Source organism: Henriciella marina, assembly GCF_027213945.1.
GTDB classification, from domain to species: domain Bacteria; phylum Pseudomonadota; class Alphaproteobacteria; order Caulobacterales; family Hyphomonadaceae; genus Henriciella; species Henriciella marina_A.
Map to the genome: position 1 here is coordinate 342746 of NZ_JAPWGW010000002.1, position 55184 is coordinate 397929.

At 60.7% G+C, this 55184-nt stretch carries 56 protein-coding genes (1 of these 56 cut by a window edge); 24 read left to right on the forward strand and 32 right to left on the reverse strand.

What is annotated here, in order from left to right; genetic code table 11:
* From O4G74_RS08060 to O4G74_RS08080, 5 genes are all read right to left on the reverse strand, one after another.
* Positions 1-957, reverse strand: partial view of a phage major capsid protein gene (locus tag O4G74_RS08060; RefSeq protein WP_269402123.1) — the 5' portion only. The gene continues 219 nt to the left of window position 1, outside the view; 957 of the gene's 1176 nt are visible here — the first part of the coding sequence; the start codon lies at positions 955-957; its stop codon lies beyond the left edge, outside the window.
* Positions 958-969: 12 nt separating this feature from the next.
* Positions 970-1380: an HK97 family phage prohead protease gene (locus O4G74_RS08065; RefSeq protein ID WP_269402124.1), complete on the reverse strand. Its 411-nt coding sequence runs from the start codon at positions 1378-1380 to the stop codon at positions 970-972.
* A complete protein-coding gene (locus O4G74_RS08070) occupies positions 1377-1601 on the reverse strand; it encodes a hypothetical protein (protein ID WP_269402125.1) in 225 nt (74 codons plus the stop codon). Before O4G74_RS08070 ends, O4G74_RS08065 begins: the two co-directional genes overlap by 4 nt.
* Positions 1598-2713, reverse strand: coding sequence for a phage portal protein (locus O4G74_RS08075; protein WP_269402126.1), 1116 nt, complete (start codon positions 2711-2713; stop codon positions 1598-1600). The genes O4G74_RS08070 and O4G74_RS08075 overlap by 4 nt, the downstream gene beginning before the upstream one ends.
* A 171-nt stretch (positions 2714-2884) precedes the next feature.
* Complete coding sequence (locus O4G74_RS08080; protein WP_269402127.1) at positions 2885-4141, reverse strand: DNA-packaging protein; 1257 nt, start codon at positions 4139-4141, stop codon at positions 2885-2887.
* Between the two features lie 92 nt (positions 4142-4233).
* Here O4G74_RS08080 and O4G74_RS08085 point away from each other — a divergent pair, with 92 nt between their 5' ends.
* Entirely contained in the window at positions 4234-4389 is a 156-nt protein-coding gene (locus O4G74_RS08085) for a hypothetical protein (protein WP_182481923.1), read from the forward strand.
* Between the two features lie 44 nt (positions 4390-4433).
* A complete protein-coding gene (locus tag O4G74_RS08090) occupies positions 4434-5021 on the forward strand; it encodes a 1-acyl-sn-glycerol-3-phosphate acyltransferase (RefSeq protein WP_269402128.1) in 588 nt (195 codons plus the stop codon).
* Here the strand turns inward: O4G74_RS08090 and O4G74_RS08095 are convergent.
* Together O4G74_RS08095 and O4G74_RS08100 are read right to left on the reverse strand one after the other, a co-directional pair.
* Positions 5018-6028 (reverse strand): NADP-dependent oxidoreductase, encoded by a 1011-nt coding sequence (locus tag O4G74_RS08095; RefSeq protein ID WP_419715377.1) that lies wholly within the window; start codon positions 6026-6028, stop codon positions 5018-5020. The genes O4G74_RS08090 and O4G74_RS08095 overlap by 4 nt on opposite strands.
* A 155-nt stretch (positions 6029-6183) precedes the next feature.
* A complete protein-coding gene (locus O4G74_RS08100; protein WP_269402130.1) occupies positions 6184-7104 on the reverse strand; it encodes an Hsp33 family molecular chaperone HslO in 921 nt (306 codons plus the stop codon).
* A 296-nt stretch (positions 7105-7400) separates the two neighbouring features.
* Here O4G74_RS08100 and O4G74_RS08105 point away from each other — a divergent pair, with 296 nt between their 5' ends.
* Positions 7401-9272, forward strand: a complete 1872-nt coding sequence (locus O4G74_RS08105) for a putative bifunctional diguanylate cyclase/phosphodiesterase (RefSeq protein ID WP_269402131.1) — start codon at positions 7401-7403, stop codon at positions 9270-9272.
* 1 nt (position 9273) lies between these two features.
* On the opposite strand, the gene O4G74_RS08110 is transcribed toward O4G74_RS08105, so the two are convergent.
* Both O4G74_RS08110 and O4G74_RS08115 read right to left on the reverse strand, forming a co-directional pair.
* Positions 9274-10476: a serine hydrolase domain-containing protein gene (locus tag O4G74_RS08110; RefSeq protein ID WP_269402132.1), complete on the reverse strand. Its 1203-nt coding sequence runs from the start codon at positions 10474-10476 to the stop codon at positions 9274-9276.
* 84 nt (positions 10477-10560) lie between these two features.
* On the reverse strand, positions 10561-11166 hold the full coding sequence (locus O4G74_RS08115) for a YqaA family protein (RefSeq protein WP_269402133.1): 606 nt from the start codon (positions 11164-11166) through the stop codon (positions 10561-10563).
* A gap of 140 nt (positions 11167-11306) precedes the next feature.
* On the opposite strand from O4G74_RS08115, the gene O4G74_RS08120 reads away from it, so the two are divergent.
* Positions 11307-12617, forward strand: a complete 1311-nt coding sequence (locus tag O4G74_RS08120) for an MFS transporter (protein ID WP_269402134.1) — start codon at positions 11307-11309, stop codon at positions 12615-12617.
* Here O4G74_RS08120 and O4G74_RS08125 read toward each other — a convergent pair.
* On the reverse strand, positions 12614-13855 hold the full coding sequence (locus tag O4G74_RS08125) for an AI-2E family transporter (RefSeq protein ID WP_269402135.1): 1242 nt from the start codon (positions 13853-13855) through the stop codon (positions 12614-12616). The genes O4G74_RS08120 and O4G74_RS08125 overlap by 4 nt on opposite strands.
* Before the next feature lie 238 nt (positions 13856-14093).
* Between O4G74_RS08125 and O4G74_RS08130 the strand changes: the two genes are divergently transcribed.
* Positions 14094-14837, forward strand: coding sequence for a hypothetical protein (locus tag O4G74_RS08130; protein ID WP_269402136.1), 744 nt, complete (start codon positions 14094-14096; stop codon positions 14835-14837).
* An 82-nt stretch (positions 14838-14919) separates the two neighbouring features.
* The gene (locus O4G74_RS08135) at positions 14920-15666 is read left to right on the forward strand and encodes an enoyl-CoA hydratase/isomerase family protein (RefSeq protein ID WP_269402137.1); all 747 of its coding nucleotides are present in this window, start codon (positions 14920-14922) and stop codon (positions 15664-15666) included.
* Here the strand turns inward: O4G74_RS08135 and O4G74_RS08140 are convergent.
* The 4 genes from O4G74_RS08140 to argF form a co-directional block, all read right to left on the reverse strand.
* A complete protein-coding gene (locus O4G74_RS08140; protein ID WP_269402138.1) occupies positions 15663-16763 on the reverse strand; it encodes a Zn-dependent alcohol dehydrogenase in 1101 nt (366 codons plus the stop codon). The genes O4G74_RS08135 and O4G74_RS08140 overlap by 4 nt on opposite strands.
* Before the next feature lie 123 nt (positions 16764-16886).
* Positions 16887-17717: an SIMPL domain-containing protein gene (locus tag O4G74_RS08145; RefSeq protein ID WP_269402139.1), complete on the reverse strand. Its 831-nt coding sequence runs from the start codon at positions 17715-17717 to the stop codon at positions 16887-16889.
* Positions 17718-17806: 89 nt separating this feature from the next.
* Positions 17807-19063, reverse strand: a complete 1257-nt coding sequence (locus O4G74_RS08150) for a M24 family metallopeptidase (protein WP_269402140.1) — start codon at positions 19061-19063, stop codon at positions 17807-17809.
* 51 nt (positions 19064-19114) lie between these two features.
* Positions 19115-20041: an ornithine carbamoyltransferase gene (argF, locus tag O4G74_RS08155; protein ID WP_269402141.1), complete on the reverse strand. Its 927-nt coding sequence runs from the start codon at positions 20039-20041 to the stop codon at positions 19115-19117.
* Between the two features lie 232 nt (positions 20042-20273).
* Here argF and O4G74_RS08160 point away from each other — a divergent pair, with 232 nt between their 5' ends.
* From O4G74_RS08160 to O4G74_RS08175, 4 genes are read left to right on the forward strand one after another with little or no spacing between them, the layout of a single operon-like run.
* Complete coding sequence (locus O4G74_RS08160; RefSeq protein WP_269402142.1) at positions 20274-20837, forward strand: biliverdin-producing heme oxygenase; 564 nt, start codon at positions 20274-20276, stop codon at positions 20835-20837.
* Positions 20834-23410, forward strand: coding sequence for an HWE histidine kinase domain-containing protein (locus O4G74_RS08165; RefSeq protein ID WP_269402143.1), 2577 nt, complete (start codon positions 20834-20836; stop codon positions 23408-23410). The genes O4G74_RS08160 and O4G74_RS08165 overlap by 4 nt, the downstream gene beginning before the upstream one ends.
* 51 nt (positions 23411-23461) lie before the next feature.
* On the forward strand, positions 23462-24484 hold the full coding sequence (locus tag O4G74_RS08170) for a zinc transporter ZntB (protein WP_269402144.1): 1023 nt from the start codon (positions 23462-23464) through the stop codon (positions 24482-24484).
* Complete coding sequence (locus O4G74_RS08175) at positions 24475-26040, forward strand: mechanosensitive ion channel family protein (RefSeq protein ID WP_269402145.1); 1566 nt, start codon at positions 24475-24477, stop codon at positions 26038-26040. The genes O4G74_RS08170 and O4G74_RS08175 overlap by 10 nt, the downstream gene beginning before the upstream one ends.
* On the opposite strand, the gene O4G74_RS08180 is transcribed toward O4G74_RS08175, so the two are convergent.
* Both O4G74_RS08180 and O4G74_RS08185 read right to left on the reverse strand, forming a co-directional pair.
* The gene (locus O4G74_RS08180) at positions 26037-27257 is read right to left on the reverse strand and encodes a S41 family peptidase (RefSeq protein ID WP_269402146.1); all 1221 of its coding nucleotides are present in this window, start codon (positions 27255-27257) and stop codon (positions 26037-26039) included. The two genes, O4G74_RS08175 and O4G74_RS08180, sit on opposite strands and share 4 nt — an antisense overlap.
* Positions 27258-27351: 94 nt before the next feature.
* Entirely contained in the window at positions 27352-27546 is a 195-nt protein-coding gene (locus O4G74_RS08185) for a LapA family protein (RefSeq protein ID WP_269402147.1), read from the reverse strand.
* Positions 27547-27627: 81 nt separating this feature from the next.
* Between O4G74_RS08185 and O4G74_RS08190 the strand changes: the two genes are divergently transcribed.
* The gene (locus O4G74_RS08190) at positions 27628-28620 is read left to right on the forward strand and encodes a YihY/virulence factor BrkB family protein (RefSeq protein WP_269402148.1); all 993 of its coding nucleotides are present in this window, start codon (positions 27628-27630) and stop codon (positions 28618-28620) included.
* A gap of 83 nt (positions 28621-28703) precedes the next feature.
* Entirely contained in the window at positions 28704-29315 is a 612-nt protein-coding gene (locus O4G74_RS08195; protein WP_269402149.1) for a glutathione S-transferase family protein, read from the forward strand.
* Positions 29316-29486: 171 nt separating this feature from the next.
* Here the strand turns inward: O4G74_RS08195 and O4G74_RS08200 are convergent, their stop codons facing one another.
* Entirely contained in the window at positions 29487-29756 is a 270-nt protein-coding gene (locus O4G74_RS08200; protein WP_419715378.1) for a GIY-YIG nuclease family protein, read from the reverse strand.
* Positions 29757-30008: 252 nt separating this feature from the next.
* Positions 30009-30467 carry a MarR family winged helix-turn-helix transcriptional regulator gene (locus tag O4G74_RS08205; RefSeq protein WP_269402151.1) on the reverse strand — a complete coding sequence of 153 codons (459 nt, stop codon included), beginning with the start codon at positions 30465-30467 and terminating at the stop codon, positions 30009-30011.
* A 118-nt stretch (positions 30468-30585) separates the two neighbouring features.
* Between O4G74_RS08205 and O4G74_RS08210 the strand changes: the two genes are divergently transcribed.
* Positions 30586-31869 carry an acyl-CoA dehydrogenase family protein gene (locus O4G74_RS08210; protein WP_269402152.1) on the forward strand — a complete coding sequence of 428 codons (1284 nt, stop codon included), beginning with the start codon at positions 30586-30588 and terminating at the stop codon, positions 31867-31869.
* Positions 31870-32022: 153 nt separating this feature from the next.
* Here the strand turns inward: O4G74_RS08210 and O4G74_RS08215 are convergent, their stop codons facing one another.
* From O4G74_RS08215 to O4G74_RS08225, 3 genes are all read right to left on the reverse strand, one after another.
* Entirely contained in the window at positions 32023-32400 is a 378-nt protein-coding gene (locus tag O4G74_RS08215; RefSeq protein ID WP_269402153.1) for an endonuclease domain-containing protein, read from the reverse strand.
* A 154-nt stretch (positions 32401-32554) separates the two neighbouring features.
* Positions 32555-33745, reverse strand: coding sequence for an aspartate aminotransferase family protein (locus tag O4G74_RS08220; protein ID WP_269402154.1), 1191 nt, complete (start codon positions 33743-33745; stop codon positions 32555-32557).
* A 419-nt stretch (positions 33746-34164) separates the two neighbouring features.
* On the reverse strand, positions 34165-35061 hold the full coding sequence (locus tag O4G74_RS08225; protein ID WP_269402155.1) for a LysR family transcriptional regulator: 897 nt from the start codon (positions 35059-35061) through the stop codon (positions 34165-34167).
* 101 nt (positions 35062-35162) lie between these two features.
* On the opposite strand from O4G74_RS08225, the gene O4G74_RS08230 reads away from it, so the two are divergent.
* Positions 35163-35660, forward strand: coding sequence for a lactoylglutathione lyase family protein (locus tag O4G74_RS08230; RefSeq protein WP_269402156.1), 498 nt, complete (start codon positions 35163-35165; stop codon positions 35658-35660).
* A gap of 138 nt (positions 35661-35798) precedes the next feature.
* Here the strand turns inward: O4G74_RS08230 and hisG are convergent, their stop codons facing one another.
* Genes hisG through hisS form a run of 3 tightly spaced genes read right to left on the reverse strand, consistent with a single transcriptional unit; the run spans position 35799 to position 39327 of the window.
* Positions 35799-36743: an ATP phosphoribosyltransferase gene (gene hisG, locus O4G74_RS08235; RefSeq protein WP_269402157.1), complete on the reverse strand. Its 945-nt coding sequence runs from the start codon at positions 36741-36743 to the stop codon at positions 35799-35801.
* Complete coding sequence (locus O4G74_RS08240) at positions 36740-37840, reverse strand: ATP phosphoribosyltransferase regulatory subunit (RefSeq protein ID WP_269402158.1); 1101 nt, start codon at positions 37838-37840, stop codon at positions 36740-36742. The genes hisG and O4G74_RS08240 overlap by 4 nt, the downstream gene beginning before the upstream one ends.
* Positions 37837-39327, reverse strand: a complete 1491-nt coding sequence (gene hisS, locus O4G74_RS08245) for a histidine--tRNA ligase (RefSeq protein WP_269402159.1) — start codon at positions 39325-39327, stop codon at positions 37837-37839. The genes O4G74_RS08240 and hisS overlap by 4 nt, the downstream gene beginning before the upstream one ends.
* Positions 39328-39670: 343 nt before the next feature.
* On the opposite strand from hisS, the gene O4G74_RS08250 reads away from it, so the two are divergent.
* A complete protein-coding gene (locus O4G74_RS08250) occupies positions 39671-40147 on the forward strand; it encodes a hypothetical protein (protein ID WP_269402160.1) in 477 nt (158 codons plus the stop codon).
* 256 nt (positions 40148-40403) lie between these two features.
* Here the strand turns inward: O4G74_RS08250 and O4G74_RS08255 are convergent, their stop codons facing one another.
* From O4G74_RS08255 to O4G74_RS08265, 3 genes are read right to left on the reverse strand one after another with little or no spacing between them, the layout of a single operon-like run.
* Positions 40404-41282: an acyl-CoA thioesterase gene (locus tag O4G74_RS08255; RefSeq protein WP_269402161.1), complete on the reverse strand. Its 879-nt coding sequence runs from the start codon at positions 41280-41282 to the stop codon at positions 40404-40406.
* Between the two features lie 29 nt (positions 41283-41311).
* On the reverse strand, positions 41312-42214 hold the full coding sequence (locus tag O4G74_RS08260) for an ABC transporter permease (RefSeq protein ID WP_269402162.1): 903 nt from the start codon (positions 42212-42214) through the stop codon (positions 41312-41314).
* Positions 42214-43185: an ABC transporter permease gene (locus O4G74_RS08265; RefSeq protein WP_269402163.1), complete on the reverse strand. Its 972-nt coding sequence runs from the start codon at positions 43183-43185 to the stop codon at positions 42214-42216. The genes O4G74_RS08260 and O4G74_RS08265 overlap by 1 nt, the downstream gene beginning before the upstream one ends.
* A 104-nt stretch (positions 43186-43289) precedes the next feature.
* Here O4G74_RS08265 and O4G74_RS08270 point away from each other — a divergent pair, with 104 nt between their 5' ends.
* From O4G74_RS08270 to O4G74_RS08280, 3 genes are all read left to right on the forward strand, one after another.
* Positions 43290-43718, forward strand: coding sequence for a TIGR01244 family sulfur transferase (locus O4G74_RS08270; protein WP_269402164.1), 429 nt, complete (start codon positions 43290-43292; stop codon positions 43716-43718).
* Between the two features lie 137 nt (positions 43719-43855).
* Complete coding sequence (locus O4G74_RS08275) at positions 43856-44791, forward strand: hypothetical protein (protein ID WP_269402165.1); 936 nt, start codon at positions 43856-43858, stop codon at positions 44789-44791.
* A gap of 44 nt (positions 44792-44835) precedes the next feature.
* Positions 44836-45747, forward strand: coding sequence for an MBL fold metallo-hydrolase (locus O4G74_RS08280; RefSeq protein ID WP_269402166.1), 912 nt, complete (start codon positions 44836-44838; stop codon positions 45745-45747).
* A 210-nt stretch (positions 45748-45957) separates the two neighbouring features.
* Here the strand turns inward: O4G74_RS08280 and O4G74_RS08285 are convergent, their stop codons facing one another.
* The 3 genes from O4G74_RS08285 to O4G74_RS08295 all read right to left on the reverse strand — a co-directional run bounded on the left by O4G74_RS08285 (position 45958) and on the right by O4G74_RS08295 (position 49348).
* The gene (locus O4G74_RS08285; protein ID WP_269402167.1) at positions 45958-46854 is read right to left on the reverse strand and encodes a DUF1499 domain-containing protein; all 897 of its coding nucleotides are present in this window, start codon (positions 46852-46854) and stop codon (positions 45958-45960) included.
* Between the two features lie 90 nt (positions 46855-46944).
* Positions 46945-47718: an SDR family NAD(P)-dependent oxidoreductase gene (locus O4G74_RS08290; RefSeq protein WP_269402168.1), complete on the reverse strand. Its 774-nt coding sequence runs from the start codon at positions 47716-47718 to the stop codon at positions 46945-46947.
* A 4-nt stretch (positions 47719-47722) separates the two neighbouring features.
* A complete protein-coding gene (locus O4G74_RS08295; RefSeq protein ID WP_269402169.1) occupies positions 47723-49348 on the reverse strand; it encodes a long-chain-fatty-acid--CoA ligase in 1626 nt (541 codons plus the stop codon).
* A gap of 98 nt (positions 49349-49446) precedes the next feature.
* On the opposite strand from O4G74_RS08295, the gene O4G74_RS08300 reads away from it, so the two are divergent.
* The 6 genes from O4G74_RS08300 to O4G74_RS08325 all read left to right on the forward strand — a co-directional run bounded on the left by O4G74_RS08300 (position 49447) and on the right by O4G74_RS08325 (position 53493).
* Entirely contained in the window at positions 49447-50439 is a 993-nt protein-coding gene (locus O4G74_RS08300; RefSeq protein ID WP_269402170.1) for a glycerophosphodiester phosphodiesterase family protein, read from the forward strand.
* Positions 50440-50614: 175 nt separating this feature from the next.
* Positions 50615-50812: a hypothetical protein gene (locus O4G74_RS08305; RefSeq protein WP_269402171.1), complete on the forward strand. Its 198-nt coding sequence runs from the start codon at positions 50615-50617 to the stop codon at positions 50810-50812.
* Positions 50812-51684, forward strand: a complete 873-nt coding sequence (locus tag O4G74_RS08310) for a fatty acid desaturase (RefSeq protein ID WP_269402172.1) — start codon at positions 50812-50814, stop codon at positions 51682-51684. The genes O4G74_RS08305 and O4G74_RS08310 overlap by 1 nt, the downstream gene beginning before the upstream one ends.
* A gap of 69 nt (positions 51685-51753) precedes the next feature.
* Positions 51754-51948: a hypothetical protein gene (locus O4G74_RS08315; protein ID WP_269402173.1), complete on the forward strand. Its 195-nt coding sequence runs from the start codon at positions 51754-51756 to the stop codon at positions 51946-51948.
* The gene (locus tag O4G74_RS08320) at positions 51945-52802 is read left to right on the forward strand and encodes a fatty acid desaturase (protein WP_269402174.1); all 858 of its coding nucleotides are present in this window, start codon (positions 51945-51947) and stop codon (positions 52800-52802) included. The genes O4G74_RS08315 and O4G74_RS08320 overlap by 4 nt, the downstream gene beginning before the upstream one ends.
* A 241-nt stretch (positions 52803-53043) precedes the next feature.
* Positions 53044-53493 carry a glyoxalase superfamily protein gene (locus O4G74_RS08325; protein ID WP_269402175.1) on the forward strand — a complete coding sequence of 150 codons (450 nt, stop codon included), beginning with the start codon at positions 53044-53046 and terminating at the stop codon, positions 53491-53493.
* Positions 53494-53582: 89 nt separating this feature from the next.
* Here the strand turns inward: O4G74_RS08325 and pdxH are convergent, their stop codons facing one another.
* Complete coding sequence (gene pdxH, locus O4G74_RS08330; RefSeq protein WP_269402176.1) at positions 53583-54245, reverse strand: pyridoxamine 5'-phosphate oxidase; 663 nt, start codon at positions 54243-54245, stop codon at positions 53583-53585.
* Between the two features lie 21 nt (positions 54246-54266).
* Positions 54267-55025, reverse strand: a complete 759-nt coding sequence (locus O4G74_RS08335) for an SDR family NAD(P)-dependent oxidoreductase (RefSeq protein WP_269402177.1) — start codon at positions 55023-55025, stop codon at positions 54267-54269.
* Positions 55026-55184: the final 159 nt, after the last annotated feature.

Here is a 55184-nt window from a genome sequence, read left to right on the forward strand (position 1 = left end):
GCCGAAGATCGTCTGGCCCTCACCATTCATGCCAGGGCGCCAGAGATAGCGGCCATCAGCATCCTTCAGCTTACGGACGGCGGCGACGGTCTTGCGGTTCATCACGAATCGGCCATTGCTCCGGTACTGGCTCTTCGGCGTCTGGATAAGGTCGATAATCTGGTCACCTGCATCGTTGGCCGTAAAGTCGCCCGCGACCGAGCCAATCTTGCCCCAGACATGGCTTGCCTCAGCCACAACGTCATAGTCGAGAAAGCCCCTTGGCTTGCCGTCGCCATCACCTGTCACAAAGGCTGCGCTCTCCTGTATGGAAAAGGCCGCCTCGACCTCATCAGCCAGCCAGGCATCGACATCGGCATAGCTGTCGTTCAGCAGCGTTTGCGTCGCCGCGGGCATGGCATAGAGCTCGCCCGCAGGAAATTCGAGCAGGCTGAGACCCGCCGTCGTCGTCTGCGCCCGCGCTCCGGTTTCAGCAACCCAGGCCGCACCAACACCGAGGCTGACAGGCTTGCGATAAACGCCGGCCGTCGTCTGGCGCACACTTGCAATCTGGCGCATCGGCGAGGCCTGCATCAGCCTTGCCTCGATCAGGCGGTCAAGCTCTGGCGGCGCGGTATAACCGCCCTGATCGTCCGTCCCCGCAGAGAGCGATTTGACGTCGACCCGTGCAAGCCCGCTTTCGTCGCCGCTGCGCAAATAGCGCGACCAAGCCTCGCCCTGCTCCGTGCCAGTTGTTGCCGGAGAGGCCTCATCAGGGCGCGCCGCTTTCAGGCTGATCTCATCAAGACGCCGGTCGAGCTTTTTCAGCTTTGCATCCAGCAGTGGGTCATGCGTGCCCTTCCCCTCAATCTCGGCAAGCCGCTCATCATTGGCCTGCTTATAGGCCTCGAATGCCGCCATCACTTCGGCTGTCGCAGCAGTGCCTGCCTCGGCGGCCATCTTTATTTCCTTGGTCATTTTTCTCCTTCCTCAGGCCGCCCGCGCGGCCCCTCCAATCTGTGTGAACCGGGCGAGTGGCTGCATCGGCGCGGCCACCAGCGAAATCTCGACAAGTTCGATGTCGATGAGGTCACGCCCGCCTTCGGGCCGGGGCTTCCAGAGCCGCGCGCGAAACCCGATAGACAGGCCCGAAAGCCCAGCCTGAACTGCGCGCGAGGCGGCAGCACCATCAATCAGTCCACGGACGAACAGCCCGCGACCATCTTCGACAAGGCGCGTCCAGCGCCCGGCGACGGCACCGGACCTATGCTGCAACAGCATCGGCACAGCGCCCGCCCGCAGGCTGCGCGCAAACGCTCCCGCCCGCACCACGTCGCCAGACAGATCCGCAGCGCCAAACAAAGCCGCGTAGCCTTCAACCAGAAGCGGCGTGGGCGTCATGGCTTCGCCTCCAGCCGGGCTTCGATCCGGTCCAGCTGGTTCTCGATGGCCTCGAGATGGGCTTCCACGCGCGCCAGTCGCTCGGCGACCGGGCGCGCAATGTCCGCGCGCTGTTCCAGCATGGAAATCCGCTCGGCTGCAGCCCCTGCCCAGACGAGCGCCCCGCCCGTTTGAAGCGCGAGCGCCAGTATGAAACCAGCCGTTATCTTGCGCTCGATCATTGGCTGAGCCCCGCGAGGACACGCTTTTCTACAGTGGTCAGGAAACTCGCCGCCTCAAGCCGCGCCCACAGCGCATCGCGCTCACCTGAAAAGGCTGGCACGTCCTCAAGGTCCGGGCGCACCTCGACATCCTCGAACCGCCCCGCCAGCCAGACACTCAACGCGTCGGCCACCTTGTGAACCAGAGGCAGAACGGTCAGGCGCCAGAAGGCGAGGTTCGCTTCCTTATAAGTCGCGTATGTGTTGTCGCCCGGAATGCCGAGCAGCATGGGAGGCACCCCGAAGGCGAGCGCGATCTCACGTGCGGCCGCATGGCGCGTGCCTGCAAAATCCATCTCTGCGGGCGACAGCGACATTGGCTTCCAGTCGAGCCCGCCATCCAGCAGCAACGGACGCCCCGCATTCGCCGCACCGGAATGCGCGCTTTCCAGCTCTTCCTTCAACCGGTCGAATTGCGACGGCGTCAGGCCCGCCCCCTCGCCGTCATAGACCAGCGCGCCGGAGGGCCGCGCGGCATTCTCGATCAGCGCCTTTGCCCAGGCCGCGGCGCCATTGTGAAGGTCCAGCGCCTTGCGCGCCGCCGCCAGCGGAGAAAGCCCCATAACACTGTCAGAAGGATGATAGAGTTTGAGGTGGAGCACAGGACTCCAGCCATCGGCCTCGCGATAGATGATCCGCTCGCCGCGGCGCTTGCGCACGGCCCAGCCAATCAGGCCGCCTTCACTATTCATCTGTGGGCGGACTGCATCAGCGCGCAGTGCGAAAAGGCCTTTGGGTGCGGCCTCCCCCGCGAGTGTGACGGCCTCTGCCCAGGCATTGCCCGTAATCTGCAGATCGCCATAAAGCCGCTCGAGCAGCACCCTGCCCGCTTCGTCCGGCGACGGCCGCGACAGGAGCGCGCCAACATCCTCATTATTTGTGGTCAGCGGAATGGAGGCGGCAGCCTCTGCGATCATCCGCACACACCGATAAGCGATCGCGTTTCCAGCATAGCCGTCGCGCATCAGCGCGCTCGCATCATGGCTGCCCCAGCCTGCGCCTGGCAGGCTCGCCAGCGCAATGAAAGAGGTTTGCGCCGAACGCGTCTCGACTGTCTGCCAGGGCCATCTCATCTAACACCAATCTCCGTCGTTTGGGGGCACCCTGCTAAAGCGCGCTCCCTGTTCTTCAGCGTTGATGAAGTTCTAGCCGGGAGGGCCGTCCGGTCTGATGAAATCCCTGACGGCCAGTGGCGGCGGCAGGATCGTTCGGGACGCGCCTTCCTCCGTCCACGCACGAAGCCCCTAAAGCGGTCGAATGCTCGGCTGGCGCCCTGTGGCGGTCTCCAGCGTCGTAATCGCCCAGACCAGTGCGTCGACCCTGTCGGGTGAGCCCTGCATCCCGCTGCTGCCAAACTGCAGCATCTCTTCTTCCAGCTCGGCAAATTGCCCTGCATGCGACACGCGCCCGCGCTCATAAAGCGCGATCACGGGCGCCGCCCGCGCTGTCTTTGAAAGCCGCGCGTGCACAAGCTGTATCGGCATATCGCATCCACCAGACCGCAGCACTGACCGGACCAGCTCGCCGCCCTGATTGGCTTCGGCCACGATCCGGCTTGCGCCCATACGGACCGCAAGCGTCACGGCCGCTTCGGCCCATACCGCGGGCGATTTTCCCTGAAGCGTCGCGTCTTCCAGGACCCAGAATTGAACGCCGCCGCCCGCCGCATTGGTCGCGCCTGCCGCGACCAGGCCGCAAGCATCGGCGCCGTCCCCGATACTGACAGGCGGGTCGACCGCGACGATGATGTCACAGAGTTTCGGCGGCGGCCTGCCTGCGCGCGTGGCCAGCAGCATGGCACGTGTCCAGAAAACACCGTCCTCGGCCTCCAGAAACTCGCCCTCAAGCTCCTGACGGCCGAGGCGCGTCCCGCCCATGCGCGCCTCGATGTGAGAGATGAAGGCAGGCGACAGGAAGTCGGCATTGTCCCGCGTGGTGCTTCGCGTGACGGCAACACCGCCCTCACTCATCAGCTGACGGATGAGCGGCGTTCGCCGCGGCGTGGTCGTTATGACAGCGCGCGGATGCCGCCCGAGCCGCAGGCCCAGCTGCAACATCTCGAACGTATCTTTGTCCCGCGTCCAGGCGGCCACCTCATCGCACCAGGCCCCGTCAAACTGCGGGCCGCGCAGACTGTCGGGATCTTCAGAAGAGAAAGCCTGCGCCACCGCGCCATTCGGCCAGACCAGCCTGCGGCGAGAACTCTCATACACTGGCGGTGCTTCGCCCGGGCGGGCGATCTGGCAGAGGCCTGAGACCCCGTCGATCATTGTCTCGCGCACATCATGCAATGTCGGCCCGACCAGAGCGATGGAGCGAAGCCCACCGAACAGCGCGCCGAAGCGCACCCATTCAGCCCCTGCTCTTGTCTTGCCAGCGCCGCGCCCACCGAGCGCCAGCCAGCTATTCCAGTCGCCCTCTGGCGCACACTGCGTCGCACGCGCCGTCAACACGAATGGCAGCGCCGTATCGCTTGCCATTGAAATCGTCGTATCTGTCATGCTTGGCAGACTAATCGTGCGAGCAACACGGTCGGAGAGATTGCCGCCCCGCCCTATCCTGCTAAGGTCGCACGCGTGGGGAGAAAGTCATCATGTTCCTGTTTTTGCTTTGGTGGTGCGTAGACGATCATCTGGCTGCCGCGCTGGAAACACCAGGGCTCGGCACGCTGCCGATCTGGGTCCCCCTCATCCTCTCGCTTGCTTTCAGTTTCACGCTGCAAGGTGCGGTGAAGAAGCGCAAAGACTGACGGTGGCAGCCACCTCGACACTTTCGCGCAAGCGGCCGGCCCCCTTGGGCGGTTCGTCAGCCGTCTCATGGGTCTGGCGGCAGATCTGTGCCCTCATTCTTTGGGCCGGACGCTGGAAGGTTGATGGCGACTGGCCACAGGAAGACAAGGTGGTCCTCGTCGCAGCCCCGCACACGTCGAACTGGGACGGCTTCTGGATGCTTATGGCGGCCGGCTATTATCGGGTAAAGCTGCGCTGGATGGGAAAGAAATCTCTCGTCGATCACCCTCTTGGCGGCTTTATCCGCTGGCTCGGCTGCGTGCCTGTAGACCGGGATGCCGCGGGCGAGTTCGTCGACCAGATGGCCGATGCATTCGAAACCGCCGACAGGCTTATCCTTGCCGTTGCACCGGAAGGCACACGCGCAGGCACCCTTGTCTGGAAGAGCGGTTTCTACCGTATTGCCCTTCGCGCAAGGGTCCCCCTGCTCATCACGGTTCTGGACTATGGCTCACGCACCGTTGAGGTGCGCGGTCTCTTCCACCCAACCGGCGACTATGAAGCAGACCTGCCGGCCATCCGCGAAAAATACGCCAACGCCAAAGGCAAGCATCGCGCAAAATTCTCGATTGCGGATGACGAAAGCGCCTAGTCCGGTTTCGAAACTTCGACCACCAGCTTGCCGAGGTTCTTGCCCGTAAAAAGCCGATCCAGTGAAGACGGCGCGTTCTCAAGACCTTCGACCACATCGGTCTCGAATTTCAGCTTGCCTTCCATCAGCCATCCGGCCATCGCCTGCATCCCTTCCGGAAAGCGTTCGATATAGTCGGTCACAATGAAGCCTTTCAGCGTGACATGGCGCATGAGCAGCATGGAGAAGTTGTAGGGTCCCGGCACCGGCTCGGTCGCATTATAGGACGAGATGAGGCCGCAAAGCGCCATCCGTGCAAAGTCATTCAGGCGCATCAGGATCGCGTCCATGATCTCGCCGCCGACATTCTCGAAATTGATGTCGATGCCGTTCGGGCAATGACGGTCCAGCGCTTCGCCAACATCTTCCGTCTTGTAGTTGATCGCGGCGTCGAACCCAGCCGTCTCTGTCAGCCATTTGCACTTCTCATCAGAGCCCGCGATGCCAACAACGCGGCACCCCTGTATCTTGGCGATCTGCCCGACCATGGAGCCGACAGCGCCAGCAGCGGCGGACACCACAACTGTTTCACCCGGCTTTGGCTTACCGATATCCATCAAGCCGAAATAAGCCGTCATCCCCGTCATGCCGATCGGCCCCATGAAGGCCGTCAGCGGCACTCCCGGCAGTTCCGGCAGCTTGTTGACTTCAGCCCCCGGCTTCACCTGGTAGAGCGACCATTGGCCGAGACCGGTATTGACGATATCGCCAGCTTTGAGGCCGTCGAACTTGCTCTCCTCAACCACGGAGATACCACCGCCCCGCATAGGATCGCTGATCTGTACGGGCGGCATGTACTGCTCGCGGTCCGACATCCAGATGCGGTTGGTCGGGTCCAGTGAGAGATAGATCGTGCGCAGGCAGACCTCGCCATCCTTTAACTCGGGAACAGGGCTTTCAACGAGATCAAGGTCGCCCTCGCCGACATCGCCAACGGGTCGCTTCTTCAGGATCCAGGTCTTGTTCACTCGTGCCACGGTAAGCTCCTCGCGCTTCATGCATGATACCGGCTACGCCAGAGGCGCAGTCTCGCTCACCCGTTTGAAGCGCAGAACCCGCGTCCTGATCAACATTGACCTCACGGGAAGCAGCTGGGCGCCGCCTGCGGCCGTGTATCAGGACTCTAGTTCGCAGCGCCGGTCACTGCCTCCACGGGAATATCGTAATGGCGCGCGCAGAACTGGCAGTCGACGCCAAGCGTGCCATCGTCTTCAGCCATTTCGCGCAGTGACTCGTCCGGCATACCGGCAAGCGTGTGGCGAAGTCTTTCCTCATTACAGGTACAATTGTCGTCCAGCGGTTCTGGCGACTGCATCCGCACGCCGCCCTCATGGAAAAGGCGGTAGAGCAGCTCCTGCGCGGGCAGTTCTTCAGAGCACAGCTCCTCGGGGTCCAGCGTGTTGAACAACGCCATCGCTTCGCGCCAGCCCTCATCGGTGTCGCCGCGTGCATCGTCGCCGGCCATCTTCTGGATCATCATACCGCCGGCATGCCACTCACCGGCGGCGTCGCGTTTTACGGAGAGCGCCAGGCAGGTCTGTACCTGCTGTGACTGATGGAAATAGTCTTCCGCACAGTCTGCCAACGACCCTTTTACAAGCGGAACGATACCCTGATAGGGCTGAACATTGCGATCATCCTGAATAATGATAAGCGCAAGCGCGCCTTGTGGGCCGAAGAGCTGGGGCATGTGCGGTTTCTCTCCGCGGTTTACCTTTTCCAGATAGGCCCAGCGTTCGGCCTCATAGCGCGAATAGGCCCGCACACTGCCATCTGTATTATACTCGCCGACCAGCATGGAGACAGGCCCGTCGCCTTCTGCCTGCGCCAGAATACGGCCCTGAAACTTCATCGCCGACCCGATCAGCGTGGACAGCAAAACGGCTTCACCAAGGATTTCTCCCAGATGGTCTGGATAGGCGTGGCGCTGTAGTATTGGCGACAGCGACCGCGGCCCCATCCGTACGACACGCCCCGAAATGGGTAGTGTCTCGGAGGTGAATGCTGCCACGAAATCGTCTTGCGCTGGTGATACTGAGCTCAATTTCAGTCCTCGCTCTTTCTCGTCTTCGCGCGCTATGTGGCGGCAGGCGTGTCCACAGACAAGAAGGCGGGTGCAGGCCTTGGAAGCTGGCCGAATGCCTGCATCTTACCGAATTAGTTGAAATCGAACATAAGCCTGAAAGCGTAAATTAGGCTCAATTACCTAAGCAGGAGTCCCAGTAGATCAAAGAGGACGTCGCTGTGCTTTCGAACCTGCGTTCATTTCTGACACTTGATCCAGAAGACGTCGAAGTCAACCGCGCCCGGTATGTGGCTCTCAGCAAGCAGGTACCACTGATGTATTCCATCCTTGGTATCAACCTGCTTGGCCTGTCCCTGACCCATATTGGCGCGGCGCCGAGTTTCATGACGATCTACCTGCCTGCTGTGATGCTCAGCTTCATGGTTCTGCGAACCATCAAATACCTGCGCAATCGAGGCAAGTCGCTGACAGACGCCCAGATTTTCGCCAGCCTCCGCAACACCAACCTTCTCGTCGTTCCGATCGGTGCAATTTTTGGCGTTTGGGGCATTTTCTTTCTGCCTTATGGTGACACTGGCCAGAATGCCCAGGCGATCTTCTTCAACGCTGTCTCCGTTTCCGCCTGCGCCTTCTGCCTCGTGCACCTTCGCCAGGCGTCGGTCCTCGTGCTGGCGACGGTCACGCCGCTGACATGTATCCTCCTCTTCTCTCAGGGCTCGTTCGCCTATTCGTCAGTGGCCTTCAACCTGCTCCTGGTCTCGATCGTGCTCGGCTATATGCTGATCAATCTTGAGCGCGACTTCGTTCAGATGGTTGAGCAGGAGATCGAGCATGGCCGCCAGAACACGAAGCTACAGACGCTCTCCGAAGAAAACTATCGCCTCGCCAATACCGACAGTCTCACCTCGCTGCCAAACCGCCGCCAGTTCCTCTATGAGATCGATGAACTTGTTGAGGCCTGCCAGGGCAAGGACTGCACCTTCGTCGTCGCGCTGCTCGACCTTGATGGCTTCAAGGCCGTCAACGATGTCTTCGGGCACCCCGCCGGCGACGCCGTGCTTATCGAAACCGCAAAACGGCTCAGCACGGTATTTGCCGGCTATAACGCGACAGTTGCCCGACTGGCTGGCGACGAATTCGGCCTGCTCATCCGCAGCGAATTGAGCGATGACGAAGTAACCGAGATTGCCCGCCAGGCCTGCGAAGCGCTTCGTCACCCCTTCGATTTTGGAGACGGCTCGGCAAACCTGTCAGCTACGGTTGGCCTGGCGCGCTTCCCACACAGCGCCGAGACGCGTAGCCATCTCTTCGACCGGGCCGATTATGCGCTTTACTTCGCCAAACATCACAACAAGTCTGAACCGGTTTTCTTCTCCCAGGAACATGAGCGCCTCGTCTTCGAGAACAGCGCCATTGAGCAGGGGCTGCGCCATGCGGACCTGGAAAAGGAAATGTCGGTTGAGTTCCAGCCTGTCCTCGACCTGCACGCAGGTCACACTTCCGGCCTCGAAGCTCTCGCGCGCTGGTACTCGCCAACGCTCGGCAATGTGCGTCCGGATCGTTTTATCCAGATCGCCGAAAACACTGGCATCATCGGCCGGCTGAGCGAAGTCCTGTTCCGCAAGGCGGTTACCGAAGCCTGCCATTGGCCGGGGAAGCTGACGCTCAGCTTCAACCTCTCCGCCGTCAGCCTCAACACGCCGGGGGCCGTCTCACGCCTTCTCTCGATCGCCCGGAGAGCCGGCTTTCCCTTGTCCCGGCTGGTTTTCGAGATCACGGAATCTGCGGTTCTCAAGGACTTCGAAACAGCGCTCGAGGTTCTGGAAGAAATCAAGACTGCGGGTGCCCGCATTGCCATCGACGATTTCGGCACCGGATTCTCCAGCCTCGCCTATGTCCATCGCTTGCCAATTGATGCGCTGAAAGTCGACCGCAGCTTCGTCAGGGACGTGGTCCATAATCAGAAGAGCGCGAACGTCCTGCGCTCAATCCTCGACCTGTGCGAAAACATGAGCCTTTCCTGCGTCGTTGAAGGCGTGGAAACCCAGGAACAATTCGACCTGATCAGCGACCTCGGCGCCGGCCAGATACAGGGTTTCTATTACTCCAAACCGCTATCTGGCGGCGACACTCACATGGTCCTGCAGATCGAGTTTCACGACCAGCTCATGTCGCTCGCCAGCTGATCTATCTAACCCAGGCACCGGGCGCATTCGACCGATAGCCCAAGGCACGATACGCCGCGTCAATCAGGGACTGGCCGCGATCGTTCATCAGAAGGCCGAGGCCCATCTGTGACATCGTATAGCTGAAGGCGAGGCCGCATTCCGGGTCGGCAAAACCGATATGACCGCCCGCGCCAACATGCCCGAATGCTTCTTTGCCGATAATCGCAGACTGTGCCTGCGCCCCCGGCAGGGCGCGATTGTCCATCGACTTCATGAAGCCGGACGCAAAGCGTGTCGGCACCAGAAGAGTCGCGTCCCGCTGCGTCGCCGTCGACACCATCGACATCGCCGAAACACGATCCTTCGACACAAGCGAGCCGTCATTCACCGCCAGCGGTGTGTACATCGCAACCTGTCCGCGCGCATTGGAGATACCGCCCGCGCCGCCGATTTCTGCCTTGTGCGCATCCTTGTCATTGGCGCCCCAACCGCCATTGTTCATGAAGGACAGCGCCTGGATCGATGTCGGGTCCCCCATCAGCAACCCAGCGAAATCGGATACGGGATCTCCCTTTTGCGGGATGTAAGGCAGAATGTCTGCCATGTGTGGATCGACGCCATCAGGCAGGCCGATCCAGAACTTGGCGCCGGTCGGCCCGGCCACTTCATCGGCAAAGAACTGCCCCAGAGACTTGCCGGACACACGGCGCACCAGCTCGCCAACTGTCCAGCCAAAGTTGACCATGTGATAGCCGTTCCGTGTGCCCGGTTCCCACCAGGCTGGCTCGTCCTCCATGCGCTTGATCATATAGTCCCAGTCGAGGAACCCCTTCTCCTTCACCGGCTCACGCAGTGCTGGGATGGCGCTCTCATGGTTCAGCATCATCTGAACGGTAGTCTTTTCCTTCCCGGCCTTTGCAAACTCCGGCCAGTACTTGGATACGGGCGCCTGCAACTCCAGCTCGCCACGGTCGATCAGGATGTGCGCGCAGATCGCCGTCGCCGCTTTGGTGCAGGAAAAAACAATGGAGACGGTATCTTCGCGCCAGGCGTCGCCCGTCTTCACATCGGCAACACCGCCCCAGAGGTCGACCAGTGTCTCGCCGCCAACGCTAAGGCACACCGATGCGCCTTGCTCACCGCGTTCAGCAAAATTGCGCTCAAACTCTTCGCGGACTTCAGCGAACTTCGGATCGCAATGTCCGTGGACCTGATCTGACATGATGCTTTCTTCTCCCTCGTCTTTTGACGCGGATAAGAGCCGAGCGTTCTTGCGATATCAAGCCAAGAGATTTCTGACCCAGCGTCAGCTGAAGAAGAGGAGATAGGTTGCAAAGCCGACAAAGAGCAAAAGACCGCCGATGAAGATTTCGACATCATACTTCTTCAGAAGCTTCTCGGCGCTCTGGCCGACAATCATCACAAGGATTGCTATGACCAGAAACCGGATTGAGCGTGATGTCGCGACCGCAATGGTAAAGAGCAGGACGGAGAAGCCTGCTGCCCCCGCTGCCGCCACACCCAGCTGAAACGGGAACGGCGTCACGCCGATCATGAAGAGCGTGGCGAACCCATCGTCCCTCAGCTTCTGCAGCGTCGCATCATAGGTTTCCTGCGCGCCGAAGATGGAAATCAATGGCTGCAACAAATCATCCGCCAGCACCGCGCCCAGCCAGTAGATCACGAGGCCGCCGAGCACATTGCCGAGCAGAAGCGCCAGCGCCACCAGCCAGGCCTGTTTGCGCCTCATCACCATCATCGGAATAAAGACAGGCTCCATCGGGACGACGACAAAGCTGCCTTCAAGAAAGCCAACCAGTACGGCGATGGGATAAAACAATGGACCCTTGGCCCAGGACACGATCTTGGCCCGTACTGACTGGTCGGGCTGCTCTGTCAGGGTCTCGGTCATGCATCGCAAACGATATGGCGACCGCGATGTTCCCTCATTCGCTTCTAAACCCGCACCCCCACCGGTTTCCCCCTTATTGACGCGCGATGGCCTTGCCCTAATTGCGCTGAAGCCCGGGGCGGCAGGAGGGATTGCAGGTCATGTCCGACACGACACTCGACAAGGCTTACCGCATGCTGACGTCAGATGATGACGGGCGGGTCTGCAAGGACATCCCGGAAAGCGCCTGCAACGACCAGCCTCGTAACTTCGTCACCCATATCGCGTCCCTTGGCGCCACGAAGACGGCAGATGGCCTGATCGATCCCAAGCTTGTCCTGTCATGGCTGTTGACCCAGCTTGGCGCCCCCGCCGTTTTTATCGGTCTCCTCGTACCCGTGCGCGAATCTGGCGCGCTCCTGCCTCAGCTTCTCACGGCGGCCAGCCTGCGGCGCCTCTCGAAGCGCAAATGGGCGTGGAGTGTCGGCAGTGCCGTGCAAGGGCTGAGCGCCGCGTCCATCGCACTCGCCGCCATCTTTCTCGAAGGGGCCGCAGCGGGTCTCGCCATCGTAACCGCCCTCGGCATCCTCGCACTTGCCCGAAGCGTCTGTTCTGTGACCTACAAGGACGTGCTGGGCAAGACCGTTTCCAAAGCCCGGCGCGGTACGGCAACGGGCACGGCAAGTTCTCTGGCGGCCTTCTTCGTCATCATCTTCGGCGCAGTGCTCGCCACTGGTGCACTGTCGCGGATGCCGGTTGTTCTAGCTGGCCTGTTCATCGCCGCCGGGCTGTGGCTGCTCGCCGCCATGCTCTTTTCCACGCTACAGGAAGAGCCAGGCGCGACCGAAGGCGGCGCGAACCCTCTGACCGCCGCGCTTGAGAATTTCGGACTGCTCGCAAAGGACGCGCAGCTACGCCGCTTCATCGCTGCCCGGGGTCTGCTCATATCAACCGCGCTCGCCCCGCCCTTCATGGTGGCGCTCGGCTCTGATGGCGACACCGAAAACGCATTCGGCGGACTTGGCCTGCTCGTCATTGCGTCGGCGGGCGCATCGCTGCTCAGTTCCTATGTCTGGGGGCGTCTGGCAGACCGTTCCAGCCGCAAGGTTCTCATCTTCTCTGCGGTCGCGGCAACGATCGCACTGGTCGCAACACTCAGCCTGAACGCGGCTGGACTGCTGGGGTCAGTCTGGGGACTGCCATCGGTTATCTTTGCGCTGATGCTTGCCTATCAGGGCGTGCGCCTCGGCCGCTCCACCCATCTTGTCGATATGGCGACACAGGACACGCGCGCAGCCTACACAGCGCTGTCCAACACGATCATCGGCTTGCTGCTGGCTGCTGGCGGCGCGTTCAGCCTGCTAGCCGAGTTCGCAGGCGTAACCGTAGTTATTGCCGTACTGGCCGCAATGAGCGCACTTTCGGTTCTGGCCAGCCTCGGCCTCAAAGAAGTTCAAAGTGGTGACGACTAGGTGATCGCGGGCGCAAGCCGATCGTCTTCATCGTCGTTCGGCATGTCTTCGCCTGATGCGCCAGCGCTGCCCGCCAGCTCGTCCTGTGGAATGGCGTCCGGCGCATCGCAGACATCCGCCCCCTCATCGTCCAGCGCCTCATTGACGATGGCATTGTCCTCCGGGTCGCATTCGGTACGGCCCTGCAGGAAGGTATCGAGCCAGGAAAGCTCCGGCGTGCGCTCCGTGAAGGCTTTCAGCGCGATCAGCATCGGCGTCGACAGGAACATGCCGACGAAAGACCAGAGCCAGGCCCAGAAAGCGAGCGACAGGAAGACCGCCACCGCATTGAGCTTGAGCCGGCGTCCGACCGCGACAGGCGTTATGAACTGGCCTTCAGCCGTGTTGATCAGCCAGTACACAAAGGGCGGCGCGAGCGTCATGAACAGGCTGTCAAAGGTCACCAGCGCCATGACGAAAGCAAAGCCGATCCCGGCCAGCGAGCCGACATAGGGAATGAAGTTCAGCGCGAAAGCGATCACGCCGAAGAAAACGGGGTCGGGCATTCCCAGCGCCCACATCGCCAGGGCAACGACGACGCCAAGGATCAGGTTGATCGCAAAAATGGTCAGGAAATAGGTGGAGAGCTGGTTTTCCACCTCGCGGGCGATACCCACGGATGTGCGCTTGCGCGATGCGGTCGGCATGACGCGTACAAGCTTCTCATAGAACATGTCGCCGGAACCGATCAGGAAAGTAGCAAGAACGATAGCCAGCGCGGCTTGTCCTAGCACGTAAGGCGTCGTCTCTGCCCAGAGGCTGAATATGCCTTCCTCTCGCACGACAACGCGCTCCGGACCTTCATTGTTCGCCTGCATCTCTTCGATCTGCTTGCCAGCCTCACGGACAGGCTCAAGCACGCCTGAAATCTCCTGCAGGCGCTCCTGTATCCGGTTCATGATCTGAGGTTCGTCGCTCAGGATTGTCGCAAGCGAGTTGGAAATAACATAGAGCGTCGTGAAAGCCGCGAGACAGAAGACCGTCATGATGATCGCTCCCGCGAATGCGGGGCCGATCCCGGCCTTGCCTAGCCAGCGGCGGACCGGGCTGAAAATCAGCGCGAGGAAGACAGCAAAGACGACAGGAATAAAGAACGACTGAGCGAAAGAAAGCGCGCCCACCGCCATCAGGACGAATAACCCGATAATGGCCCAATGTGTGGCCGGCTCGACCTTGCCTGACAGAATACCGCTTTTCAAATCGCCCTACCCGGATTGCCCTTCTCCAGGCCGTGGCGCCAGGAGCTCTGACCGTTAACGAGTTAAAGAAGATAGCGTTCCCGCAAGACGCTGCGGCTGGCCTCGGCTCGCAGCGCGTCCACGCCTGGAACTCGCTACGCCATTCTTCGCGTCAGGTGCCTGATCGCGATCTTGCGGACTGACACAAAAGTGTCATATCCAACTTGTCCACCACCTCGACCTGAGCAAATTTTCGACTATGCAAGACGCTATTCGCGCCGCCGCCTGCTTCCTCCTCATCGCAATCGCGCCGTTGGCTATTACGGCCGGCCTTGCCAGTGCGCAGAACCTTTCATCGGTATCGGGTCCGACGGTTTCAGCTGACAAGCGCGAGGTTGAGTACCGCCTGGGCTGGGTTCCGGCGAATACAGGCAGCAATGAGAGTTTTGGACACCGCATCGCTTACGGCGCATCTCTCAACGAACGCACCGCCTTCAAGATGTTCGCGAACCTGTCGGACAGGCCGGGTGAAGGTTTGAGGGTTCAGAACGTCAATGCCCAATACCTGATTGAGCTCTCGCCAGAGACCGCACGCGTCTGGCAGACCGGCATCCGCTTTGACGCACGCGTGTCCACCGGGCCCGGGCCAGACCGCGTCGGCGTCAACTGGCTCAACCAGTGGCCCCTTTCAGACCGTCTGCGGGCACGCGCGCAGTTCATTGCGACGCGGCAGCTCGGCGATGGTGCGCGCGAGACGGTCGACTTCTCGTTCCGGTCTAGCCTGACATGGAAAGCCACGGATCAGTTTGACATTGCGCTTCTGGCGTTCACGGACCTTGGAAACACCGATGATTTCGGTATCGACGACCGGGTACAGGAAGCAGGCCCTGCGATCAGCGGCGATCTGCCAAACGGATATGGCTGGACGTTCGGCACGCTCTTCGGTCTGACAGAACGCGCACCCGACCACGACCTTCGCTTCTGGATAACCAAAAGCTTCTGACGCCTTGCCCTTGCGTCCCCATTAGACAGCGCTCCTGCCTCTGCTAGTCAATCCCTCATCAGCGCATAAGAGGGAGCAGGCAATGACCTTGAAAGTGGAAAAAGGCGACGGCGTCTGGACGGTCAAATTCAACCGGCCAGAGCGGATGAACGCCATCAATGAGCCGATGTCGGTAGAGCTTCTGGAGCTCTTCGAAGGCCTCCGGCGCAATGAAGAGGTCCGCGTCATTATCCTCACCGGTGAAGGCCGCGCCTTCAATGCGGGCGCAGACCTGAAAGCGGGCGGCACACCCGAAGCCCTGCGCGACGGCCCGCGCGGTGACTGGCGCCTGCGCGATACGATCAAGGCAATGCGCGCCTGCCCGCAGCCGATCATCTCCCTCGTCAACGGGGCTGCTGCCGGTGGCGGCCTCGCCATCGCTCTCGCCAGCGACATCATCATCGCCGCCAAGGGCGCGATGCTTGTGCCGGCCTTCATCAAGATCGGGCTTACGGGCTCAGAGCTTGGTGTCAGCTGGCGGCTTCAGCGCACAATGGGTATCTCGGCAGCGCGCGAGTTCCTTTTCACCTCGCGCCCGATGAGCGCCGACAAGGCGCTGGACCATGGCATCGTCTCAGCCGTCGTCGAGCCTGACGAGCTCATCGCCCATGGCAACCAGCTTGCGACTGAAATGCTGCAGGCAGCGCCGGACGCCCTGCGCGTCACCAAGCGAACGCTCGATGCCGCGCTGGAAATGCCCGACCCTTCCCTGCTGATGGAGCTTGAAGAGCGCTCCCAGTCCTCCTTCGTCCGCCGCAATATCCGTCAGCGAAAGTCAGAGACCAGCTAGTCGAACATCACGACCTGGCGGGCGACCGTGCCCTTATTGTCCTTCAAATTCTGCAGCGCGCCCGTAATGCCATCAAGCCCGATCCGGTCAGAGACGAGATCGTCGAGGTGCAGGCGGCCCTGCTTGTAAAGCTCGATCAGACGCGGGAAATCGACCCGGAACCGGTTCGAGCCCATGACAGCGCCCTGAAGCCGCTTCTCGGTCACCAGAAGCTCAATGCCCGGCACTTCGATATTCACGCCGGGCGGGATCATGCCAATAATCGTAGAGACGCCGCGCGGGCGCAGCATCAGATAGGACTGCTCGGCCGTCTGCTTGAGGCCGATACACTCAAATGAGTAATGCACGCCGCCGCCGGTCAGCTCTTTGACCTGCTCGATCGGATCGCCATTCTTCGGATTGACGAAATCGGTCGCGCCGAACTTCTTCGCCATCGCCAGCTTCTCGTCAGAAAGATCGACCGCGATGATCCGGCTCGCCCCGGCAATCGCCGCGCCATTGATCGCCGAAAGGCCGACCCCGCCGCAACCGACCACTGCCACGGTCGAGCCTGGCTCGACTTTCGCGGCATGAAACACCGACCCGACACCGGTAATGACACCGCACCCGATCAGCGCCGCCTGCGCCATAGGCATTTCCGGATCGATGGCGCAGAGCGTGTTCTCATGCACCAGGATCTGTTCAGCAAAGGATGAGAGGTTCAGGAACTGGTTGAGCGTTTCCTTGCCCGCATAAAGCCGCGGCGCGTCCTCTGGGGCCCGGTTGAACAGCGGCCGGTTCACGGTGTGGCAGACCGACATATGCCCCGTCAGGCAGAACTCGCACGTCCCGCAAAAGGGCGAGAGGATAGAAACAACATGATCGCCCGGTTTCACCGCCGACACCATGCTGCCCACCTGCTCGACCACGCCCGCGCTCTCATGGCCGAGGATCGTCGGAAGCTCGTGCGGAAAAGCCCCATCCCAGAAGTGCACGTCAGAATGGCAGACACCGACCGCCTTCAGGCGCACCAGCACCTCACGTGGCCCCGGCTTGGAAATCGAGACCTCTTCAATCGACAGCGGCTTGTTCGGCTCGCGCAGTACGGCAGCTTTCATGGGGTTTCCTCCTGTTTGCGGGCTGCTTCGATGCGGCCTCTTCAAGCTGGAGAAACGCTACCATGAGGCCAGAGACCTGTCATTGCAGACGCGGCGTCACCCTTGGGGCGACGCCTCAACTGCCTATTGGCGGATCTCGTAGATGAGGCAAGCCTGCGCAGTGATGCCGGCCTTGTCCGGCGTGTTGGGCAGTTCCAGCGCATCGAGGTCATCTGCAGTGATGGCCTCGGCCCCCGGGCCTTGCGGCGACGGTGGGGGTGGAGGCGGCGGGGGCGGTGAGGAGCTTCGCATATAGGACGTGGCCCCGACAGAGCCGCTCCATTCACCAAGGCAGGGCCCGGCGCCTTCCTGGATGACAAGCAGCCGCCCCAGCGCCACGCCAGCGGCCTCTGCCATCAGCTGCGCGCGCTCTCGCGCATCGACAATGGCGGCCCGGTAGGCGGCCTGAAGGATGTCGGTATCGCGCTGCAGGCTGTTGTTGAAATAGCTGGAGGTTTCAGGCCCGACAGCCAGCGCCGCGGCGCGGGTGCGGCTCGCCTTGGAAAGGTCCTTCACGCCGACGGAATAGAGGACGCTCGCCTCATAGGCGCGGATATTGTCGGCCGAATAATCGGTGACCAGGTTGCCCTCATCATCTTCGACCTGATTGTAGATGGCCGAGACGCTGACGCGGCTCTCAATCGTCAAATCATCACCAGCGACCCCCTCCATGGCCTGATAGGCGCGCTTGGCCCGCGCCGTGGCCAGCCTTGTTGCTTCGGCAGAGGTGCGGGCGGTGTTCTTGAACCCGACAGAGAAATTGGAACGGTTGGGATCGACTTGAAGCTCTGCGCGCCCGACCGCCTCGATGACCGGGCTCTCGATCCAGTAAGGCTTGCTGAACGTCGCCGCCTCCTGACCAAAGGCCGGTGCCACCAGCGCAAAGACTGCGAGTGCCGGAAGTGTCTGACGCATTGGATGTCCCCCTCTGAACGCCAATAGGGTTTGCATAAAGCACACCGGCTCGCCAGAGGATTCTTCGCGGCGATTTCGGGAACCTTGGCTCAGCCGAACGGCGCGTCGATCGATTTCGAGAACGGGCTGAACAGCTTTGGACCGTCTTCCGTCATATAGAGGCAGTCTTCCAGCCGCACGCCAAACTCTCCAAAAATATAGATGCCCGGCTCGTTGGAGAAACACATGCCGGGGGCGAGCGGCGTGTCTTCGCCTTCGACGAAATTTACTGGTTCATGCCCATCAAGGCCGATACCGTGACCAAGCCTGTGAGAGAGACCCGGCGTCCGATAGCGAGGGCCATAGCCCTTCTGCTCATAGAAGGCGCGCACCGTCTCATCGATGAGGCCCGCCCGCACGCCGAGCTGCGCGGTTTCCAGCGCCAACTCCTGACCTTCCTTCACCGTATTCCAGACCTCGCGCTGCTTCGCGGTCGGCTCACCGAACACCCAGGTGCGCGAAATGTCGGACTCGTAGTCATGCACGCCGCAGCCGCAATCCATCAAGATGACAGAGCCCTCGCGCACCGTCTGCGGACTACGCGTGCCATGCGGATAGGCGCTCGCTTCATTCAGCAGCACCATGGAGAACTCAACCGCGCCGCCAAGCTGGCGGGTCGCATCGCTCATCATGGCGGAGATGTCGCCCTGGCTCATGCCAAGCTCAACGCGAGGATAGATGTATTTATAGGCCGTCAGCGTGATGTCGTTCGCCGTTTGCATCAGCGCGATCTCTGCGGGCGACTTGAACATGCGCACACCGCGCGTCACACTCATGCCGGAGACGAGGTCGAATGAGGGCGCGGCCTGCGCGATGCCGTTCGAGACAAAGTGCCGGACGGTTTCCTCGATCGCGACCTTGCCATCCTCATAGCCCCAGTCGCGGAGCGTAGCCGCAACCAGCGCGAACGGGTTCTCATTCTCGTGCCAGGTGCGCACTTCTACATCGGCCTTCACTGTCTCGCGGACAGACGGCTCCTCGAAGTAAGGCGTGATGACGACCGGCATGCCCTCTTGCGGGATGATGACGCCGGTGAAGCGCTCCGAGCGCCACCACTGCAGGCCCGTGAAATAGACAAGCCCCGATCCTGCCTCGATAATCAGCGCCTTCACGCCCTGCGCCTGCATGAGGCTCTGGGCTTTCGCGATGCGGGCTTCGTGCTCTGCCTTACTGATCGGCTCTGCGCCGTCTGCCATGCTCTGGAGCGTACCGGCTTCAGGCTTCTGCGCGCGGGCTGCACCACTGCTCGCCGCCAGAATCAGGCCGGCCGCGCCGCCTCTCTTCAACAGATCGCGTTTCGTCAGCATGTGCAGTCCTCCCGGCGTTTCTCTACCGGGCCGCACTCTGACGGCGCGCGCCTATTTGTCCAGACACCACCGCATGATTGCCTTCTGCGCGTGCAGGCGGTTTTCGGCCTCCTCGAAGACAAGTGAGTTTGGCCCGTCAATTACTTCGCTGTCGACTTCTTCCCCGCGATGGGCAGGCAGGCAGTGCAGGAATTTTGCGCCCGGCTGGGCCAAATCCATAAGCTCCTCAGTGACGGCAAACGGCTCAAGCTCTTCGAGACGCTCATCGGCATCCGTGTCGCCCATGGACACGAAGGTGTCGGCAATCACGACATCTGCGCCAGCGACGGCATCCTCGGCGTTGCTGTAAAGCTCTACCCGGCCCTGCATCTCACGCGCGAGCTCGATATCATCGTCATCCGGCACATAGCGGTCAGGTGTGCCGACAGCGAGCGTAAAGCCGAACTTCGGCGCAGCATGGATAAAGGATGAGCAGACATTATTGCCATCACCCACCCAGGCGAGACGCGCGCCCTTCAGGTCCAGTCCGTTCTCCTCGAGCGTCAGCAGGTCGGCCATGATCTGACAGGGATGCGAGCGGTTGGTCAGGCCGTTGATGACTGGCACACTGGCGGCATCCGCGAAGTCTTCGACATCGCCATGATCATTGGCACGGATCATCACCATGTCGACATAGCGTGACAGGACGCGGGCCGTGTCGCCAATGCTCTCACCCCGGCCAAGCTGCATATCGGCGGAGTTCACGACGATGGACGTGCCACCAAGCTGACGAATGCCCACGTCAAAGCTTGTGCGTGTCCGGGTCGAGGACTTCTCGAAGATCATTGCCAGGATGTGCCCATCCAGCGGGGCGCCTTCGTCGATACGGCCTTTCGGCCAGCCTTTACGGGCCGACTTCATCGTATGGGCCAGATTGAGTATCTCGCGAAGCTCGCTGGCTTCAAGCTGCCAGATATCTAGGAAATGCCTGATCGCCATGGCCTGCCTGCCTTCCACTTTGCGCCCGGTGCGCCTAAATTCGAAGCGCGCGCTGTAGAGCAAAACAGCACGGGATGCAAAAACTACCGTTTTTCAGCTCGTCTCCTGGAACGAATTCGCACACCAGACGATTTCATACCTTTGGCGCCGCACACTTCTGGCTTGTGACGTAGATATACGTTCAATATGTGCCTGACTACCGCGACGACTGGGACAGGGGGCCAGCGGACAGATGATGAGCTTGAGGCGACGCCTTCGAGAACAAACCCGTGATGCTCACACGTCCGTCGACGCCCTGTTCGGACAGCATGATATCGCGACCCGCGAAGGCCTCTCCATCGCCCTTCAGGCCCACGCGGTCGCCCTGAGCCGCAGCCTGACCGCCCTGTCCGGCCGCCAGACATTCAGCTATGCACGCACATTGCGTGTGATGCTCGCTGCGATTGAAGCTGACCTTGCCACCCTTCGAGTTAATTCGCCGAGCGCTGATCAGGTAGAGGTGAAAGACAATGACATTCACCCACTCGGGCTGATGTATGTTATCGCGGGTTCACGTCTTGGTGCCCGAATACTCCTCTCCGATATCGAAGCATCCAGTGATCCAGATGTCGCTTCCGCGACCCGCTATTTTTCCTGCCCCGAGAGTGACGAGATGTGGAAAAACGTCAGCACGACGCTCAAGCTGTGGGCAGGCAGCGAAGATGAAGAAAACAGGATAATCGCTTCGGCTCAGATGGCTTTTCTGTGGTTTGAGACAGCGCACCGTTCAGTTCAGAAAGCCGGTATCCCCGCATGACCAAGAATACCGTGTCGCCCGACACGAAGATTGACCTCACCAATTGTGACCGTGAGCCCATCCATATTCTGGGCCACGTGCAGCAATTCGGCTGCCTCATCGCCGTCAATTCAGACTGGCTGATCCAGCACGTTTCGCTGAACGTCGCTGACTATCTGTCGAAAGACCCCGAAGCGCTCATTGGTGAGCCCCTCAAGGACATTATCGCGCCGGGTGCCTTGCAGACGATCCGCAGCCGTGTGCAGCGCCTCGAAGGCGACGACGCCGTTGAGCGTCTCTTTGGTCTGGATTTGTTGGCTGGCTCTGCAGAGAAGTTCAACGCCGCCGTCCACATATCGGGCCAATCGGTCATTATCGAGATCGAACCCCAGCGCGCCGAGATAACCTCGGACTACACCTCCTATGTTCGCCCGATGGTCGACCGCGTGCGCAAGGCGAAGACAGTGCCTGAGCTCTGCAAGATTGCGGCGCGCCAGATGAAGGCGCTGACCGGCTTTGACCGTGTGATGGTCTACCGCTTTGGGGCAGACCAGTCCGGCGAGGTCATTGCGGAAGCTGTGAGCCCCAATGTGGATTCCTTCCTCGGCCTTCATTACCCGGCCACCGACATTCCCCAGCAGGCACGCGAGCTTTATCGCCGCAACCTGCTTCGCATAATCTCGAATGTGCGCGAAAGCGTCTCGCCGATCATCCCCGAGCGCAGCCCTGAAGGCCAGCCGCTCGATCTGTCCATGAGCGGCCTGCGGGCGGTTTCGCCGATCCATATCGAATATCTGAAAAATATGGGCGTGGACGCGTCCCTATCGGTGTCGATCCTGCACCGCGAAAATCTCTGGGGCCTCTTTGCCTGCCACCACTATGAGCCGCGCGTCCTCTCCTATGAAATCCGTTCGGCCGCAGAGCTGTTCGCGCAACTCTTCAGCTTCGTACTGGGCCAGCTCCTTGCAGACGAAGCGAGTGAACACACACGCCGCGTCCAGGTGCTCCATGACAGGCTGATGGCCCAGCTTGCAGGTGGCCAGTCGGTGCGCGAGCACTTCCAGACGATTGCCGGAGCATTGAGTTCGGTCATCCCGAACGATGGCATCGCAGCCTATGTGGACGGAGAGTTCGTCACGCTCGGTACGACGCCGACACGCGACGAGGTCATGGGTATCATACGCTTTCTGAACACGACGGCTGGCGGGCGCGCCTATGCCACCGAAGAACTGGGCGCAGTTCACCCTCCCGCACAGGATTATGTCGCACGCGCTGCGGGACTTCTTGCAGTGCCCGTATCACGCCGCCCGCGCGATTACGTCGTCCTCTTCCGGCAGGAATTTACCCGCAAGGTGAACTGGGCCGGCAACCCGGAAAAGCCTGTAGCATTCGGTCCGAATGGCGCACGCCTGACGCCGCGAAAGAGTTTTGAAACCTGGCAGCAGACTGTCACAGGCCAGTCGATGCCGTGGCTGAAGTCCGAGATCGGGGCTGCAGAGCAGCTGCGTGTGACCCTGCTCGAAGTTGTCCTGCGCATGTCTGATGAAGCCAATCAGGAACGTACGCGCGCGAATGAGCGTCAGGAACTGCTCATCGCCGAGCTTAACCACCGTGTCCGCAATATTCTGAACCTGATCCGCGGCCTCGTTGGGCAGAGCTCTCGTGAAGCCGGCTCTGTGGAGGAACTCAGCAATATTATCGGCAACCGCGTTCATGCACTTGCTCGCGCTCACGATCAGCTGACTGAAGACAATTGGGGGCCTGCCTCCCTGCAGGGGCTGATCCGCACGGAAACGGAAGCCTATCTTGGAAACAAGGCGTCTCGCGTTCGTGTCAAAGGTCCCGATGTCCTCCTCATGCCGAACGCCTTTAGCACGATGTCCCTGGTCCTGCACGAACTCACGACCAATTCCGCCAAGTATGGCGCGCTGGCTGATTCCGAAGGTGAAATCATCATGGAAGTGAAGCCCGGCGCCGAGGACGAACTTGTTCTTGAGTGGCGCGAGCGCGGCGGCCCAGCCGTTCAGGCACCGACCCGCCAGGGTTTTGGCACAACGATCATTACCCGGTCGATCCCACATGAGCTCGGCGGCACCAGCGATGTCCGCTACGCATTTACGGGTCTTGAGGCCGATTTTGTCATTCCCGCAAAGCACGTCTCGAAATTTGTCGATACAGCCTACGCCCCGACGACCAGCACGCCGCTGTCGCCGGCCCGACAGGACCCGGAATCCGGGCTCGACGGCCCTGTCCTTCTGGTCGAGGACAACATGATCATCGCGCTCGACGCCGAAGACGTTCTCATGGATGCCGGCGCCGACAGCGTTGCGGTCTGCTCTTCTGTCCGTGAAGCGCGTCAGGCCATGGCAGCGACGCAGTTCCGGATTGCCCTCCTGGACGTCAATCTCGGAAATGAGACGAGCGAACCCGTCGCGCATGATCTTCAGGAAGCTGGTACGCCCTTCATATTTGCAACCGGCTATGGCGACTCCAGCGTGCTCTCGTCGAAGTTCCCCTCCGTTCCGGTGCTCAAGAAACCGTACAATCAGGCGGACTTGCTTGCGGCCATCAGCAAAGCTCTCTCCGAGGACTGAGCCGGACGACGCTTTCTTGCCTTTAGGTCCGCCAGACGTACAGTCGGAACGATGACAACTGCACTCGTTCCAACAGGTGTGCCCGCACTGCCAGACAAGCCCGCTGATGGGCCCATGCTTATCGGCTGCATTCTGGATGGCCGCGGCGGCGCGACAGAAATCGACTGGCAGACCGCGCGGAGCTGGGCACCCTCAAGGTCTGGTGAGGTTCTCTGGCTGCATCTCGACCGCATGTATGAGGATCTCGACGACTGGCTGATCGAGTCGCTGAACCTTTGCGAAGCGACGGCCGAACTCCTCCTCTCGAACGAAACCCGTCCGCGCGCCTTCCGTGAACGTGACAGCCTGATCACCGTGCTGCGCGGCATCAACTTCAATCCGGGCGCAGAGCCTGAGGACATGATCGCCATGCAGATCTGGAGTGATGGCCAGCGGCTGATCACTCTGCGACGCAGGCGCCTTCAGACGCCGCGCGATGTGCATCAGGAACTGATGGCTGGTCGCGGCCCCTGCTCGGCCGGCGACCTATTCACGACGCTTGCCGAACAGCTCGTTATCAAGATGAATTACTCCATCGTCGACATGAATGACCGCATCGATGAGATGGAGGAAGATGACGACACGGATGTTGACGAGCTCCTGTCGGAAATCGCCACGATCCGGCGCAACTGCCTGGCATTGAAACGCTACATGTCGCCTCAACATGAAGCGATGCTGGCGATCCAGAAAACGCCGCCGCCCTGGCTGTCGGAAGACAATCTTACAGATATCAGGGAGAGCGGCGAACGCCTCAAACGTTATCTCGAAGACCTTGATGTTTCTAAGGAAAGCGCCATCGTGCTGCAGGATGATCTCAACAACCGCGCACAGGCCAAGATGAACCAGACGATGTACATGCTGTCCATCGTCGCGGCGATCTTTCTGCCGCTCGGCTTTCTGACCGGTCTTCTCGGGATCAATGTGGGCGGCATGCCCGGCGTCGATTCCTCCAACGCCTTCTGGATCACCTGCAGTGCGCTGGTCATCCTGATGGGCTTTCAGTTCTTCATATTCAGGAAACTCAAATGGCTCTGATGACGGTTGCCCCCTTCCTCGGCCGGCAGGCTACACCGGGTGAACAGTCTGTGCAGGACGGTTCCGGCGACCAGGCTGGCAGGGAGAGCAATGGCTTCGTCGAAGCCAATATAGAATGGGACGACATCCGCGAAGGTGCCGTGTCGACCTTTCAGTCATTTCAGGACAGCTTCATCTCTTGGGGCTCGCTGTGGCAGCTTCTGGCCGTACTGGCAGCGCTTGGCCTTGGCTTTGTCGCATCCCGCTATCCGGCTAAACGCCTTCGCGCATGGGCTGAGGCGCGCGAAACGCGTGACGTACTGACAAGGCTCGCCCACTCTGTTGCGAAGATTGTCTGGCCCGCTTTCACGGTTGTCGGCCTCTGGATTGCGACTGCCGTTTTTGAGGCGGTCGGCTTTCCGAACGAAGGGCTACGCGTCGCGGCCAGCCTGATGAATGCCTGGATTGTAGTGCGCTTTGTGACGGCCAATATGCAGCCTGGCTTCTGGCAGACCGCCATTGCCGTCATCGCCTGGACGGTGGCTGCCCTCTACATTCTCCACCTGCTGGACCCTGTCGTCGACGCGCTGAATGCCGCCGCCTTCACTGTTGCAGGGGTCAAAGTAACCTTGCTGCGCGTCATCACGAGCATCTTCATCGCTGTCGTTGCCCTATGGCTCGGGCGTATCGCCGGCGATGCCGCGCAGTCTCAGCTTAAATCCAACAAGTCGCTCAACCCGTCCATGGCAGGCCTTCTGGGGCAGGTCCTGAAAGTCGGCTTCATGGCGGCCGCGATCATCGTCGCCATGTCGACGCTGGGCATCAATCTCACCGCGCTGACCGTATTTGGCGGCGCCCTCGGTGTCGGTATCGGTTTTGGCCTTCAGTCGATCTTTTCGAACTTCATATCCGGCATCATCATTCTCTTCGAGCGCTCTGTTAAGGTTGGAGATTTCATTGAACTCCAATCCGGCGTGACCGGCCTGGTCAAGGAGATCAACATCCGTTCGACGCTGGTCACGACGAATGACAATGTCGATATTCTCGTTCCCAATGAAGAGTTCATCAAGGCGCAGGTTATCAACTGGACCCTGCGCGACGCGCGCCGGCGTATGCGGATCGGTTTCGGTGTCGCCTATGGCACTGACAAGGAGCTGGTGAAGAAGGCCGCGCTCGAGGCTGCGGAAGCAGTGCCCTGGACCTTCAGCGGCATCCCGGGCCGTGAGCCGCAAGTATGGCTCGTCGGTTTCGGCGACTCCAGCCTCGATTTCGAACTCGTTGTCTGGCTGACCGAAGAGGCGGTGAAAAAGCCATCCCGCGTAAAGGCCGATTATAACTGGGAGCTGCACACAGCCCTCTACAAATACGAGATCGAGATCCCCTTCCCGCAGCGCGATATCAATTTCCGCAATGTTGGCGAGTTTGCCATGCTCAAGGACGGCGCAAAGGTCTCCGATAGCGGTCCGAAACCTGCCCCGGCACCGGCGAGCCCGACGCCTTCCACCAAGGAAGAGCCGACGGGTGGCTCGTCTTCCCTGCCAGACAGCGACGATGGTGATGGAGATGCTGGCGACTAGCGCTTAAGCCAGTCCTTTGCGGCCTGAAGCGCAAGGTCTGGACCTGCGCCATTGTCAGCAACCACAGCGTATGGTGGGTGCCAGGCGTGCCGCTCCATGCCCTTGATATGATAGAGGTTATAGCTCGGCAGGCGCACCGACCAGCCGCTGGCGGGTAGCTTAAAACCCTCAACCCCGCCGGCCAGTGCCGCCATCGGCGACCCGAAGACGCGTGCCCGGCGAAGACTGTCAAAGCCGATAGCCAGCCCCTCGCCCATACTGCCTGTCCAGCGCCCGGCGAGCACGGCCACCCGGCCTTTGACCCGCCAAGGGCCTCGCGACGCCACACGGCGGACAGCTTCGCCTTCCCAGCGCGGACCGGCCTTCTGATAGGGTTTTACGCCGCGAATGAAGCGGCCGAGCACAGGTTCGGCAACGCCTGTATTGCCGCCGCCCGGCGTACTGCGAAGGTCGATCACCCAGCCTGAAGCGCCTTTCAGTTCTTCAAGCGCCGCATCAAATGCGGCCACCGCCGCGTCATCGCCAAGCGAGTCCTCGATCCTGATATAGCCAATATTGCCTTCAAGGCGCTGATAGGTGACCAGTTCGCCGGACGGCTCAGGCATTGGCTCATTGAGGAGCAGATTGAGCTCCGTCCCGCCTCTTTCGACGGTGACACCGCGCATCTGGCCGCGATATCCCGCCGCCTGGGCATTCAAAGCCCAGACAAGCCGCGCTTCGCTGACCGCGTTTCGGCCATGTCTGATGCGGTCGCTGGCAGCACTGAGTACCGGAATGCCGTTCATCGCCACGACCCGGTCACCGACGGCAAGCCCGGCCTCGGCGGCGCCAGAGCCAGGTCGGACGGCCGTGACAACAGCGTTTCCACCTATAAAATCAATCCAGTAATCGCTGTCGGACGGCACCAGCCGCGGTGATGTCGGCGAATTGACGTCCAGCGACACATGGTTGTCACAAAGCTGGTCCAGCATGCTTTCGAGCAGTTTGAGGTGGCCAGCAGGCGTCGCGGCAGCGTCTGTCCGAGCCGTCACTTTTGCGCTCTCGCAGGTCGCGTCCCAGACATCCTCGCGCGGCGCGAAGTAGACATAGTGCTCACGCACGAGCGCGCAAAGTGCGTCGACATCGCGTTCCGCGTCGCTTCTCTCTGCCGTCGGAAAGTCTTGCGTCTGTCCTGCAGACGATTGGGCAAATCCATGGTGCACTGACGGTGCAGCCACGGTGCATAGCGAGGCCATCAAAGCGGCCCGAAAAATACTTGCGAAATTCGTCACCAGGCAGTTCTCGCCTAACCGGTATGCCGCGTCTATCGGCTCAACTGCGTCTGAAGCGAATACTCTTGCCGAGGACGAAACCGATCACGACGCAGAAGAAGATCAAGAGTACCCGGCGCGTCTCGAAACCGAAGCCCAGAAAGTTCACGCTGATAAGCTCCATGTTCTGAAGCGCGAAGATGATGATCAGCGCGACAAGAATAATGGCGAGCCAGTTTTTCGGATTCTTCAGCATGTCACGTCCCTCCAGATTTTGGCTTCAACCGATACTGACCCTGGGGCGAGCTGCGTCAAGGGGACGCCGGAACGGGTCTTGATGGCCGGAGTTGTTAGGCTGATGGTTGGTTCGGAAATACTCTACAAGATCAGGAACGCCCCGTTTTACAAGCGTTGGGGGCATCCTGTCGTAAACGTTGTGACGCGCACATTTGCGCGGATTGGCGACGATGATGTGGCGCTGGTTTCAGGCGGCGTCGCTTTCTACGCGTTCTTGTCCGTCTTTCCGGCCGTTGCTTGCGCGCTGATGGTCTGGGGGCTTTTCACGAGCTCAGCCGACTTGCGCGACTATTTCGAGATCATGCAGACTTTTCTGCCCGAAGAAGCCTACAGGCTGATCACGGCGCAGATGATCCGCATCGCGGAGTCGCAGTCGTCGGGCCTGTCATGGGGCGCGCTTGTCTCTCTTGTCATTGCGCTCTGGTCAGCGTCGCGGGGCGCAAATGCCCTCCTCCTTGCGATCGCGGTGACCTATGACCGGCCTGCCAAGCGCGGCTTCCTGCAACAGAACCTGCTGGCGCTCGGCTTTACAGCTGGTGCTATCGTCTTTGCGATCATATCACTGGCCGCGATTGGTGCGGTGCCGCCCATTATCGAAGCGCTGCAGCTCGGCGCGTTTCTTGATGCGCTGCTACGCATTATTCGCTGGCTCGGCCTGATCAGCCTCTTCCTGCTTGGCATCTATGCCTTCATGAGAACGGCCCGCCCGCACACAGTTCGCTCACATGAAAGCCGCGCCCGCCCAATCCTGCCCGGCGCAATCGTCGCCGGGATTATCTGGCTTCTGGCGTCGGTCGCCTTTTCTTTCTATCTCAGCGCCTTCGCGGATTATAACGAGACGTTCGGTTCGCTCGGCGCAGTGGCGGCCCTTCTGATGTGGCTATGGCTCTCATCCTTTGCGATCTGCGCAGGCGCTGAAGTTAACGGCGTTATCAGCCGCCGGGAACGGGGCCTCACGACTAAAACGGCCAAGCAGAAGGCCGAGCACACTGAAAAGCCGAGGCGTTTCAGGCGCCAGAAGAAGGCCGACTGAACCCTGCGTCATGGCTTGCCGCACTGGTTAGCGCCGATAGTCTCCTGTGTCTGAGAAGACATACACGCCTGAGGAGACGCGCCATGAAACTCTACAATTCTGTCGGACCCAACCCGCACGTCGTACGCATGTTCATGGCAGAGCGCGGGATCGATATTCCGAAGGAGGAGATCGACATCATGGCCGGCGCGAACCGCCAGCCGGACTATCTGGAGAAGAATCCTCACGGCCAGTCACCAGCGCTGGTGCTTGATGACGGCGCGCTCATTACCGAGATCACGGCGATTTGCGAGTATCTGGACGAAACCAGCCCCGGCGACAGCCTGATCGGCGCGACGCCCGAAGAACGCGCCCAGACCCGCCGCTGGACACGCTGGGTCGATCTGAAGATCGTTGAGCCCATGACGACCGCCTTTCGCGGCGCCGAAGGCCTCCCGATGTTCAAGGACCGTGTGCGCTGTCTGCCAGAGGCTGCCGAAGGCCTGAAAGCCTTCACGCAAGACAATATCGCCTTTCTCGACAAGCAGATAGCTGACCGCGACTATGTCGCCGGTGACAAGTTCACCCTCGCCGACATCCTGCTCTTCTGCTTCCTCGCCTTTGGCGAACAGGTCGGCCAGCCCCTGAACCGCGATTTCAAGAATGTCGCTGCCTGGTTCGACAAGGTGTCGAAACGCGAATGCGCGGCGGCTTAGCGCCGCTACAGCACAGCGCTGCAGATGAACGTATTGCCAGAAAGATGCATCACTCTCGATGGGCCGCAAGGCTCATCTGAGAGTCCATCTCCTGAACTCGAACGTGGTGTTTGCAGCGATGACAGGAGATGGACCCTCAGACCGCTTCGCGGTCGAGGGTGACGCAGGTAACTAGCGCACCAGATCAAACCAGAGGTCACGCCAGTCAGGATTTTGCGCTTCGATCAGATTGATCTTGTTCTGCCGGCGATACGTTTTAATCGATTTCTCACGATAGATGGCTTGCGAGACGAGGTCGTGAACCTCGTACCAAACGAGGTGTTTGCATCCATATCGCTTTGTGAACCCTCCGATGTGACCATCGCGGTGTTCGCCAATGCGTCTTACCAAGTCCGATGTCACGCCAGTATAGAGCGTGCCGTTGCGTCGATTGGCCAGCATGTAGACGGCAGTTACCCTATACCAACTTGCCACTCTGTCCCTCCCGCCAACTGGGCGTCACCCTCGACCGCGAAGCGGTCTGAGGGTCCAGCTTCTGAGGCATCTATATGATTGAAACGGTTGCGGGCTCTGATTCTAATAGAACGAGTTTCCTTCGCCCTGGGCGCCGGAAATAAAGACCGGGAGATGGGCCTCCAGATGGCTGCGCCATCGGGGGTGACGGCAATCTGGAGCGTGGTCCCAGACCTGCTTCTACCCTTCAGCCTCGACCATGGATTCCTCATCGCAGAGGGCGATGATGCGGTTCAGCTTTTCGGTGAATTGCAGAAGCGCCTCTGCGCCGAACTCCTGTTCGATGCGGCGGTTTATGGCGATGGGCTGGTTGACCGCGCGATCGATCGCCGCCTGGCCCTGTTCAGTCAGCTTGAGGACGAAGGCGCGGCTGTCGCTCTCGCTTCGCGTCTTTTCCAGCATGCCCATACCAATCAGGCGGCGCACCATTGCCGTAATGGCAGAGTCATTGAGGCGAAGGTCCCGAGCGAGGCTTGTCTGGTTAAGCGCCTTTGCCGAGGCCACCCGCGTCAGCACGCCAAGCTGCGGCGCTGTCAGGCCTGCCGTCTCTACCAGCTGGCGATCGGCGACCTTGCGATAGAGCTGAGCAGCGATCTGCAAGCGCGAGTAAATTCGCGGGTTTCGTGTGTCGTGCGTCATTCCTGCCCCTTGCGAGTCCTCGCCTTGGAAGATATACTTCACTAGTGAAACAATCAACTGTCCGGGCCAGCCGGGCAGCCAGCCACCACCAACACGCGATCTTCGGGAGGATCACCAAATGGATACCGCAACACTCGGTACAGTAAATGTACGCGACGAGCTCAATGACCTGCGCATGTCTGAAAAGTCGGTGCCGCTCTATGAGCACGTCAAACGCTTCATCAAGGAAGAAGTCGAGCCGATGAGCGTCAAGTTCCACGAACTTGGCGAAGGTCGCGCGGACCGCTTTTCCTATGTCCCCGGCCAGCTTGAGCTGCTCGACGCGGTCAAGCAGAAAGCCAAGGATCAGGGCCTCTGGAACTTCTTCCTGCCTGACGCTGAAACTGGCGAAGGCCTGCCAAACCTCGACTATGCGTACATCGCAGCCGAGCTTGGCAAGAACTCGCTCGCATCAGAGTGCATGAACTGCGCCGCACCGGACACTGGCAACATGGAAGTGCTGGAACGCGTCGGCACGAAGGAGCAGAAAGAGAAGTGGCTGAAGCCCCTGCTCGCCGGCGAAATCCGCTCCGCCTTCGCCATGACAGAGCCGTACACTGCCTGTTCGGACGCGCGGAACGTCCGCACCCAAGCCGTTCTGAAGAATGGCGAATGGGTCATCAATGGCGAGAAGTACTATGCCTCTGGTGCCGGCGACCCGCGCTGCAAGATCATGATCGTCATGGTGCAGACCGATCCGGACGGCCAGAGCCACGAGCAGCAGTCGCAAATCCTCGTCCCGATGGACACGCCAGGCGTCGAGGTCCTCGGCCCGATGCATGTCTTCGGCAAGGATGACGCACCGCACGGCCACATGCATATCCGCTTCACGGATGTGAAGGTGCCTGAAGAGAACATCCTGCTCGGCGTTGGCCGCGGCTTCGAAATCTCCCAGCTGCGCCTCGGCCCAGGCCGCATCCACCACTGCATGCGCTCCATCGGCGCTGCCGAAAAGGCGCTGGACCTGATGCTGGAGCGCGGCATGAGCCGTGATGCCTTCGGTCAGCCACTGATCAAGCTCGGCGGCAACCAGGAGAAGGTCTCGCGCGCCCGCATCGAAATTGAAGCCTGCCGCCTGATGGTGCTGAAAGCTGCGAAGGCGATGGACGTCCTCGGCAACAAGGAAGCGCGCGTCTGGATTTCCATGGTCAAGGCGATGGTGCCGGAGAAGGTCTGCAAGATCATCGACGACGCCATCCAGATGCACGGCGCGACCGGTGTTTCCCAGTGGACGCCGCTGGCCGACATGTACACCAGCCAGCGTACGCTCCGTCTCGCAGACGGCCCTGACGAAGTGCACCACATGGTCGTCGGCCGCGCCGAAATCGGCCGCATGGGCATGAAGGGCATGACCAAGAAGTAGGTCTTGCCTGAACCAGACATGAGAAAGCCGGCCTTTCGGGGCCGGCTTTTTTAGTGCGTGATCAGGTCTGTGGTGCTGCCCCACCCGACCCTCCCCAAGGGGGAGGAGGAAGGCGTTTCGCCAAGATTGACTGTCTACATGAGGTCTACGCGATTAGCGCCCCCTCCCCTCTGGGGAGGGTTGGGGTGGGGCATAGCGCAGCGTAAGCTCATAAAGTATCCGTTCGGCCACCCCGCCGGCATCTTCCCAGACTTCCGAATTCCAGAAACGTAACGTCTCAAATCCGAGCTTTTGAAGCGCCGCATCGCGGGCACAATCGGAACCCGGCAGATGTGTGTCGCCGTCAATCTCGATGACGAGATTCGCGCGGTGCGAGAGAAAATCGGCAAACCAGCCGCCGATCGGTGCCTGACGTCTCAGATGGAATGGTTTGAACGGTTCGGTACGCAGGATCGCCCAGAGCTTTCGCTCTGGAGGCGTCATGTCGCGTCGCAGCTGACGGGCGCGGCGGGTCTGCGTGCGTGTCGCCATGACAGAACATATAAAGAACAACGAAGTCGTGTAAAGGCCCCACCCCGACCCTCCCCAAGGGGGAGGGGGAAGGCGTTGCGCCAAGATTGACTGTCTACATTATGTCTACGCGGTTAGCGCCCCCTCCCCTCTGGGGAGGGTCGGGGTGGGGCTTCTACCCCTCCATCTCCCACTCGCTCAATGCTTCATCCATGACGCTGACGGCCTTACGGACATCGCCATCCTCGATGATGAGCGGCGGCGCGAGACGCAGGACATTGTTGCCAGCAACGCCGACCAGAAGGCCTTTTTCGCGGCAGGCATTCTGAACAGGCTTTGGCGCAGATTTCAGCTTGAGGCCGGTGAGGAGGCCCTTGCCGGTGACACCGTCGACCTTGTCGGCATGGCTGTCGGCGAGGGATTTGAGGCCCTGGCTGACTGTTCCTGCCACGCGGCGGACCTCGGCCAGGAACTCTTCATCCGAGATGATATCCCAGACGGCATTGCCGACGGCCATGGCGAGCGGGTTGCCGCCATAGGTCGAGCCGTGGGAGCCGGGCTGCATTGGCAGGCCAACCTCTTCGGTCATCAGGCAGGCGCCGAACGGGAAGCCGCCACCAACACCCTTTGCGACGCACATGATGTCTGGCTGGGCGTTCTCGGCCCACTCATGGGCAAAGAGCTTGCCCGTCCGGCCCATGCCGCACTGAACCTCGTCATAGATGAGCAGCGTGCCGGTCTCGTCGCACAGCTTGCGCAGGCCCGTGAGGCATTCTTCAGGCATGGCGCGCACGCCGCCTTCGCCCTGCACAGGCTCCACGAAGACCGCGCAGGTCTTGTCGGTCACCGCTTCTTTCAGGGCCTCATGGTCGCCCCATTCGAGCTGGCGGAAGCCTTCAATGGCCGGGCCAAAGCCTTCGAGGTATTTCGGGTTGCCGCCGGCATTGATCGCACCGAGTGAGCGGCCATGAAAGGCGCCCGTGAAGGTGATGAACTCGATGCGGTCATCATTGCCCTTGGACCAGTGATACTTGCGCGCCGCTTTCAGGGCGCACTCGACCGCTTCGGTGCCGGAATTGGTGAAGAAGACGCGGTCCGCAAAGGTGCGCGCGCACATCTTGTCGGCCAGTTCCTCGCCTGCGCGCACGCGGAACATGTTGGAGAGGTGCCAGAGATTTCCGGCCTGTTCCTGAAGGACTTCGACCAGCTTAGGATGCGAGTGGCCAAGCGAGCTGACCGCGATACCGGCCACAAAGTCGAGATAGCTGTCGCCTTCCTCAGTGATGAGGTTCACACCCTCGCCTCGCACGAACACCTCCGATGGCGGGGCGTAGACGGGCATGATGTGGGCGCGCGGATCTGACATTGTTCTCAAGCTCCTAAAGGGTTCAGGACTGCGTTAGCCTTGGGGATGGCTGGGGCTGATTCCAAAGTCAACACATGGGCACTTGAGGGGCTGAAGGCGAGCCTCGAACTGGCAAACACGGAAAGTTGCAAATGCAACTCTGCATGCAAGCCATGTCGCTTGTGCTGTGGTCAATCCCGGCGCGCGCCATTAAATGCGCCGCTTCCGCTCTCCGAATGGGCTGGATTAAGAATATTTCATAATGTTTTTCGATAATCGCTTGACGTTTATCGATAAGGCATATATTGAAAAACAATAATAACAAAACCCGGCTGGTAGCAAACCCTGACGCCCTGACCCTGAGCCGCCAGCCGGGCCCTTCAAAAATCGGAAGTGACTTACCAAGGCCCCATCGGGGCCTTTTTCTTTTGGCGGACGTTTTATTTCTCTGACAGGTTTCGAGCAAGCTCGCGCATTACCGACGCGAGCGCCTGCAAGCGCGCGCTGAGCGGTCTGCTGCGCCGCTGGACGAGCCAGAGCTCATGATGGATTTGCCGAGGCAGACTTGCGACGGCCAGTCGTTCTGGTTGCCTGAACGCGTCGACGCCGCTTCTCGGCAGCAGCGTGTAGCCGGCGCCGTCGGCCACGGGAGCCGGGATCTGGCTCATCTGGTTGAGGTAGCCTCGCAGACGGAGGCGGTCAGCGCCCTGAAACTCATCAGGGAAATTAAGCGAGAAGAGATCGTTGGCGTATGCGAAGCCATCAGGGTGAGCAATGAAGCCGCGCGCCTCAAGGCCTGCGAACGTCACCCCCTCGGGCATGTCAGCCGCCGGCAGGATGAGACAGAGCTCTTCTCGGCCGATGAGATTGGCGGACAGCCGCGGATGGTCTGGATCATGACTTAACAGGCCCAGATCAAACTGCCCGTCCAGTACGCCGGTCAGCACCGTTGCTTCCGGCGCCGCGTGGAGATGTATTTCCAGCTCATGAGAGGCCTGCATCAATGGTGCGAGCTTTGGATAGAGCATCATGGCAAATCCGCCTGAGCAGGCGAGGTGCGCCGCACCCTTTCCCGGATCATCCGCTTCAATCATCTCTCTGAGTTGGCGTTCTTCTCGGCGCCGCTGCTGACCAAGGGCAAACACGGCCTCACCTGCGGGTGTCAGGGAAAACGTCTTTCCGTGCTGGGCGATGAGAGACTGCCCCATCTGGTGTTCAAGCTTGCGGAGTTGCTGGGAGACGCCCGGCTGCGTCATCGCCAGCTTCCGGGCCGCCTGCGTGAAGTGACCGGTTTCACAGAGCACGGTGAAGGTTTCGAGCCAGGTCGCATTCAGCATGATAATATCATTGTGTTATGATTATTATTTGTAATGATAATTTTTAATTTTGAATAAGCAAGGCCATCTCCTGCACTGACGCCAATCACAGGAGATACCAAATGACGACACCCCGTTCCTTTTCCCATATCGGCCTGTCCGTCCCGGACCTTGATGCCGCAGTCAAATTCTATTCCGAAGTCCTTGGACTTTACGTGATCATGCCGCCGACGACGGTGACTGAAGACGAGAGCGCCGTCAGCATCATGTGCTCGGACGTGTTTGGGCCAGGCTGGGAAAGCCTGCGCATCGCTCACCTTTCAACGGCTGACCGTATCGGTATCGAAATCTTCGAATTCCCGGGCAATTACTCGCCAGAAGACAAGCTTGAGCACAAGCGTCATGGCACGTTCCACTTCTGTATCCAGGACCCTGATGTCGAAGGGCTAGTCGAGAAGATCGTGGCAGCCGGTGGCCGTCAGCGCATGCCAATCCGCGAATACTATCCCGGCGAAAAGCCATATCGAATGGTCTATGTCGAAGATCCGTTCGGTATCGTCTTCGAAATCTACAGCCACAGCTATGAGCTGACTTATTCGTCAGGCGCTTATACGTCCTGACAGGTCAGTGCGATGTGGAGTGGACGCTGCAGAATACGCATAAAAAAAGGCGCGGCTTGTGGCCGCGCCCGTAAAAAGTATTGCAGCGTTTCCTCCCAGAAACTTGCCTTATCTGAATGCTAAGTTTCTGTGACAGAGTCAAGCACGTGTCGAAAATTGGGCAATGAATGCCTCATAGGAAGGCGTCGCCTGGGAAAATATGAAGTCTGATTTGAGGATCGAGACAGAATTCACTCCAGATTCAGTGAGTTTGCGGGCATTTTCCACCGCTTTCCCGGATGGGCTGAGAAAGGAATTGGCGGAGATCTCAGTGAGGCCGAGCTCTGCGCGCAGTGATTCCTCGACTTTACCGCCAACGACCAAAAGGCTTGTCGCGTCTGCCGATTCGACCGCTTCGATCGAGGCGAGCAGTTTCTGGAGCACCTCTTTCGCCCCACCAGACCAGTCCGCGCGAAGCGAGCCAGCCAGCGCGGCGCGGCTTTTCAGGATCACGCCATCATCGAGAACCTTGAGGCTGTTGGCCCGCAGCGTCGTGCCGGTGGAAGTGATGTCGACGATGACTTCGGCCTGGCCGGAAGCCGGGGCGGCCTCTGTCGCGCCCGCGCTTTCGATGAGGCGATATTCACCTACAGACTTCTGCGCGAAATAGTTTCGCGTCAGGCGGAGATACTTTGTGGCGACTTTCATGCGGCGGCCATGACGCTGGCGGAAACGGGCGCCAGCAGCTTCGAGGTCGGCCATCGTGTTCACATCGAGCCAGGCCGAAGGCACGGCAACGACCACATCGGCCCCGCCAAATTCCAGCCGCTTGATGACAGATGCGTCGCGGGCAAGGTCTGCTGAAAGGTCGTTGAGGAGGTCCTCACCGGTCACACCGATATGGAATGAGCCGTCGATCAAGCCCTGCGCAATCTCACGCGCGGAGAGGAGAAGTACATCGGCATCCGGCAGGCCTTTCAGCTCTGCGGTATAGCCGCGGTCGCCGCCGGACTGGCGCAGCTTGAAGCCCGCGCGGGCAAGCCAGTTCTCGGCATTGTCCTTGAGGCGGCCCTTGGACGGGATAGCGAGTTTGAGCCGGGTCATACGGTGGCTTCCTTTGTCAGGCGATCTGGACGGACGACGCCGCCAATACCGGTCGCTTCGACCTTGCCGCCCGAGAGGCGTGCCAGGAGCGTGTCATAGCGTCCCCCTGCCCCGAATGGGCGGCGGCCGTCGGCTTCGCCGGGATGAAACAGCTCAAACAGGAAGCCGTCATAGTAGTTGAAGCGGCGGCCGAATGGGGTACCGAAACGCGCATCGGTCATGAAAGCGGGCGCAAGCTCGCTCATCCGGTCGGTCCGCGTCTGCAGCCGGTCGAGGACCGGGTCGAGGCCTTCAAGGCCTGCCTGACGGGAGATGGCGAGCAGCTTGTCAGCCGCCTGCGCGGGCGGGCAATTTACAGCCATGACAGCTTCAAGCGTCCGGCGCGCAGTATCGGGCGCGGCGCCATGTTCGGCGTCGGCTGCCTGTGCCAGAAGGCCTTCGACGATCTCATCAAGCGTGCGGTGGCCCTGCGGCTGTATGCCAGCGAGCGCGAAGATGTCGGCAACGATGGCTTTCGCCTCATCCGGGCGCGCGCCCTTTAGCCGGGCGGCAAGGCCGTGGACAGGCTCAGAGCCGCCGGAGTTCAGGAGCGCGGAAACACCGCCTGCCTGACGGAAGGCCCGCTTCAGCGCATCGGCAAGACCCGGCGCAAGGCCGAGCGCATCGACGAAAGCCGGGAAGACGGCGAGATCACCCATGCGCGCTTCGCAAGCGGCGACGCCAGCTGTGCCCGCTGCCTCACAAACGAGCGCGAAGGTTTCAGCGTCGGTGTCTGCATTGGACGGCGCGCCATAGCGCTCAAACCCGACCTGCGTAAACTCCAGCGCATCGCCAGGCACGACTGGCAGGCGGAAAGCGCGCGCGGCATAGCGTTTGACCGTTTCACCGTGGATGCCCTCATCGGCCTGCGCCAATGCGACAGGCAGGGTGAGGTCAGGACGCAGCGCGCATTCCTCGCCCAGCTCATTCACGAAAACGCAAAGGCGTGCGCGGACGGCTTCGCCCGAAAGCTCCAGTGGCTGGCTGGCTGGCATGGTGATTGGTGGATCGACAATGTCCCCGCCAAGGCGGGCGAAAATATCAGCTGGTGTGCTCATTCCGACGCCTCGACGATTTCGCGGATACGGGCGACCATTTCGCTGCGCGGGGCTTCGAACTGACCGGGGCGGGCTTCGCGGTATTCCTCATTGGACTTGATCGCGGCGGCCTGTTTGGCGCCCTCTTTCAGATCCTTGATGGTAACGACGCCCTTGGCGATCTCATCCTCACCGACCATGACGGCGACGGGCGCGCCGCGCCGGTCTGCATACTTCATCTGAGGGCGCATGCCGGAGCTGCCCATATAGGCCTCAGCGCGGATACCAGCGGCGCGTAGCTCGGTCGCGAGTTTCAACGCCTCGGTCGGGTCGTCCCGGTTCATGTTGAGGATGACGACAGGGCCGTTCAGCGTCTCGATCTCTCCAGAGATGGCAAAGGCTGTCGCGAGGCGCGAGATACCAACGGAGAAGCCCGTCGCAGGCACTTTCTCGCCTGTGAAGCGGGCGACGAGATCGTCATAGCGACCGCCGCCACCAACAGAGCCGATGCGGACGGTGTTGCCATCCTCATCGACCGTCTCACGCAGCAGCTCAGCCTCAAAGACAGGGCCGGTATAGTATTCAAGCCCGCGCACGACGGACGGGTCGAACAGAACGTCCGTGTCAGGACAATTGAAGGCTTCAAGCCCGCGCGCAATTGCGGTGAGTTCGGCAAGGCCCGCCTCAGCCTCTTCACCGGTGCCCACAGCGCGGCCAAGCGCTTCAAGCGTTTCGTCGCGTGTCGGACGACCGGCTTTCGCGAACGCCATCACGCGGTCAATCTCTGACGTGCCGAGCCCTGCCCCCTTGGTGAAGTCGCCGCTTTCATCTTCACGGCCCGGGCCGAGCAGGAGTTTGACGCCCTCCTCGCCAAGCCGGTCCAGCTTGTCGAGCGCGCGGAGGATGGTGAGGCGGGCCGTGTCGCTATTGGCACCAACGCCCTCGAGGACCGCATTCAGAAGGCGGCGCGTGTTCACGCGGACGGCAAACTCACCGTCGCCTGCACCCGCCGCGCGCATCGCCTCGGCCGCCATGGCGACCATTTCAGCATCTGCGTGTGCGCCCGCCGCGCCAACCGTATCGGCGTCACATTGCAGGAATTCACGGAAACGGCCCGGGCCCGGCTTTTCATTGCGCCAGACGGGCCCGGCCGCATAGCGGCGGAACGGCTTTGGCAAAGTCTGCCAGTTCTCGGCGGCAAAACGGGCGAGCGGTGCGGTCAAATCATAGCGCAGCGAGATCCACTGCTCGTCATCGTCCTTCATGGAAAAGACACCCGCATTCGGGCGGTCATCGTCCGGCAGGAACTTGCCGAGGGCGTCTGCATATTCCCAAGCGCCGGTATCAAGCGCCTCGAACCCCCAGCGGCGATAGACCGATGTGACGCGGTCGATCATCTCGGCCTGGGCATGGATCAGCGCCTCGCGGCGGTCAGGAAAGCCGCGCGGCTTTCGCGCGAGGTCCTTGCCGCTTTTCGGGGCGTCGGCGTCCTGTTTCTTCTTGGCCATATTGGAGGTCCTGTCTGGTCGTGCGCGCTCCGCTTAGACGAAGCCGGGATAAGAGTGAAGCAGACGCGGGCAACAAGACGCGGGACCGGAGCTATCCGTCTGCGGGCCTCTGGCGGTTCAATGTCGAAAGATGAACACTGTAAGAGAGGCGCAGCCGGACCGGTTCGCGCCTTATGCGGCGCGTCACACGTGGTGATGATGGTGATGCAGCGTCGTGTTCATTGTGAGCGGGAATATGGAGCGCGCTGAGGGAAGTCAAGCCGGGGTGGGATCGCCATTCCTGTCAGGCGTCTGGCATTGAGCTTGCTTCGCGTCTCAGGAGAATTATGAAAGTTGTGTCCCGATGAAACGTCTGATCGCCTCACTTGTCGTCGTCGCCCTGCCCTTCTCAGCGGCAGCGTCGCCGGACCTTGCCCGAGACTGGGGGACGAAAGCGAGCGCGCTATATGAGGATACGGTCGAGCTTCTCGAAAGCGATGCCAGCATCCCTGACAGCTTTGAGACCGAGATCGGCCGCTTTGCGCTGACCGCCGGGCGTCTTGGCAGCTGGATCGATGGGTCAGGCGGTCCATCGGACCTTGGCTGCATCTTTCGCGGCATGGCCGAGGAAGGCGAGACGCAGCTCATGGCGCTTGAGAGCGCCACGACGCCGGATGCGCGCGAGGACAGTCTGAAGCGTCTTGCCGCCATGTTTTCGGACGCTGAGGCCATTGCGGCGGCCGCCGCACTCTCAGCTGACAAGGGCCGTCCTGCCGAAGTTCACGGTACCCAGAACAGCTGCGCAGCCAATTCGGACGCGACGCACGCCGCCCTGCAATAGCCATTGCAGCTGATCCAATCTGGCACACTACATTTTTCTGCAGAAATCCGGGAACGGTCCGGGCGCCTCACGCATAGTCTAGGTCAGGAAGCCAGAATGGCTCTCCCATGACAGATCAGCTGCAGGCAGAAAGCCTGCAGCCTGTCCTATCCCCCGCACGGCCAGAATGGCTGCGTCCCAGAAAAAGCCGGACATGGTGACAGAATGCACCCCGGCACTTTTGTGGCGCGCAACAAATACGCCGCTTTCACGAAAATCAGGACTTCTCGAACCGCGCCTTGAACGCTTCCGGGTCAAAGAAGCGGATTATACCGGACTGGCTGCCAGTCGCCATCAGCGTCCCGTCGTCTGCGAACATTGCGACGCGGCCATGCACGAAGCCATTATGGACGCCTTCGATCTGGATGTCGCAACAGACCCACTCGGTTTCGACGATATTGTGGATGCGTAGCGTATTATCGAGCGAGTTTGCGCCGGCCGGAAGGCCCAGCGCGTGGCTGGTACCTGACGGCACGAAGTCATTGATGATGGCAAGCATGGCGGAATCGATCGGGTGGCCCGTCTTTGAGCGACCCCAGAGCACGACGCGGCCATCCTTGCTACTGCCGCCTTCGATCGCGCGATCAGGTGAATAGCGACCCTGCGCGACCCGCATATCCAGATAGTGGTGCAGGTCTACATTGTGTTTGTCGAAGCGCGGCATGGGCGGGCAGTCCTCGGGTCGCGCGACGTCCGGCTTTTCCTGCCATTGCTGCGAATGTTCGGACTCGCGCTCACCGACGGCGGCGTTCACCGTGAATATCTCACGGTCCTTGATATGGCCGAGAACACGCGCCTGGGTGATGTTCTTGCCGACAACGGGGGACCGGACATCGACGTCGAGTACATCCGGCGGATTCGCGAAGGAGAGGTATTGCGCCGTCGCCCAGATACAGGGACGGCCTGTCGTTCGCTCCAGTGCCGTGATCGCCGTGCCGAGGCCCACGCCACCGAACAGGAACTTCTTGCCGGGAGGGCCAACGCAATAGCGCTCCTCAACCGGCAGGTACCAACGATAGGGATTGTGGGTCGACTTCAGGTCGATGAAGGGCGCGTCTGTCATGGCGTTGGGCTTTAGCGCAAAATTTGCGGCCATGAAAAGCCGCCTTGAACGTGACGCAGCGTCTAGCGCTCTTTCGGGTCGAGTGCGTCGCGCAAGCCATCGCCGATGAAGTTGAGGCAGAGCAGCGTCACAGCCATCAGGATGGCAGGCGCCATGAGTAGCCACGGCTTGTCCTGCATTTCCTTGGCACCGTTCGAGATCAGCACGCCGAGCGAGGTCAGCGGCTCATTCACGCCGAGGCCGAGGAAGGAGAGGAAGCTTTCTGCCATGATGACGACCGGGATGGTCAGCGTGACATAGACGGCCACCGGGCCAACCACGTTCGGCAAGATGTGGCGGCGAATGATGGCCGGACCGGAGACGCCTGCGGCGCGGGCGGCTTCGATGAATTCCTTGCCCTTGATGGCGAGGGTCTGGCCACGCACGATCCGGCTCATGGTCAGCCACTCAACCGCGCCAATAGCGGCGAAGATCAGGATGATGTTGCGGCCGAAAACGGTCAGCAGAAGAATCACGAAGAAGATGAACGGCATGGCGTAGAGCACGTCCACGAACCGCATCATGAGATTATCCGTACGCCCGCCCACATAGCCCGCAATCGCGCCCCAGGTCACGCCGATGACGAGGGAGACCAGCGTTGCGACCATCCCCACGGCCAGCGAAATTCGGAGGCCGAGCAGGTTGCGCGCAACGAGATCGCGGCCCTGCTCATCGGTGCCGAGGAGGTGCCAGTTGTCGAATGTCGGCGCGAGCTCTGTCTGCGCCGAGATCTGGCTGTAATCGTGTACCCAGAGGAACGGCCCGAATGCGGCGAGGAAGATCATCACGCCGAGCACCCACATGGAGATCACGGCGGCCTTGTTGTTGAACAGGCGCCGCTTGGCATCGTCCCAGAGCGAACGACCGCCCGCGAGGGCCTGTTCGACCGGGTCCTTCCGGCCTGTCATGTCCAGCGTATCAACCATCAGTCGTACTTCACTTTCGGGTCGAGCAAGGCGTAGAGGATGTCGGCGATCAGGTTGAACAGCACGATCAGCGTTGCGTAGATGATTAGCGCGCCCATGACGAGCGTGTAGTCACGGTTGATCGCGCCATCGACAAAGTAGGAGCCCATTCCCGGCAGGCCGAAAATCCGCTCGATGACGAGTGAACCCGTCATCACGCGGGCCATGGCCGGGCCGGCATAAGAGACCAGCGGCAGGATCGCCGATGGCAGAACGTGGCGCATGATGACCGTGCGCTCCGGCAGGCCCTTGGCGCGGGCGGTACGCACATGCGGTGAGCGCATCGTCTCAATCGTAGAGGCGCGCATGAGGCGTGAGATGATGGCGATCTGCGGCAGGGCGAGCGTCAGGACCGGCAGGGTCATATTGTTGAACGTCATCCCGATATTAGGATACTCACCCAGCCCGCCGACAGCGAACCAGCCTGCACCCAGTGCAAAGGCGAGAATCAGCAGCGGGCCCGTCACAAAGGTCGGGATGGAAATACCCGCCATGGCAAAGCCCATCACGGTATAGTCGCCCGTGGTGTTCTGGCGCAGGCCTGCAAAGATACCGAGGCCTGTGCCGACTATCAGCGCGACGAGCATGGCCAGCGAACCGATGGCCAGGCTGACCGGAAGGCCGTCAGCGATCAGATCGTTCACGCTCTTGCCGAGTGTTTTCATCGATGGACCGAAATCGCCCTGCAGGACGCCGAGCACATAATCGACAAACTGTTTCCAGAGCGGCTGGTCCATACCGAACTTGGCTGCGATGGCCGCCTCGGTTGCCGCATTCAGCTTGCGCTCGCCGTCAAAGGGCCCACCGGGCGCAAGACGCATCATGAAGAATGCGACCGCAATGATGACCAGAAGCGTCGGGATCGCGAAGAGTAGCCGCCGGATAACGTAGGCCCATGGTATGCGGGAAAGGCTTCGCTGCAGCGCTGACACGTAGGGAAACTCTCAGGCGATCTTCAAACATAGGCGAAAGGCGGACTTGGCAGCCCGCTGCTGGCTTCCTAGGTTCACGCCAGACGAATGCTTGTCAACGCCACATGACACTGAGGTACAAGATGGCCGATATCCGAACCGTAACAGACAGTTTTTCTGTTGCGCCGCAAATTTCCGACGACGATGTGGATGCCATCGCCAAGGCTGGTTTCAAGACCATCATCGCCAACCGGCCAGATGGTGAAGGCGGCGTTGACCAGCCGCGCATGGGCACGATCCGCGCCCGCGCCGAAGAGCTGGGCCTGACCTTTGTCGCCCTTCCCTTCTCAGGCGCCCCGACCCCAGAGATCATCGAACGCATGAACTCTATCCTGGCAGAAGCCCCTGCCCCTGCGCTGGCCTATTGCCGGACGGGCACGCGCTCCATCACGGCCTGGGCCCTCAGCCATGGTGGCCAGGGCCAGTCGGACGAAATCATCGAAGCTGGCGCAGGCGCTGGCTACGACCTCTCCGGCCTGAAGCCTCTGCTCTAGGACTCGCGCGATTCAGCGCAGCGGCAGTAAAAGTTTGATCACGATACTTCAGAGCTTTATGAATTGAAGCCTTGAGGAAGACGTGCGATTCCGGCTCCGGTAACTCGTTCACCACCGCCCGCACGCAGGGGAAATGCATGTCCAGAAACTGGCTGGCCGATTTCAAATATGAAGATGGTGCCTGGCTCGTGAAGAAGACGGGCCACCGCGTGCCCGCCAATCGCCAGCTGGCCAACGATATCTTCACCTGGCTGACCTTCTACACGATGGCGCAATCCTGGCGCACCTGGCGCCGCATTACCGGGCATAAGCGCCCGACCATCGCATTTCACCCTGACAAGCCGCGCCCCTGGTATTTTATCTGGCCAGTGATGCACGCTTCGGGGTCCAAGCTGATCTCCGACGTCTCACAGGCCGACATCGTCTTCCAGTTCGACGACTCAACCCATGTAGACTCCAGCACGCCGACCACGAAGCCCGGCGCCCGCCTCGTCAATTTCGGCTGCAATGATATCTCCAAGACCTGTGTCGCGGAGAGCTTCGGACGCGCGGCAGGCTACAGCCTGAAGGTCGACCCGCTCAGCTATGAAGGGCCGATGGTCGAGAAGTCCGAAAAGAATGCGTGCCATGATGGGCGTATCATCGAAGGCCCCATCGAGCCGCTCGAGAACAAGACTTATCAGCGTCTTATCGACAATGAGATCGAGGGCGGCCTGGTTGAAGACCTGCGCTGCTGCATAGTGGGCGGTACGCCGACTGTGGTTTTCCGCAAGCGCCGCCCGATTGCGCGCCGCTTCCTGAACGAAAATGTCGACGTCATCCTGGACGAGCCGCGCAAATGCTACTCAGCCGAGGAGATCGAGGTCATTTCGGCTTTCGCAAAAGAGATCGGCCTGGAATGGGGCGGCGTCGATGTGCTGCGCGACCGTAAATCCGGCAAGATCTTCATCGTCGATGCTAACAAAACCGATATGGGCCCGCCAGTTGCGCTCAATCTTGGCGACAAGCTGAAAGCGACCCGGAGGATGGCCCGCGCCTTCGTCCGCGCCTTCGCCCCAAAGCGCAGCGCCTAGAGCAGATAAGCCAGAGTTTCACAATCCAGGGTGAGGGAGTTCACTTGGGAATTCCATACATCAAAGAAATCAACTTCGAATATGGCAAGGTTGAGCAGGTTTCCCCGCTCATCCGCCGGGTTATTGCGAACAATCCGGGCCCGTTCACCTTTGTAGGCACCGGTGTCTATATCATCGGACACGGCAAGGTCGCCGTGATCGACCCCGGCCCTGAACTGTCAGAGCACTTCGACGCGCTGAAAGAAATCCTGAAGAACGAAACGGTCACGCACGTTCTTGTCACGCATGGTCATTCGGACCACTCCCCGCTGGCACAACCGCTCGCAAACTGGGCAAGTTGCGCGACCTATGCAAAGAATTCCGGCGTGCCGACGGCAAAGGGCGAGCTCGGCTCTGCTGACGATCTCGGCTTCATGCCGGATGTCCAGATTGGCGATGGCGACGTGATTTCGGGCCCCGGCTGGACGTTGGACGTCATCGAAACGCCTGGCCATACCTGCAACCATCTCTGCTTTGGTCTTCGCGAAGAGAATGCCTGTCTGACCGGCGATCATATCATGGGCTGGTCGACCACGATTGTTGCGCCGCCTGACGGCGATATGGGTGACTATATGCGCTCGCTCGACAAGATCGAGGAACGCAATTTCGACATCCTGTGGCCGACGCACGGCTCCCCGATCCGCGAAGATGTGAACGGCTTCATCCAGGCCTATCGCAATCACCGGCTGGACCGGGAATCGGCGATCATCAAGCATCTCGAAGCGGGTGAGACCAACATCCCGAAAATGGTCGAGAGCATGTATGCCGACGTCGACAAGCGCCTGCATCCAGCGGCTGCCCTCTCCGTCCTCGGCCACATGCTGAAGCTCGTCGAGGAAGGCCGTGTCGAGACCGCCGACGCTAATCCGACCGTGCGGTCAGAGTTTCGCTGGAAGGCGCTGCAGCAGACATCTTAGCACCCTGCGGCTTCATCCTTCGACAGGCTGAGGATGAGGGGCGGAGAAGGCGATCTCGATCTTGAAGCACGAAACGCATATCTACCCACGTCCGCCCTCCCAGCGGAAGCTGCGACCCATGGCGGTTGAGAGGCGACGGCCAGCCGCCATGGACCCCACCTTTCGGTGGGGTAGCGGTATTCTTCCGGCTGATGACTGAACCCGCAAAACCTAAGGCTGGCGGCGGCCGTCGGCGCGGGCTTCGAGTTCGTCCATGAAGGTGGAGACGCGGCGAGCGTTCATGCCGAGGTCGGAGAGGCCAACGCGGCTGATCGAGCGCATGTCGACGCGGGTTGCGCCTTCAACGGCGCGGATGCGAATGGCGACATCATCCTTGAAGCCGAACCAGGTCGAGGTTTCAGTCGCTTCCAGCATGGTACGCTCGATATCCTGACCGGTTTCCGGACGCGAGAAGATGTCCCAGCCGCGGCTTTCAGCAATTTGCAGCGCATAGGAAGCGATCTCACCCGGCGACTGATCGAAATAGACCGGTTCAATCGGGCGGTCATAGGCAGGCTCAACCGTCTCGCCATCAACTGTGCGTTCGCGTTCAGCCTCTTCCTGAACTTCGGCGACCCGGCGGCCACCCATACCCGGCCAACGGCCGTCCGCACCGTCTGTGATCGTCGGATCGTCCTGAACTTCATTGAGGGCCCCGTCGCTGCGGCGTTGGGCGATGAGCGATTCAGAAAGAGCGATCGGCTCTGACCAGTCGGTCTGAACGTCGTGAATCGGCGGAAGCGATCCGGCCTGCGCCCCGAAGCCAGCAATTCGGAAGAACACCATGAGCGCGATGAGAAGTGCGGCGAGTGCAAGCAGTGTAGGTTGGAAACGTGGCGCCTTTATCAGAGCAATGATAATCGCGATCACAGCGAGGCCGAGCGCGAAGAAAGTAAGGCCCGGCCCCCAGCCGAGGATCATCGTACCAAGACCGAACTGCCAGCCCCAGAGCCCGAACTTCGAACCGAGCGCGGCCGCTGCAAACCAGAGCACCGTGAAGATCGACACGCCGAGCGCGACGCCCGCCACGGTCAGACGCCATCCAGCTTTTTTCGTCGTATCGCTCATTTCAGCCTCCCCGACTGTAACCTGTTAGATTGGGCCGAGAGTTATCCCGGCAGCCTGCTTTGACAAACCTTCCCCTTGAGGAAGCCGCTTCTACCGCGTCTGTCCGCCATCAACTGGGATGATCGCACCCGTCACGAAACTTGCCCGCTCACTGAGAAGGAAAGCAGCGGCAGACCCGATCTCTTCGGGTTTACCGAACCGTTGCAGCGGGACTTCACGCCGGATCCATTTCTTCCAGGCGTCGCCCCGTTCACCCTCGCTACGTTCCTCCCAGGCGCCGCCCGAGAAGATGATGTTGCCCGGTGAGATCGCGTTGATGCGAACGCCGGACGGGCCGGTAATGCGAGCAAGCTCCTTGACCATGTGATTCATCGCCGCCTTGGCAGTCCCATAGGTGAGCGGCGTGCCGAGCGCGCCCATACCCGCGATAGAGGAAATGGCGACGATAGACCCTTCGCCGCGCGGATCCATCTTGCGCAGGCAAGTGCGGGCAAGGCGGAAGGCGCTGTCGAGGTTCTGCTGCATCCCAGCTGTCCAGGTATCATCATCGACATCGAAGCCCGGTGGGCAAGGATGAAGGCCGACATTGGCGACCGCGCCCCAGAGCGGGCCGAACTCGCCCTCGATGGCATCCACCATCTCTTCCAGCGTCTTTGTCTCACGCAGATCACCGGCACACGCCCAGAGGCGGTCCTCGCCGTACTGGCTGGCGAGGCGTGCGCGTTCTTCTTCCAGCTTCTCAGCGCCGCGTGCCGCGATGGCCACGCGCGCGCCTTCTTCGAGAAGCGTTTCAACAATACCGAGGCCGATGCCGCGGCTAGCGCCCGCGACAAAGACCACTTTGTCCTTCAGGTTCAGGTCCATCCGGTCAGGCCGTCGGCAGCTTGTAGTCTGCGAACATCTCGCGGAGTTTCAGCTTGTTGATCTTGCCGGTCGCGCCGAGCGGAATCTCGTCCACGAACTGGACATCGTCCGGCGTCCACCATTTGGCGATCTTGCCTTCGAGCTGTTTCAGCACGTCTTCCTTGCTCGGCTTTTCACCCGGTGCAGGCTGAACGACCAGAAGCGGACGCTCATCCCATTTCGGGTGATAGATACCGATGGCTGCCGCGTTCGCGACCTGCGGGTGGCCGACAGCGAAATTTTCGATATCGATGGAGCTGATCCATTCCCCGCCAGACTTGATCACGTCCTTGGCGCGGTCGGTGATCTGCATGGTGGAATGCTGATCGAGCGTTGCAACGTCGCCGGTATCGAAGAAGCCATTCTCGTCGAGAACCTCGCCGCCATCGCCCTTGAAGTAGGCCGAGGAAATCGCCGGGCCGCGGCAGACAAGCCGGCCGGACGTCTCGCCATCGCGTGGGAGGTCATTGCCTTCATCATCGACGATCTTGAGCTCTACGCCAAATGGCGGGCGGCCCTGCTTGAGCTTGTATTCCATCTGCTGCTCATGCGGCGCATCTACGAGGTGGGCAGGCAGCGCGCCGAGCGTGCCGAGCGGCGAAAGCTCGGTCATGCCCCATGCGTGGAAGACATCGACTTCAAACTCTTCCTCAAAGGCGCGCAAGATCCGCTCCGGTACCGCAGACCCACCTATAACGACCTTGCGCAGGTGCGGCAGCTTCAGATTGTTCTCCTGGAGATAGGTCAGCAGAAGCAGCCAGACGGTCGGCACGGCCGCCGTGATCGTGACCTTCTCCTTGTCGAGCAGTTCGTAGATCGCCTTGCCGGACATGTCTGCGCCCGGCATGACCAGTTTTGCACCGGTGGCAGGGCACGCGAAGGCGAGGCCCCAGGCATTGGCGTGGAACATCGGCACAACCGGGAGGACCACGTCTGCTGCGCCCATGCCCAGCGTATCGACGCCCATGGTGATGAAAGTGTGCAGGACGTTGGAGCGGTGCGAATAGAGCACGCCCTTCGGATTGCCCGTCGTACCGGAGGTATAGCAGAGACCGCAGGCGGTCTGCTCATCGAAGTCGCCCCAGACGACATCAGGCGACTTGCCCTTGATCCAGTCTTCATAGGAGACCGCGCCGAGCGAATTGTCCGGCATATTGTCCCGCGATGTCAGGATGACGAACTTCTCGATCGTCTTGAACTGGCTCTTGGCCGCTTCGACGATCGGCAGGAACGTCGTATCGAACAGAAGGATGCGGTCCTCGGCGTGGTTCGCGATCCATGCGACCTGATCCGGGTGGAGACGCGGGTTGATCGTGTGCAGCACCGCGCCGATGCCCATCGTGCCGTACCAGGCTTCCATGTGGCGGGCCGTATTCCAGGCCAGCGTCGCAACGCGGTCGCCGAGCTTGATGCCTTCTTCCTTCAGGGCAGACGACACCATCTTGGCGCGCTCATGCAGGGCCTTGTAAGTCGTGCGGGTGACATTGCCTTCGACTTCGCGGGTAACGATCTCGCGGTCGCCATGATTGTGAGCTGCGTGGTCGAGCACCTTGTCGACGGTCAGCTGCCAGTTTTGCATCAAGCCGTGCATGTTCTTTCCTCCTGAATTGTTTTCACGGGTTTCCGTGGCGTTCGGTTTCTTCTATGTCCCAGCTACTTCTACGGCAAGCGATGGCGAGCGAGGTCAAAATGTCCCAGACGTATTTTCTGGCGGGCGCCCTGTTGCTGGGCGCGGCTCTCGCGGGTTGCAATGAAGCCGCGACAGCACCGATGGAAACGTCTGACGCCGCATCGGTTGAATCGCCCGGCGAGCAACAGCCGGCAGCAACCCCTGTCTCCGACAGTCGTGACCTGCCCCGGCTGTTTGACTGCGTGCGGGAAGAAGGCGGCGTGCTGATCGCAGCCCATCGCGGCGGCCCTGCCCCGGGCTTTCCTGAAAATGCGGTCGAGACGTTTCAGCACGCGCTTGATGCTGGCATTCCGATGATGGAGATCGATGTCGCTGAAAGTCGGGACGGCGTTCTGTTTCTGATGCATGACCGCTCCCTCACCCGCACGACGACAGGCCAAGGGCCAGTCGCCGACACAAGCTGGAACGAGATTTCTCAGCTACGCCTCGTCGACAATGAAGGCCGGGTCACCTCGTTCAATCCGCCAACACTTGCCGAAGCGCTCGAATGGGCGGTGGAGACCGGCGCGATCCTGGAACTCGACCGGAAAGAGACAACCAGCTTCCGCAACATCATTGGTGAGGTTCGCGCGGCCGGCGCCGAGAACAATGTCATCATCATTACCTATTCAGATGAACAGGCCTGGCAGGTTGCAGAGATTGCGCCCGACCTGATGATGACGGCTGGCGTCGGCAACCGCCAGCATGAGGCGGCTCTCCTCGACGGCGGTGTTGATCCTGACAAGCTCGTCGCCTGGACCGGCACACGCGAACCAAGCTTCGGCAAATGGCGCGGGCTCGCCAGCAAGAATATTGAAAGCGCGTTCGGCACGCTTGGCCGCCCGGGCGAGCGGCTTGACGATCAGTACTGGGCCGATGGCGACCCGTCCGAATACGTATCACTGATAGAAAACGGGCTTGTTCTTCTCGCGACGGACACGCCTTACCGGCTCGTGAGCGCGGGCGGCCTTCCTGCGCGTTTCATTCACGCAACTGGAACCTGTTTGCGCTAGGCACGGATTGACTTCTAGCCGCGCAGAATCTCGTCAGAAAGCCTCAATATTTTATCTTTAGAAAGATAATATTCACCTTTTTGGGCGATTAATCCTCAGTAGAAGAACCGGTTGGCCGCCGGGAATACAACTCCTGGCGGCCGTCTGAGTTTTATATCCGGGGGGACAATCAGACATGCAGAAAGCCGTGCTAAGTCGAATATACAAGCTTGGTCCGATGATTTTCGGCCTCGGCTTCCTGACACCGCTGGCTGCCCAGATCCTGCAGTCGTCTGAAGTCCCGCTACCGTTTGGCATGCCGCCGCTTCTCGCTGGTTTGCTGATCGCCATGGCGTTCACCGTTCCAGCGCAGCTACGGGGGCGCTGGGTCTGATGTCGAACCGTGACCTCTCCATGCTGACGCCAAAAGAGCTGGCGCGGATCGAACGCGATATCGCGCGCAAGCATATCGGGAAGTTTCCATGGCTGGCAGTGACGGCCGGCATCGGTGCCTTTCTTTGCTGGCTGGCCCTCTGGCCACTCGTATTCATGGATGTCATCCCGGCGTGGGCAGGCTTCGTTGCCGCAACCGTGCTGGCGATCATCGGCTACCTTCCTTCTCACGAGGCCCAGCACGACATTATCGCCCGGCCCGGCTCCCGGCTAAGGTGGCTGAACGAAGTGGTCGGACATGTTTCCACGGTGCCGCTCGCCCTTCCCTTCGATCTCGCGCGGGCAACACATAGAGAGCACCACCTCCACACAAACCACCCGGAGCTGGACCCGGACTATGGATCCAGTGCCGCTGGGCCTCTGAAGGCGATCTGGACCGCAATACAGAACATTCAGCCAAGGTCGAAGGGTGGTCACAACGCCTATAGCCGCACGCTGCTACGGCTTGGCCGAAAAGATGTTCTGAAAGGCGCTGCCCTCTATCGGGCGACATGGTTTCTGACCCTGTTCACACTGGCCTGGACCGGGCACGCAATCGAAGCCGCAGCGCTCTGGTGGCTGCCGCACCATGTCGGATATGTCTACATCCAGTATTATCTGAGCTGGGCGCCGCACCATCCAGCTAATGAAACGGCCCGCTATCGCAATACGCGTAGCTTCCGCGCCGCCCTGGGGAATATCGGTTCGCTCGGCATGCAATATCACGTGGTGCACCACCTGCACCCACGCATTCCCTTTCTACGTACGCCGCAAGCCTACTGGGAAATGAAACCCGTGCTTGAGGCGCAAGGTGCGCGGGTCGAGGACCTCTAGCGACCCGTCCACAGCGGTGCATTGCCAAAAGTTGACGCATGTGTCATTTTCTTCCTTGGGAGAAAACGCATGGCCATTGCTCTACGTACCTTGTTCAGGTTCGGACCGCTCATTTTCGCTTTCGGTTTCCTTGCGCCTCTGATCGCTCAGATCATCGAGGCACTTGAAGTTACACCTCCATTTGGTCTCGCTCCGCTGACAGTGGGGCTCGTTCTTGCCGGTGTGCTGGGGTTGGCCGCGCAATTGAGGGGACGCTGGGTATGAGTGAGCTCGCTTCGAAAAGCCACGCTGAGCTGATGCGCATCGAGCGCGACATCGCGCGCCGACACATTGGCAAATTCCCCTGGCTCGCCGTAACATGGGCGCTGACCAACCTCACAGTTTGGCTGAGCCTCTGGCCGCTCGTACTGATGGGGATCATCCCGCTCTGGATCGGCTTCATTATCGCCACGCTGAACGTGATGCTGAGTTACCTGCCCTCACACGAGGCCCAGCATGACATTATCGCGCTGCCCGGCGCGCGGCTTCGCTGGCTCAATGAGCTGGTCGGTCATCTGTCCACGATACCGCTCGTATTGCCTTACAGGGTCGCGAAACTCACCCATCTCGAGCATCACAAGCATGCCAATGACCCTGCGCTGGACCCTGACCATGGCACCAGCGCGCGCGGTCCGCTCCATGCAATCTGGAAGAGCATTCTCAACCGGCAACCGGGCAACAAGAATGCTTATGGCGACACACTTGTCCGGATTGGCCGCCCTGATGTGGCGCTGGATTTCATCGCTTATGAGCTGATCTTCTACGGAACGCTATTCACACTTGCCTGGACCGGTTTTGCGCTTGAAGCAGCGTTGCTCTGGTGGCTGCCGCGTCACATCGCGCTCACCTATATCCAGTATTACCTCAGCTGGGCGCCGCACCATCCCGCGACCGAACAAGGCCGCTACCGCAACACGCGCAGCTTTCGCTCCATCCTCGGCAATATCGGCTCGATGGGGATGCAGTATCACGTCATCCATCATCTTCATCCGCGTATTCCGCTCTACCGGACGCCAAAGGCCTATTGGGAAATGAAGCCTGTTCTGGAGGCCCGCGGCGCAAGAGTGGATGAGCTCTAGGCTTTCCGACCGGCCAAGCTCCAGAACCGTTTGAGTTGACGTTTCACCCGATGAGGCGTATTTGCCCGCCCCAAGGTGAGAGACGCCTGCCGTTCGCCGGACGAAATGTCCGATGGTGAAGATCTCCGGGGCGAAAGCCTCGTCCTCCCGGAACTGTCCTTCCCATCAGGGGACCGGTCCAGCGGCAAGGCGAACATCCGCATCATGCGCCCGGTCTATCGATGTGAAAGACGAACGGAAAATGTCACTCAACATTACGACGAGAGCGCAGGCGAAAGCCCATGCGCGAGAACTACGTGCCGAGGCGACCCAGCGCGGCGAAAATCTCAGCCATGCCCGCGCGCTCGAAGCGGTCGCGCACAAGCTTGGCTATCGCGACTGGAACACAGCGTCTGCGCGCCTGTCGAACCAGGCCGACGTGCCGATCCAGGTCGGGGAGCGCGTGTCAGGCCGCTATCTGAAGCAACCCTTCGAAGGCCGCGTGCACGGTGTGCGCGAACTTGCTGGCGGCATGGGCTATGAGATCACAATCCACTTTGATGAACCGGTGGATGTGGTTGAATTCGATAGCTTTTCCGGCCTTCGCCAACGCGTCAGTGCGATAATCTCCGAGGAGGGCATCTCCTGGGACAAGACCAGCGATGGGGTGCCGCACCTCATCGTTCAACGCGACAGCGCTGGCCTCATCTGACCCATGGGCCCGGGCGGCCTGCCTCTTTTATATCCTTGTTTTTGCGCAAGTATCCGTTCGCAAACGATCCCGTTTGCTCCGAACTTGCTCTAAGGGTAGAGCCGCTCGGGTGTCCACACACCATTCTTCATGGTGAATTTCAGCCGGTCATGCATGCGGAAGGCCTGGTCCTGCCAGAACTCGATGCTTTCCGGCACGACGCGGTAGCCGCCCCAATTGTCCGGACGCGGAATATCTTCCCGGTCTGCATACGTTTCCTGTAGGACTTCTATGCGCTCAGCAAATACATCCCGTGATGGCAGAGGCCGCGATTGGTCCGAAGCGATGGCGCTGATCCGGCTCGCCTTGGCGCGTGAGGCGAAATACTCATCGGCTTCTGCTTCCGGCACGGAGGTCACGCTTCCGCGCACGCGAACCTGCCGGCGCAGCGACTTCCAGTGAAAGCCGAGCGCCGCATGCGGGCTGGCCTTCAGCTGCTCACCTTTAGCGCTTTCAAAGTTGGTGTAGAAGGTGAAGCCCTCCTCACCGACCGACTTCAGAAGCACCACCCGCACATCAGGGCGCCCGTGACCGTCAACAGTGGCGAGCGACATGGCGTTGGAGTCGTTCAGCTCCTTTTCGCGCGCTGTGGCCATCCAGTCCCTGAACAGGGCGAGCGGATCAGCCACGTCCGGGATCAGCGGATTGCCTTCGCTGTCGCGTTTATAGTCCGCCTCTGTGGGCGTTGGCGGAATGACACTGTTGTCGCTCATCTTCTGTTCTTTCAGTCGTGATCAGGCGAGGATGCCACCATCTACGCGCAGCACCTGGCCGGTAATATAGTCTGCCTTGTCCGAGGCGAGGAATGCGACAGCATCAGCAATGTTCTGCGCACTGCCCCAGCGCCCTTCCAGCGGGATGACCTTTGCCATGCCGGCCATGGTTTTTTCCCGATCGACCCGGCCACTCTCAAACGCGGTCGTCCACATACCGTCATCAATCACGCCTGGCGCGACAGCGTTCACTCGGACCCCTGCCCGGCCGAGATCAATCGACATGTTGCGCGTCATGGAATTCACCGCGCCCTTGGACGCCGAGTAGGCGATCTGGCCGATGCTGCCCGTGCTTGCCGACACCGAAGAGATGTTCACGACATTCCCCTTGCGTGACTTCAGGCTCTCGGTCAGCGCGTCCGTGAGCAGGATCAGATTGCGGACGTTTACGTTGAGCGTGTTGTCGAGCCCCTCTTCCGTGACGCGTCCAGCCGGCTCATGAACACTGACGCCAGCATTATTCACGAGGATGTCGACGGGGCCGAGCTGCTCCATGATCGCTTCAGCCGTTGGCTTCCAGCCATCAGAGGAGCCAAGGTCGGCATGGATGACGACCGGATCGCCAGGCAATTCCTTTGCAAGCTCATCCAACGCCTCGACACTGCGAGCGACGAGCGCTAAGCGCGCGCCGCCTTCGGCCAGCGTCTTTGCGATGGCCCGGCCGATGCCGCGGCTGGCGCCCGTCACGACGGCGTTCTTGCCTTTGAAGTCATAAGTCATTGCCTGATCCTCCTCGTCTTTTCTTTTCAGGCATGACCGTATTGCGTTCGCGCGCTGCGGCAAATGGCAAACTGGCGCAGCGTGAGCCCGCGCGGGTCATGTCCGGCGCTTGCCCTCGCCCTCCAAATTCGCCATTGATGCGCGCAATAGACAGAACGC

Excerpts from the sequence above, each read along its gene's own strand:
- O4G74_RS08065 (WP_269402124.1), bottom strand. The coding sequence starts at position 1,380 with ATGACGCCCACGCCGCTTCTGGTTGAAGGCTACGCGGCTTTGTTTGGC.
- O4G74_RS08070 (WP_269402125.1), bottom strand. The coding sequence starts at position 1,601 with ATGATCGAGCGCAAGATAACGGCTGGTTTCATACTGGCGCTCGCGCTT.
- O4G74_RS08075 (WP_269402126.1), bottom strand. The coding sequence starts at position 2,713 with ATGAGATGGCCCTGGCAGACAGTCGAGACGCGTTCGGCGCAAACCTCT.
- O4G74_RS08080 (WP_269402127.1), bottom strand. The coding sequence starts at position 4,141 with ATGACAGATACGACGATTTCAATGGCAAGCGATACGGCGCTGCCATTC.
- O4G74_RS08085 (WP_182481923.1), top strand. The coding sequence starts at position 4,234 with ATGTTCCTGTTTTTGCTTTGGTGGTGCGTAGACGATCATCTGGCTGCC.
- O4G74_RS08105 (WP_269402131.1), top strand. The coding sequence starts at position 7,401 with ATGTATTCCATCCTTGGTATCAACCTGCTTGGCCTGTCCCTGACCCAT.
- O4G74_RS08110 (WP_269402132.1), bottom strand. The coding sequence starts at position 10,476 with ATGTCAGATCAGGTCCACGGACATTGCGATCCGAAGTTCGCTGAAGTC.
- O4G74_RS08115 (WP_269402133.1), bottom strand. The coding sequence starts at position 11,166 with ATGACCGAGACCCTGACAGAGCAGCCCGACCAGTCAGTACGGGCCAAG.
- O4G74_RS08120 (WP_269402134.1), top strand. The coding sequence starts at position 11,307 with ATGTCCGACACGACACTCGACAAGGCTTACCGCATGCTGACGTCAGAT.
- O4G74_RS08130 (WP_269402136.1), top strand. The coding sequence starts at position 14,094 with ATGCAAGACGCTATTCGCGCCGCCGCCTGCTTCCTCCTCATCGCAATC.
- O4G74_RS08135 (WP_269402137.1), top strand. The coding sequence starts at position 14,920 with ATGACCTTGAAAGTGGAAAAAGGCGACGGCGTCTGGACGGTCAAATTC.
- O4G74_RS08140 (WP_269402138.1), bottom strand. The coding sequence starts at position 16,763 with ATGAAAGCTGCCGTACTGCGCGAGCCGAACAAGCCGCTGTCGATTGAA.
- O4G74_RS08145 (WP_269402139.1), bottom strand. The coding sequence starts at position 17,717 with ATGCGTCAGACACTTCCGGCACTCGCAGTCTTTGCGCTGGTGGCACCG.
- O4G74_RS08150 (WP_269402140.1), bottom strand. The coding sequence starts at position 19,063 with ATGCTGACGAAACGCGATCTGTTGAAGAGAGGCGGCGCGGCCGGCCTG.
- argF (WP_269402141.1), bottom strand. The coding sequence starts at position 20,041 with ATGGCGATCAGGCATTTCCTAGATATCTGGCAGCTTGAAGCCAGCGAG.
- O4G74_RS08160 (WP_269402142.1), top strand. The coding sequence starts at position 20,274 with ATGATGAGCTTGAGGCGACGCCTTCGAGAACAAACCCGTGATGCTCAC.
- O4G74_RS08165 (WP_269402143.1), top strand. The coding sequence starts at position 20,834 with ATGACCAAGAATACCGTGTCGCCCGACACGAAGATTGACCTCACCAAT.
- O4G74_RS08170 (WP_269402144.1), top strand. The coding sequence starts at position 23,462 with ATGACAACTGCACTCGTTCCAACAGGTGTGCCCGCACTGCCAGACAAG.
- O4G74_RS08175 (WP_269402145.1), top strand. The coding sequence starts at position 24,475 with ATGGCTCTGATGACGGTTGCCCCCTTCCTCGGCCGGCAGGCTACACCG.
- O4G74_RS08185 (WP_269402147.1), bottom strand. The coding sequence starts at position 27,546 with ATGCTGAAGAATCCGAAAAACTGGCTCGCCATTATTCTTGTCGCGCTG.
- O4G74_RS08190 (WP_269402148.1), top strand. The coding sequence starts at position 27,628 with ATGGCCGGAGTTGTTAGGCTGATGGTTGGTTCGGAAATACTCTACAAG.
- O4G74_RS08195 (WP_269402149.1), top strand. The coding sequence starts at position 28,704 with ATGAAACTCTACAATTCTGTCGGACCCAACCCGCACGTCGTACGCATG.
- O4G74_RS08200 (WP_419715378.1), bottom strand. The coding sequence starts at position 29,756 with ATGCTGGCCAATCGACGCAACGGCACGCTCTATACTGGCGTGACATCG.
- O4G74_RS08205 (WP_269402151.1), bottom strand. The coding sequence starts at position 30,467 with ATGACGCACGACACACGAAACCCGCGAATTTACTCGCGCTTGCAGATC.
- O4G74_RS08210 (WP_269402152.1), top strand. The coding sequence starts at position 30,586 with ATGGATACCGCAACACTCGGTACAGTAAATGTACGCGACGAGCTCAAT.
- O4G74_RS08215 (WP_269402153.1), bottom strand. The coding sequence starts at position 32,400 with ATGGCGACACGCACGCAGACCCGCCGCGCCCGTCAGCTGCGACGCGAC.
- O4G74_RS08220 (WP_269402154.1), bottom strand. The coding sequence starts at position 33,745 with ATGTCAGATCCGCGCGCCCACATCATGCCCGTCTACGCCCCGCCATCG.
- O4G74_RS08225 (WP_269402155.1), bottom strand. The coding sequence starts at position 35,061 with ATGCTGAATGCGACCTGGCTCGAAACCTTCACCGTGCTCTGTGAAACC.
- O4G74_RS08230 (WP_269402156.1), top strand. The coding sequence starts at position 35,163 with ATGACGACACCCCGTTCCTTTTCCCATATCGGCCTGTCCGTCCCGGAC.
- hisG (WP_269402157.1), bottom strand. The coding sequence starts at position 36,743 with ATGACCCGGCTCAAACTCGCTATCCCGTCCAAGGGCCGCCTCAAGGAC.
- O4G74_RS08240 (WP_269402158.1), bottom strand. The coding sequence starts at position 37,840 with ATGAGCACACCAGCTGATATTTTCGCCCGCCTTGGCGGGGACATTGTC.
- hisS (WP_269402159.1), bottom strand. The coding sequence starts at position 39,327 with ATGGCCAAGAAGAAACAGGACGCCGACGCCCCGAAAAGCGGCAAGGAC.
- O4G74_RS08250 (WP_269402160.1), top strand. The coding sequence starts at position 39,671 with ATGAAACGTCTGATCGCCTCACTTGTCGTCGTCGCCCTGCCCTTCTCA.
- O4G74_RS08255 (WP_269402161.1), bottom strand. The coding sequence starts at position 41,282 with ATGGCCGCAAATTTTGCGCTAAAGCCCAACGCCATGACAGACGCGCCC.
- O4G74_RS08260 (WP_269402162.1), bottom strand. The coding sequence starts at position 42,214 with ATGGTTGATACGCTGGACATGACAGGCCGGAAGGACCCGGTCGAACAG.
- O4G74_RS08270 (WP_269402164.1), top strand. The coding sequence starts at position 43,290 with ATGACACTGAGGTACAAGATGGCCGATATCCGAACCGTAACAGACAGT.
- O4G74_RS08275 (WP_269402165.1), top strand. The coding sequence starts at position 43,856 with ATGTCCAGAAACTGGCTGGCCGATTTCAAATATGAAGATGGTGCCTGG.
- O4G74_RS08285 (WP_269402167.1), bottom strand. The coding sequence starts at position 46,854 with ATGAGCGATACGACGAAAAAAGCTGGATGGCGTCTGACCGTGGCGGGC.
- O4G74_RS08290 (WP_269402168.1), bottom strand. The coding sequence starts at position 47,718 with ATGGACCTGAACCTGAAGGACAAAGTGGTCTTTGTCGCGGGCGCTAGC.
- O4G74_RS08295 (WP_269402169.1), bottom strand. The coding sequence starts at position 49,348 with ATGCACGGCTTGATGCAAAACTGGCAGCTGACCGTCGACAAGGTGCTC.
- O4G74_RS08300 (WP_269402170.1), top strand. The coding sequence starts at position 49,447 with ATGTCCCAGACGTATTTTCTGGCGGGCGCCCTGTTGCTGGGCGCGGCT.
- O4G74_RS08305 (WP_269402171.1), top strand. The coding sequence starts at position 50,615 with ATGCAGAAAGCCGTGCTAAGTCGAATATACAAGCTTGGTCCGATGATT.
- O4G74_RS08310 (WP_269402172.1), top strand. The coding sequence starts at position 50,812 with ATGTCGAACCGTGACCTCTCCATGCTGACGCCAAAAGAGCTGGCGCGG.
- O4G74_RS08315 (WP_269402173.1), top strand. The coding sequence starts at position 51,754 with ATGGCCATTGCTCTACGTACCTTGTTCAGGTTCGGACCGCTCATTTTC.
- O4G74_RS08320 (WP_269402174.1), top strand. The coding sequence starts at position 51,945 with ATGAGTGAGCTCGCTTCGAAAAGCCACGCTGAGCTGATGCGCATCGAG.
- O4G74_RS08325 (WP_269402175.1), top strand. The coding sequence starts at position 53,044 with ATGTCACTCAACATTACGACGAGAGCGCAGGCGAAAGCCCATGCGCGA.
- pdxH (WP_269402176.1), bottom strand. The coding sequence starts at position 54,245 with ATGAGCGACAACAGTGTCATTCCGCCAACGCCCACAGAGGCGGACTAT.
- O4G74_RS08335 (WP_269402177.1), bottom strand. The coding sequence starts at position 55,025 with ATGACTTATGACTTCAAAGGCAAGAACGCCGTCGTGACGGGCGCCAGC.